This is a genomic window from Bacteroides faecis MAJ27, from assembly GCF_900106755.1.
Lineage (GTDB): Bacteria > Bacteroidota > Bacteroidia > Bacteroidales > Bacteroidaceae > Bacteroides > Bacteroides faecis.
In genome coordinates this window covers 288,358-346,028 of the sequence record NZ_FNNN01000002.1, presented here as the reverse complement: position 1 = coordinate 346,028, position 57,671 = coordinate 288,358, and the positions used below count along the sequence as shown (strand labels likewise).

At 45.8% G+C, this 57,671-nt stretch carries 41 protein-coding genes and 1 pseudogene (1 of these 42 running past the window's edge); 27 read left to right on the top strand and 15 right to left on the bottom strand.

Annotated features, from left to right (window positions below; translation table 11 throughout):
- Positions 1-274 precede the first annotated feature (274 nt).
- From BLW31_RS03335 to BLW31_RS03320, 3 genes are all read right to left on the bottom strand, one after another.
- Positions 275-1,372, bottom strand: coding sequence for an OmpA family protein (locus tag BLW31_RS03335; protein WP_010539133.1), 1,098 nt, complete (start codon positions 1,370-1,372; stop codon positions 275-277).
- A 124-nt stretch (positions 1,373-1,496) separates the two neighbouring features.
- Entirely contained in the window at positions 1,497-4,115 is a 2,619-nt protein-coding gene (locus BLW31_RS03330) for a hypothetical protein (RefSeq protein ID WP_029425680.1), read from the bottom strand.
- A 368-nt stretch (positions 4,116-4,483) separates the two neighbouring features.
- A complete protein-coding gene (locus BLW31_RS03320; protein ID WP_029425681.1) occupies positions 4,484-5,431 on the bottom strand; it encodes a tyrosine-type recombinase/integrase in 948 nt (315 codons plus the stop codon).
- A 604-nt stretch (positions 5,432-6,035) separates the two neighbouring features.
- On the opposite strand from BLW31_RS03320, the gene BLW31_RS03315 reads away from it, so the two are divergent.
- Together BLW31_RS03315 and BLW31_RS03310 are read left to right on the top strand one after the other, a co-directional pair.
- Positions 6,036-6,611: a helix-turn-helix domain-containing protein gene (locus BLW31_RS03315; protein WP_010539136.1), complete on the top strand. Its 576-nt coding sequence runs from the start codon at positions 6,036-6,038 to the stop codon at positions 6,609-6,611.
- Between the two features lie 83 nt (positions 6,612-6,694).
- The gene (locus tag BLW31_RS03310) at positions 6,695-9,181 is read left to right on the top strand and encodes a heavy metal translocating P-type ATPase (RefSeq protein WP_010539137.1); all 2,487 of its coding nucleotides are present in this window, start codon (positions 6,695-6,697) and stop codon (positions 9,179-9,181) included.
- A gap of 151 nt (positions 9,182-9,332) precedes the next feature.
- Here the strand turns inward: BLW31_RS03310 and BLW31_RS03305 are convergent, their stop codons facing one another.
- From BLW31_RS03305 to BLW31_RS03295, 3 genes are read right to left on the bottom strand one after another with little or no spacing between them, the layout of a single operon-like run.
- Positions 9,333-10,697, bottom strand: a complete 1,365-nt coding sequence (locus BLW31_RS03305) for a TolC family protein (protein ID WP_010539138.1) — start codon at positions 10,695-10,697, stop codon at positions 9,333-9,335.
- A gap of 6 nt (positions 10,698-10,703) precedes the next feature.
- Entirely contained in the window at positions 10,704-13,901 is a 3,198-nt protein-coding gene (locus tag BLW31_RS03300; RefSeq protein WP_010539139.1) for an efflux RND transporter permease subunit, read from the bottom strand.
- A gap of 18 nt (positions 13,902-13,919) precedes the next feature.
- Positions 13,920-15,062, bottom strand: a complete 1,143-nt coding sequence (locus BLW31_RS03295) for an efflux RND transporter periplasmic adaptor subunit (protein ID WP_029425683.1) — start codon at positions 15,060-15,062, stop codon at positions 13,920-13,922.
- Positions 15,063-15,220: 158 nt separating this feature from the next.
- Between BLW31_RS03295 and BLW31_RS03290 the strand changes: the two genes are divergently transcribed.
- Positions 15,221-16,069: a helix-turn-helix domain-containing protein gene (locus tag BLW31_RS03290; RefSeq protein ID WP_010539141.1), complete on the top strand. Its 849-nt coding sequence runs from the start codon at positions 15,221-15,223 to the stop codon at positions 16,067-16,069.
- A 6-nt stretch (positions 16,070-16,075) separates the two neighbouring features.
- Here BLW31_RS03290 and BLW31_RS03285 read toward each other — a convergent pair whose 3' ends face one another.
- Positions 16,076-17,275 carry a multidrug effflux MFS transporter gene (locus BLW31_RS03285; protein ID WP_010539142.1) on the bottom strand — a complete coding sequence of 400 codons (1,200 nt, stop codon included), beginning with the start codon at positions 17,273-17,275 and terminating at the stop codon, positions 16,076-16,078.
- 438 nt (positions 17,276-17,713) lie between these two features.
- Between BLW31_RS03285 and BLW31_RS03280 the strand changes: the two genes are divergently transcribed.
- From BLW31_RS03280 to BLW31_RS03255, 7 genes are all read left to right on the top strand, one after another.
- A complete protein-coding gene (locus tag BLW31_RS03280) occupies positions 17,714-19,033 on the top strand; it encodes a TolC family protein (RefSeq protein ID WP_029425684.1) in 1,320 nt (439 codons plus the stop codon).
- A 59-nt stretch (positions 19,034-19,092) separates the two neighbouring features.
- Entirely contained in the window at positions 19,093-20,127 is a 1,035-nt protein-coding gene (locus tag BLW31_RS03275; RefSeq protein WP_010539144.1) for an HlyD family secretion protein, read from the top strand.
- Between the two features lie 3 nt (positions 20,128-20,130).
- A complete protein-coding gene (locus tag BLW31_RS03270) occupies positions 20,131-21,744 on the top strand; it encodes a hypothetical protein (protein ID WP_010539145.1) in 1,614 nt (537 codons plus the stop codon).
- A 282-nt stretch (positions 21,745-22,026) separates the two neighbouring features.
- Entirely contained in the window at positions 22,027-24,318 is a 2,292-nt protein-coding gene (locus BLW31_RS03265; protein ID WP_010539146.1) for an NADP-dependent malic enzyme, read from the top strand.
- Complete coding sequence (locus BLW31_RS23965; RefSeq protein ID WP_010539147.1) at positions 24,315-24,491, top strand: hypothetical protein; 177 nt, start codon at positions 24,315-24,317, stop codon at positions 24,489-24,491. Before BLW31_RS03265 ends, BLW31_RS23965 begins: the two co-directional genes overlap by 4 nt.
- A gap of 164 nt (positions 24,492-24,655) precedes the next feature.
- Positions 24,656-25,990, top strand: coding sequence for an NADP-specific glutamate dehydrogenase (locus BLW31_RS03260; RefSeq protein WP_010539148.1), 1,335 nt, complete (start codon positions 24,656-24,658; stop codon positions 25,988-25,990).
- 425 nt (positions 25,991-26,415) lie between these two features.
- Positions 26,416-27,876 carry a catalase gene (locus tag BLW31_RS03255; protein WP_010539149.1) on the top strand — a complete coding sequence of 487 codons (1,461 nt, stop codon included), beginning with the start codon at positions 26,416-26,418 and terminating at the stop codon, positions 27,874-27,876.
- 126 nt (positions 27,877-28,002) lie between these two features.
- Here the strand turns inward: BLW31_RS03255 and BLW31_RS03250 are convergent, their stop codons facing one another.
- Positions 28,003-30,975, bottom strand: a complete 2,973-nt coding sequence (locus BLW31_RS03250) for a PEP/pyruvate-binding domain-containing protein (protein ID WP_010539150.1) — start codon at positions 30,973-30,975, stop codon at positions 28,003-28,005.
- A gap of 361 nt (positions 30,976-31,336) precedes the next feature.
- Here BLW31_RS03250 and gdhA point away from each other — a divergent pair, with 361 nt between their 5' ends.
- Both gdhA and BLW31_RS03240 read left to right on the top strand, forming a co-directional pair.
- Positions 31,337-32,674 (top strand): NADP-specific glutamate dehydrogenase, encoded by a 1,338-nt coding sequence (gdhA, locus tag BLW31_RS03245; protein WP_010539151.1) that lies wholly within the window; start codon positions 31,337-31,339, stop codon positions 32,672-32,674.
- Positions 32,675-32,907: 233 nt separating this feature from the next.
- Positions 32,908-34,071 carry a M24 family metallopeptidase gene (locus BLW31_RS03240; RefSeq protein WP_010539152.1) on the top strand — a complete coding sequence of 388 codons (1,164 nt, stop codon included), beginning with the start codon at positions 32,908-32,910 and terminating at the stop codon, positions 34,069-34,071.
- 317 nt (positions 34,072-34,388) lie between these two features.
- On the opposite strand, the gene BLW31_RS03235 is transcribed toward BLW31_RS03240, so the two are convergent.
- Positions 34,389-35,822: a CCA tRNA nucleotidyltransferase gene (locus tag BLW31_RS03235; RefSeq protein WP_010539153.1), complete on the bottom strand. Its 1,434-nt coding sequence runs from the start codon at positions 35,820-35,822 to the stop codon at positions 34,389-34,391.
- Positions 35,823-36,105: 283 nt separating this feature from the next.
- Here BLW31_RS03235 and BLW31_RS24330 point away from each other — a divergent pair, with 283 nt between their 5' ends.
- Positions 36,106-36,945, top strand: a complete 840-nt coding sequence (locus BLW31_RS24330) for an outer membrane protein assembly factor BamD (RefSeq protein WP_029425685.1) — start codon at positions 36,106-36,108, stop codon at positions 36,943-36,945.
- A 427-nt stretch (positions 36,946-37,372) separates the two neighbouring features.
- Here BLW31_RS24330 and BLW31_RS24325 read toward each other — a convergent pair whose 3' ends face one another.
- The 3 genes from BLW31_RS24325 to ruvA are packed head-to-tail and all read right to left on the bottom strand — an operon-like array spanning position 37,373 to position 39,156.
- Positions 37,373-37,510 carry a hypothetical protein gene (locus BLW31_RS24325; protein ID WP_087935389.1) on the bottom strand — a complete coding sequence of 46 codons (138 nt, stop codon included), beginning with the start codon at positions 37,508-37,510 and terminating at the stop codon, positions 37,373-37,375.
- Between the two features lie 14 nt (positions 37,511-37,524).
- On the bottom strand, positions 37,525-38,514 hold the full coding sequence (locus BLW31_RS03225; protein ID WP_010539155.1) for a DUF3843 family protein: 990 nt from the start codon (positions 38,512-38,514) through the stop codon (positions 37,525-37,527).
- A 36-nt stretch (positions 38,515-38,550) separates the two neighbouring features.
- On the bottom strand, positions 38,551-39,156 hold the full coding sequence (gene ruvA / locus BLW31_RS03220) for a Holliday junction branch migration protein RuvA (RefSeq protein WP_010539156.1): 606 nt from the start codon (positions 39,154-39,156) through the stop codon (positions 38,551-38,553).
- A 178-nt stretch (positions 39,157-39,334) separates the two neighbouring features.
- Here ruvA and BLW31_RS03215 point away from each other — a divergent pair, with 178 nt between their 5' ends.
- From BLW31_RS03215 to trhA, 6 genes are all read left to right on the top strand, one after another.
- Entirely contained in the window at positions 39,335-40,234 is a 900-nt protein-coding gene (locus BLW31_RS03215; protein WP_010539157.1) for a diaminopimelate dehydrogenase, read from the top strand.
- 93 nt (positions 40,235-40,327) lie between these two features.
- The gene (locus tag BLW31_RS03210; RefSeq protein WP_010539158.1) at positions 40,328-42,361 is read left to right on the top strand and encodes a DUF3858 domain-containing protein; all 2,034 of its coding nucleotides are present in this window, start codon (positions 40,328-40,330) and stop codon (positions 42,359-42,361) included.
- Between the two features lie 192 nt (positions 42,362-42,553).
- Positions 42,554-44,407: a DUF3858 domain-containing protein gene (locus BLW31_RS03205; protein ID WP_233424552.1), complete on the top strand. Its 1,854-nt coding sequence runs from the start codon at positions 42,554-42,556 to the stop codon at positions 44,405-44,407.
- A gap of 7 nt (positions 44,408-44,414) precedes the next feature.
- Positions 44,415-46,322 (top strand): transglutaminase domain-containing protein, encoded by a 1,908-nt coding sequence (locus tag BLW31_RS03200; RefSeq protein ID WP_010539160.1) that lies wholly within the window; start codon positions 44,415-44,417, stop codon positions 46,320-46,322.
- Positions 46,323-46,329: 7 nt separating this feature from the next.
- Positions 46,330-46,662, top strand: coding sequence for a hypothetical protein (locus tag BLW31_RS03195; protein ID WP_010539161.1), 333 nt, complete (start codon positions 46,330-46,332; stop codon positions 46,660-46,662).
- Positions 46,663-46,708: 46 nt separating this feature from the next.
- Complete coding sequence (gene trhA / locus BLW31_RS03190; protein ID WP_010539162.1) at positions 46,709-47,359, top strand: PAQR family membrane homeostasis protein TrhA; 651 nt, start codon at positions 46,709-46,711, stop codon at positions 47,357-47,359.
- A 1-nt stretch (position 47,360) separates the two neighbouring features.
- Here trhA and BLW31_RS03185 read toward each other — a convergent pair whose 3' ends face one another.
- Positions 47,361-47,579 (bottom strand): helix-turn-helix transcriptional regulator, encoded by a 219-nt coding sequence (locus BLW31_RS03185; protein WP_010539163.1) that lies wholly within the window; start codon positions 47,577-47,579, stop codon positions 47,361-47,363.
- Between the two features lie 7 nt (positions 47,580-47,586).
- Complete coding sequence (locus tag BLW31_RS03180; RefSeq protein WP_029425687.1) at positions 47,587-48,024, bottom strand: hypothetical protein; 438 nt, start codon at positions 48,022-48,024, stop codon at positions 47,587-47,589.
- Positions 48,025-48,225: 201 nt separating this feature from the next.
- On the opposite strand from BLW31_RS03180, the gene rpiA reads away from it, so the two are divergent.
- Both rpiA and BLW31_RS03170 read left to right on the top strand, forming a co-directional pair.
- Positions 48,226-48,927 carry a ribose 5-phosphate isomerase A gene (rpiA, locus tag BLW31_RS03175; RefSeq protein ID WP_010539165.1) on the top strand — a complete coding sequence of 234 codons (702 nt, stop codon included), beginning with the start codon at positions 48,226-48,228 and terminating at the stop codon, positions 48,925-48,927.
- Between the two features lie 179 nt (positions 48,928-49,106).
- On the top strand, positions 49,107-51,554 hold the full coding sequence (locus BLW31_RS03170) for a DUF3987 domain-containing protein (RefSeq protein WP_010539166.1): 2,448 nt from the start codon (positions 49,107-49,109) through the stop codon (positions 51,552-51,554).
- A 322-nt stretch (positions 51,555-51,876) separates the two neighbouring features.
- Here BLW31_RS03170 and BLW31_RS03160 read toward each other — a convergent pair whose 3' ends face one another.
- Entirely contained in the window at positions 51,877-52,113 is a 237-nt protein-coding gene (locus BLW31_RS03160; RefSeq protein WP_010539168.1) for a DUF4248 domain-containing protein, read from the bottom strand.
- A 225-nt stretch (positions 52,114-52,338) separates the two neighbouring features.
- Between BLW31_RS03160 and BLW31_RS03155 the strand changes: the two are divergent.
- From BLW31_RS03155 to BLW31_RS03135, 6 genes and pseudogenes are all read left to right on the top strand, one after another.
- A pseudogene (locus BLW31_RS03155) lies at positions 52,339-52,796 on the top strand (DUF1016 N-terminal domain-containing protein); the annotation flags it as partial.
- Between the two features lie 319 nt (positions 52,797-53,115).
- A complete protein-coding gene (locus tag BLW31_RS03150; protein WP_010539170.1) occupies positions 53,116-53,601 on the top strand; it encodes an HU family DNA-binding protein in 486 nt (161 codons plus the stop codon).
- A 39-nt stretch (positions 53,602-53,640) separates the two neighbouring features.
- On the top strand, positions 53,641-54,093 hold the full coding sequence (locus BLW31_RS03145; RefSeq protein ID WP_010539171.1) for an N-acetylmuramoyl-L-alanine amidase: 453 nt from the start codon (positions 53,641-53,643) through the stop codon (positions 54,091-54,093).
- Positions 54,094-54,136: 43 nt separating this feature from the next.
- Positions 54,137-54,232, top strand: a complete 96-nt coding sequence (locus BLW31_RS24320) for a smalltalk protein (RefSeq protein ID WP_022302478.1) — start codon at positions 54,137-54,139, stop codon at positions 54,230-54,232.
- Positions 54,233-54,311: 79 nt separating this feature from the next.
- Complete coding sequence (locus tag BLW31_RS03140) at positions 54,312-57,173, top strand: hypothetical protein (RefSeq protein WP_032837209.1); 2,862 nt, start codon at positions 54,312-54,314, stop codon at positions 57,171-57,173.
- 16 nt (positions 57,174-57,189) lie between these two features.
- Positions 57,190-57,671, top strand: the start of a protein-coding gene (locus tag BLW31_RS03135) for a DUF6443 domain-containing protein (protein ID WP_010539174.1). Its footprint extends 2,713 nt past the window's final position; the window shows 482 of its 3,195 coding nt (coding positions 1-482); the start codon lies at positions 57,190-57,192; its stop codon lies off the right edge, out of view.

Sequence of the window (57,671 nt, the reverse complement as noted above, 5' to 3'; positions counted from 1 at the left end):
ATCACTCTTAAAATAAAAATGGGACGTTCCCAGGGAAAAAGGGGAAATCAGGAACGTCCCTTGGGTATAGAGAGTTAGTAAAAGCCCGGTCTTTCACAAGTGCAGACCTTTTCTCTCTTCACTAAAATAAACTAAGGACATAGTGGGGAAAATCCTTAGTGGGAAACACGATTATAAACCTCTTCACAGAGATATATAACCGAAAAGTAGTCATATTCAATCACTACATATTGAAAATACAACAATTTTTCATGTGTTATATTCTACCTACTTTCTATTCGGCAATACAAATACTTACCCGGTTTTCTTCGGGTGTTTTGTATGGCTGAACAGTGTCACCTTTAGAATCAACAATCATCCTATCGGTGCTTATTCCTCTTGCCTTCAAAGCATCGGCAACGTTAACAGCCCTTTTCTCGGACAATGCTTTATTGATTCGCGCATTACCGGTATTCACATCAGCGTAACCGGTCACCTGTACTTTTGCTGATGGATTCTTCTGCAAGTATTCTGCCAATCTATCAATCTTTGGCTTTTGGTCATCTTGAATACGTGCCGAATTCAAAGCAAAAAAGATATCTTGTTTCATTGGCTGTACTGCTACCACTTCCTTCTTTGGCTGTGGCTGTTCTATCACAGGAGCAGGCTTCGGTTGTTCCACTACAACCGGTTCCGGTTCGTAATATACAGGCTTGGTTTCTTTATATCCTTTGCCGAACTTAATATTCAAACCAACCAAAGCATTAAACTGCCAGTCGGAGTTTCCTGCTTTCTTGGAATTAAACTTATCAGAAAGAATATTTGCATTACCTTCAATATTGATAGCCAAACGATCATTTAGACGTAAATTGCATCCTAAGCCCAGACGTCCGGCCACAAGAAACTTTCCTTCCGTCCAAAGATAATCCATTTTGTAACCGTTTGCATCAATTGCAACCGCTTCATCATTATCAAAACCACGATTAAGACCTATACCTGCAAAAACATAGCCATTGAATACCCGTTTGGGGTTGAAGCCACAAAACAACGTACTCAAGTCTGATATAATATCAGCATTGCCTTGCAAATATTTATACTGGTAGTCTTGTTGTGGAGTAACCCAACGACCTTTCGCCTGCCATCCGCTGCCTCCTACCCGTGCACTCCACGCAGGGGCAAACTGATAACCGATATTAACAGCAGCAGCCGGAGAAATAAGATCAAAGAACTTAGCTTCTCCAACTGTATGGGCAGCACCTGCCTGCACTTGCATAAACCAATGAGGTCTAAATTCTATTTTACCTTCCTCTTTGATTTTCTGTTCCTGCGCAAAAGATACTGTTCCACCTAAAGCTAAGACAAATGCAGTCAACCACAGTTTCTTTCTATTCATACTTATCTCTTTTCTTTTAAAGAGAGAGCATCCCTGCTGAATCAAAAGGGATGCTCTCAGTTTAGAGTTATTCATAAGTCCGGGTTTTCACCCCAACGAGATTATTCTCTGTTTTGAACTACTGTTACTGTCTCTTTTTAAGCGGAGCATCAACTTTGCATTGACTTGTTGCACCCCATTTATCCAGAACAGACAAAGTAACATAACTATCAGTTGCCGCTACATCATTCTTGATGTCAGTTACACTCGTTTTCAAAGCAATTGTAACCTTGTCACCTGCCTTAATTTCAACAGGTTCGGTACCTTCGTGCAGAACTCCCGTACCTACTTGAATTGTCATATATCCGGCAGCAACCTCACTTAATGCCACTGTGTATTTGCTGACTCTGGTTTCAGTAGCCCAATTGATATAAGTATTACCACTCATATTTACATCTTGCCACTTAATATCAGTATTGTTCATTGTAAACTCAAAGCTCTTCTTATCCAAAGACAGAGACTTGCCAGTAATACCCTTCTGCTTACCTTCTTTGATCGGTGACTTAATAGTCAAATTGTAAGTATAGCTATAAGTAGCCAAACGTTCATTGTTAAACGGATGATAAGTAGAGACAAACTTACGTGCAGAGTATGCACCTGCATTATCTTCGTCAGCTACGCCGTCAGCTTCTTTAACATCCTTCATTGGGTCTACACTTATCGCATCTGTTGCACCAGTCAACCATGCAGCAGCTTTCACACCATTGAATGTAGGTACTGTTTCTTCAAATGTGATACATTGAGCATCCGCTGCAGATACACTGAATAGTTTATTCAGGTTATACAGGATCTTATCACCATTAGCATTCAATTCACCAAAAGCAGTAGCTTCAGTCTTAGTAGCATCGAAATATGCTGATAACGGTTCAAACTTAAAGATTGCATCATTATCTTGTTTAACTACAACTTTAAATTTAGTAGAATATACAACCTTATTGTTATCCTTAGTATCTACAATATTCAATGTTACATCATGAGATGTTGCAGCTACCTTAGCAGGTTTAAAGTGAGCTACCACGCTAAACGTTATACCCTTAGCATAATCATCTACAGTATTAATTGTGATAGGTTCACCATCAATATCAGCAGCCTGTAGTTCGAATTGGATGCTATTATCAGCAAAATTATATTCCCAATCTTTACCATTGACACGGATCTTACCGTCAGTATAAGCTATTTCTTTAAGCTGAATATTATAACGGCCTTGTCTGAGCAAGTCTTTCATAGCTGTCACATCAGAAGAAGTCCACTGGTTCTTCACATCCGGTGTGATAGTCCATTCCATGTCAGCTACAGTTACATCAACTACAATGTTCTTGAAATCAATATTCATGGTAGTAGTTGCCGTTGTTCCATCTGTTTTCAGATAATGAATAGTCACAGGCATTCTTCCTTCTTTTTCTGCATAAATTGTTCTGGCATCCGCATCTAGTTTGACACCTAATAATTCTGCAGTATTTCTATCAGCACCTTCAATAGTATAATAGAAATCAACAGCTGCATTCATTCTGTCCCCAACCAGTTCATCCAAACTATGTACCGTACGATAAACAGCATCTACACTAGGACCAGTACATGACATTGCCCGCATTTTAGCCGTCACTTTTACAGCATAGTCTGATATAATTTCATTTCCAAAAGCATCTTTTGTTGTTAAAGCATATGCAATATCATTGCTGCCTGGAAGATCACTGTAAGCTACTCCGTCAGCAACAGCAATACTTAAATCGAATACACCCTTATTAGGTGTTTTATCTGCACGAGTTAACGGTTTTTCACTTACGTTCTGAGCAACTTCAGCGATTGTATAGTTTGTATTGCCTTTAGAATCTGTCAAATCAAGAGAATATGCACTAAGATCAAGATCTACCGGATTAATTAATGCATTAATTGTAGCTCCTTTAGAAGTCAATAAATCACCGGCAATATATTTTTTTCCGTTGAATTCAAAATCTTTGGGAACACGTCCATAATACATATTAACAGTAGTAGCAGTAGTCGGGGTCTCTATTTTATTACCAATAAGCGTTACTACTTTCATGCTTGAAATTTTGTCAGCAGACGGCAAAATAACAGTCTGGTCAGTATATGAACCATCCGCATTCTGAGCTCCTACGTGAAGTACCCAATTCGGGCGGTCTGTTCCTTTTACAATATATACACTTGTCTGTGCGTAAGCTCCTTGTACAAGTTTACCATTACCACCTTCTGCAGTTGCATCCCAAAAGTACCAATATCCATCTTCACCGATAAAAGGCGATTGTCCGTCTTTACCATCCTTTCCATTTTCTCCTTTTGCAAACCATCCGGTAGGTTCGTTATCGATCAGCCATTCGCCGGTTTTCTCATCAATAGTAACTTTTGAGCCTGGAGCGCCATCAGCACCTGCTGCTCCCGGAGTACCAGCCGCACCTGTATCTCCTTTGTCTCCCTTATCTCCCTTGTCACCTTTGGCACCACTTACGATTTCATAAGATTTTTCATCGTTAAATGTAATCTTGAATCCCCCTGCAATAGATTCCACATTTGTAACCCACTTACCACTATCTACAAACTTCTGCAAACTTTCGATACTAGCTTTGTTTGCGTCAATCTGAGTTTGCAGATTGTCTATGTCATCATCGTAGTCCTTACAGCCTACGTAGGTGACAGTTGAAAGCGCTAATGCTCCGAAAAACATCACTCTAATAAATTTTTTCTTCATAACTACTTAAAAATTACATTAATAATATATTATTAAACACTAAGTTTCAATAACACCTTCCCGTTACTTTGTAGGTAACAGGAAAGCATGTTTTTCCACCCCGACAGAGGTGTCTGCGGGCTACATTCATTAAATAAGTAAAGAATATTTTTAACCCCTGCTCTCAGACGATGGCAGAGGGGAGGGAAATCTTTTGCAAAAATTAAAGAGCAAGCCGTGTTCTTCTCAAAAAATCCGCAGTTTTATTCTGTGTGTTTCCTTTTTTTAGTAGTTTATCAGAAAAAATATCATTTTTGTTTGCATGTTTTCCAAAATATGTTCATATTTGCAGCGTCTTTTCTTCCCGTTACCTACAAAGTAACACTACTCTAATTCAAGAATTTACTACTCAAAAAAGTCTTTCTTAAAGAAGAAATTACCGTCACATTCGCTTCATCAATTTTCTTATTCTTAAAAGGCTTCAGATACGTCTCTGTTACGGTGATGGAAGAATGTCCCATCGCTTCAGAAATGACGCCGGGATGTATCTCACAATAGTATGCCATCGTAGCCCAAGTATGGCGGGCGGTGTATGAACTCAATTCTGAAGTCAATCCCAAAACCTGTTTCAAAATCATTAACTGATAATTAAAATTACGCAGTGCCAGCTGATATTCTTTATAGGCTGCTTCTGTCCCTTCTCCACTGGTAATCAGTGAAAAAAGATAAGGAGAAGCCGGATCGGTGTTCATATACCGCTTTATCAGCTTCATGGCTTCCGGCACCAGAGTTACGGTCAATAATCTACCGGTCTTTCTACGACGGTAAGTGATTGTGTTTCCATCCATATCGTGCTTTTTCAGATAGGCAAGGTCCACAAACGGAATTCCACGAAGTAAAAACATCAAAAAGAATAGCGCACACGTACGCTGCAACTCTTTATTTTCCTGACACAATCGTTTCGGAAGTTCTTTCATCAAACGTTCCATATCTTCCTTATCGAGTGCACGTTTCCTGTCCGCGCGCGTTCCTGTATAAACATACCGGAAGTGATGGGGCACATAAGGCGCAATATGGCGGTCGACCGCCCGGTTATACACTGCCCGCAATGTACGCATGTAGGTAGAAACGGTATTCCAACTACAATTTCTTCCCCGCAAATACGATTCGAAACTTTTAAGAAACTCCTGAGTAACTTTCCTGAAAGGAAGTTTATCACTTCCATGGAATGAAATGACAGCACTCATGCTACTTCTGTAAATGTGGGCAGTCCCATAATTCCCACTTTCCCGCAGCCCATTGGCTACTTCTTTCATAAATGAAATTAAATTCCCCATTTTTCTACTAGTTAAGATAATACTAAAGACCATTTTTGAAGAAGTTAATTCCCTTTCCCGCAACTTCTCCAACGGTACCTTTACTTTCTATTCTCCAAATATTAATAAGACAAAGATAGAGATAAATTTGTTCGGTATCAGATCAGCTACATCAAAAGGTGCATTTACTAGCAAAGTACTGACACTTCGCATTCAGCCCTTTCAGCTTCATTCGCAAATGCCTTCATAGAAGGGGATAGCGGCTGAATGCAGAAAATAGCTGTATAATAGCACGGAGTAAAAGTAGTACATCTTTCATGCAAATGTTGTACATCTCCGACTCAAACGTAGTACTAGCACCAAGCAACTTAAGTACTTCTCACAAGCAAGTCTTGTACTTATCCGGAAGTACTCTTATAGGAGTTTCTAAGTTGTAATTCACCTGTTCATCAAACATTGGGTATTTCTACAAAAAAAGAGACGAATAAAGAATGAAATACAGAGTATCTCAAACTAAAAACGCTGATTTTCTTTTTAAATCCGTACTTTTGCAGACAGGTTTGTTTCCTGCAAACTTGCTGAAACGCATCTTTTAGAATCTGATTAATTAAATGAAGGTAGTATTATGGCAGAGCAGAATCACATTATCCTGATTAAAAACATGGTTTGCAACCGTTGTGTACTGGTTGTAACGGAAATGCTCAAAGGACTGCACCTCACTCCTCTCAATGTGGAACTGGGCAAGGCTGTCGTACAAGAGGAGCTAAAACCCGATGATTGGAAAAACATCAAAGAGGCGCTCGAAAAATACGGATTCGAATGGATTGACGATAAACGTATGCGCATCATCGAACAGATTCGGACTGCAATCATCGAATTGGTACATTACGAAGATAATGCCTCCAAACTTAAATTGTCCGAATACTTAAAAGAGAAATGCCACTACGACTATAGTTTTCTGAGCAAATTGTTTTCCGAAGTCAACGGAGTCAGCATAGAGAAGTACTATATTGCCCAGAAAGTGGAACGAATCAAAGAGTTGCTTATCTACGATGAACTCTCCATCAGTGAAATAGCCGACCTGCTGCAATACTCAAGCGTTGCACATCTGAGTACACAATTTCGTAATGTGACCGGTATGACACCCAGCCAGTTCAAGCAGCTCAAGGAACATAAACGGGAACCGTTGGATGAAATATAAGATATAAATCATATCCATAATTCTGTAACAACCCTCCGCATCTTACGCCTTACCTTTGCAAAGAATAAAAAAAGGGAAAGCGTATGAAAACTAAAAAAACATATCAGATCACAGGAATGAGCTGCGCGTCATGTGCAGCCAGAATAGATAAGGTACTAAATGCCCAGCCGGGCGTATGCGAAGCAACTATCAATTATGCAACAGCCAGCGCACAGGTAGTTTATGATTCTGACGAATGTTCGGATCAGTCATTGAAAACAGCGGTACAGAATGCCGGATACGATTTGCTGACAGATACAGGCAATGACACCAACGAAGAGGCGGAACAAGCACATGCGAAAAGGTACCGGTCACTGAAAACCCAAACAATCGGAGCGGTAGCATTGGCAGTGCCTGTTATGGTAATCAGCATGTGGTTTTCCGAGCTCACACTGATGAAATATATAGTGTGGATTCTATCTACAATCGTGGTTCTGGGCTTCGGACGCAGTTTCTACGTCCATGCGTGGAAACAATTAAAACATGGATCTTCAAACATGGATACACTGGTAGCCATCAGCACCGGAATAGCTTATCTGTTCAGTGTATTCAACCTGCTTTTCCCCGATTTCTGGTTATCGCGAGGCGTAGCTCCGCATCTTTACTTTGAGGCGGCAAGTATGATTATCGCCTTCATCCTGCTAGGCAGATTACTGGAAGAACGGGCTAAACAAAACACATCGACCGCCATCAAAAAGCTGATAGGGCTACAGCCTAAAACCGTCACTATCATCACCGAATCGGGCGAACGGACTGTTCCGATTGAAAAAGCCCGTATCGGCGATATCATTGCCGTCAAGCCGGGAGAACGCATAGCAGTAGACGGAACAGTGACAATCGGCGAATCGTACGTAGATGAAAGTATGCTGAGCGGTGAACCGGTAGCGGTACACAAGCAGACCGGCGAAAAGGTATATGCAGGTACTATCAATCAGAAAGGAGCTTTTCGTTTCAGGACGGATAAGACAGGATCGGACACGATGCTGGCACAGATTATCCGCATGGTACAGGATGCGCAGGGAAGTAAAGCGCCGGTCCAGAAGCTGGTAGATAAAATCGCAGGAATCTTTGTACCTGTCATTATAGGAATAGCGGTTCTGTCGTTTATCATCTGGATATTGTTTGCACCTACGGAAGGCTTCACACACGGACTGCTGGCAATGGTTACCGTACTCATAATTGCCTGTCCCTGCGCATTGGGACTGGCCACTCCGACGGCACTGATTGTAGGAATAGGCAAGGGAGCGGAACAGGGAATCCTGATAAAAGATGCCACCAGCCTGGAAGTCGCACGGAAGATAGATGCAGTGGTGCTCGATAAAACCGGGACCATCACCGAAGGTCATCCCATTGTTGTAAACAGCTTATGGAGCAAAGGAACGGAAGAGACCGGAAATATATTATATAGTCTGGAACGTTTGTCCGAACATCCGCTTGCGGAAGCTGTTGTAAATGAATGGAAGAATGAGACAGCCATCCCCGTCACAGGTTTTGAGAATATCCCGGGAAAAGGTATAAAAGGAACGGTCGATAATGAAACCTATTATGTGGGAAACTCTGATTTACTGATTGCCAACGGAGTTTATCCGGATGAAGAATTACAGCAACAGGCAGACATCTGGCATAAAGAGGCAAAAACGGTTATCTGGTTTGGTCATTCTACGAAAGCAATAGCGGTGATCGCTATAACAGATCAGATGAAATCGACTTCAAAAGAAGCCATCCGCAGATTACGGAAAATGGGAATTACAGTCTACATGCTGACAGGAGACAATGAAGACACCGCCAGAGAAATAGCGCAGAAGGCAGCTATCGGACATTATAAGTCAAGTGTACTTCCACAGGACAAGGCTCTCTTTATAAAGCAATTGCAACAGGAGGGCAAGAAGGTGGCGATGGTAGGCGATGGTATTAATGACAGCGCAGCTCTGGCACAGGCAGACCTGAGTATCGCCATGGGAAAAGGAAGCGACATAGCAATGGATACCGCAATGATTACTATCCTGTCGTCCGATCTGATGAAAATCCCGGAAACGATTCGCTTATCCCAGCTCACGGTAAGAACCATTCATCAGAACCTGTTCTGGGCATTTATATATAATCTGATTGGAGTGCCCATTGCGGCAGGTATCCTCTACCCGCTTAACGGATTCCTCCTGAATCCGATGATTGGAGGTGCTGCCATGGCATTCAGCAGCGTAAGTGTGGTGGCCAACAGCCTGCGTCTGAAAGGGAAGAAAATCCAGAGAAAGACAGAGGTGCCACCAGCAGAAAAAGAAGTGGTACCCATCAATGAAGTTGAACCAATAAATAAAGAAAACATGAAGAAGAATTTTAAAGTAGAAGGAATGATGTGCAACAACTGTCGCACACATGTCGAAAAAGCACTTAACAGCATCGATGGAGTAAAAGCCGTCGTAACACTGAACCCTCCGGTAGCTACTGTTGAGTTCGATAAAGACGAAATGCCGCTTGAAGAGTTGCAACAAGTCGTATCAGATAAAGCCGGAGATTATCAGTTACATGAATAACCGGATGATCATAAAAAGGCGTGCGCTGTTAATAACAGGCACGCCTTTTCTCTAATACACAAACATTGAATTTATCAGTATTCAGGTGCCCGTCAATATAACGAATACCATCCACTTAAAAAAGTCCTCGTAAAAGCGCATACATGCCTCTTTACATTCTACCGCCGCCCAAAGCCTGATACAAAGTAATCACACCCTGGATTTCGGTGAAGCGATTCGCTACTTTAGAAAGTTTTGCATTCAACAGCGTCTGTTGGGCTGTCAACACTTCCAGATAAGTGGTGTCTCCATGTTTCATCAGAAGGCTGGTACTCTTGGCTACCGTCTGCAAAGAAGTAACCTGCTTGTCGTAGAAAGCGGCCTTGTCCCGTGCTGTCTGATATTGCACCAGTGCTTCGTTGACTTCCACTCCCGCATTCAGCAGTGTCTGTTCGAAGCTGAGGCGGGCTTCTTCCTGTTGTGCTTTCGCTATTTTCAGCTGGGCAATGTTAGCTCCTTTATTAAATAAAGGTTGCGTCAGAGAAGCCACGGCAGAAGCGAGAAACTTACCCGGATTGATAATCATGTTTCCAGCGCTGTTAGTCCATCCGGCACTGCCACTCAACATGATAGAAGGATAGAAAGCGGCACGGGCAGCATTCGTTGTATAGAAAGCCTGTGCTAGTGAGAACTCCGCACTACGCACATCCGGACGATTGGAAAGCATCTGCAGAGGAATACCTACGGAGAAGTCTTCCGGCAACTGCTGGTTTTCCAGTTTTCCACGCTGTATGCCATGAGGTGTTTCCGCCAACAGCAAAGCCATTGAGTTTTCCGCCTGGTTGATTTGCTCTTTCAAATCGAGCACCGTCGTACAGATATTATAATAGGTAGCTTCTGTCTGTGCCAGTCCTGCCTCGTTCATCATACCGGCATTCTTCATGGCACGGGCCACTCTCACGCTCTCTTTCCAGGCCGATTCGGTAGCAGCTGCAATCTCGTATTGAGAATCAAGCATCAGCAAAGTATAATAAGTATTTGCCACGGAAGATACCAATTGTGTCTTCACTGCCTGTTCATACTCCTTGCTCTGTTCGTAAGCGGCTTTTGCACGGTGTTTGGCTGTAGTCACTTTTCCAAAGATGTCCAGTTCCCACGAAGCAGTCACCGGCAACGAATAAGTCTGCGTAGCTTTTCCACGGTCGAAGCTGCTCACAGCCCCTTCCGGAGCCAGAAACAACGAAGGCAGATAAGATAACTTGGATGTCATCAGCGATGCCTCCGCTTCCTTCACACGCAGATGAGCAGTCTGCATATCGGTGTTGCGTACCAAAGCCGAATCAATGAGATTCTGTAAATATGGATCGGTAAACACCTCTTTCCACGAGAGGTTTCCGAAGTTTGTCGTATCGGTGGCAGCGACTGTCTCGCTGCCGTAGAGTCCCTCGGGAACTTCCGATACCGGTTTGTATTTATTGTATATACCGCAACTGCTTAGTACCAGCGTTGCTGCGGATAAGATGATTATTTTCTTCATTGTCAATTATTCCTTTCCTGCTTTAGACTTCTCTTCTTCACTTACTTTGATTTCTGTCTCAATCTGCCAGTCTTCCGTAGGGGCACTCTGCATAGGGCGCAAACGTTCCTGCAACCACTGGAAGGCGATAAACAAGGTAGGCACGATGAATAGCAATGCCAATGTACCGATAGTCATACCACCGACTACACCTGTACCCAACGAACGGTTACCGTTTGCTCCTACCCCACTGGACATCATCAGAGGGAACAGACCGAAAATCATCGTCAACGCTGTCATCAGAATCGGACGGAGACGGGCTTTAGCCGCACTGACAGCAGAAGCAATCAGTCCCATACCTGCCTTACGGCGTTCCGCCGCATATTCCGTCAGCAGGATAGCTGTCTTAGCCAGCAGACCGATCAGCATAATCAAACCTGTCTGCAAGTAAATGTTATTCTCCAGTCCGAACATCCATGCGAAGAGAAAGCTTCCCATCAATCCGCAAGGTACGCTCAGAAGAACAGCGAACGGAATAATAAAGCTCTCATACAACGCACTCAGGATGAGGTAGATCATCAGGAAGCAAATTCCGAAGATGATCACCGTCGTACCACTCTGCTGGTTCTCTTCACGGGTGATGCCTCCATAATCATAGCCATACCCCTTCGGAAGAGCCTGTACCGCCGTTTCCTGTACGGCTTTGATAGCATCACCGGTACTGTATCCGTCTGCCGGCATCGCATTCACCGCAATAGAGTTGTACATATTGAAGCGGCTCAGCGACTCTGCACCGTAACTGCGTGTCAACGTTACAAACTGGCTCAGCGGTGCCATCTCACCATTCGACATACGTACAAAAGCATTATCCAGTGAAGATTCATCCAGACGGAATTGAGGGTCAGCCTGAATCATCACTCTATATACTTTAGAAAAACGATTGAAGTTGGACACATACTGACCACCATAATAGCCCGACAATGTGCTCAGCACAGCATCCGGTGTAATACCTGCCCGTTTACACTTGGCAGCATCCACCTCTACCGTCCATTGCGGATAGCGTACGTCGAACGTAGAATATGCCATCGCAATCTCCGGACGCTGGTTCAATGCACCCAGATATTGCTGGGTAGTGGTAAAGAACTCGTTGATATCACCGCCCATCTTATCCTGCATGTGAAGTTCCAGCGCATTACCCATACCATAACCCGGAATCATACCCGGAGAAATAGCGAAGACACTGGCATCCTTGATATCCGCCGTACGACCATATACCTGGCCGATGACTGCCTGCACGTTATCCTCATCATTCGGACGCTCGTCCCACGGTTTCAGTTTCAGAATCAACATACCAAACGAGCTTCCCTGCCCTGCCAACAATCCGTAACCGGCCACTTTCTGCACGTGTGCTATCTGCGGAATATCCATCAGGCGCTTTTCGATGCGTTCCATCACCTCATCGGTCGTGGTCAGCGAGCTACCTGCCGCTGTACTTACATTGACGAATACCACACCCTGGTCTTCGTCCGGCACCAGACTCGTCTTTGTCGTATTCATCAGGAATACAAGCAACACTACGGAGCAAGCCAGCAACGACCATGCCAACCATCTGCGTTTGATAAAGATCAACACGACATTCTTATATTTCTCTACCATGATATCGAAAGCCGAGTTGAAAGCCTTACGGAAACGTGCCGCAAAATTATTCTTCTGCGTACCGTCTTCGTTAATATAAGGCCTCAGCAGCAATGCGCACAATGCCGGACTCAGCGTCAACGCATTGACAGCGGAAATACCAACGGCAACCGCCATCGTCAGACCAAACTGGGTATAGAACGTACCGGAAGTACCTCCCATAAAAGATACCGGAATAAATACCGCCATAAACACCAGTGAAGAGGTGATAACAGCATTACTGATACCTTTCATGGCATCGATACTTGCCATGTAGGACGACCTGTACCCTACGTCGAACCGTGCCTGCACCGCCTCGACGACAATAATCGCATCATCCACCACCGTACCGATCACCAGCACAAGCGCGAACAGCGTAAGCAGATTGATACTGAAACCTACCATAGCCATGAAAGCAAACGTACCAATCAGCGAAACAATCACTCCCACCAGAGGAATCAAGGTAGAACGGAAGTCCTGCAAGAAGACATATACCACAAGAATAACTAGAATGATAGCCTCGATCAAGGTCTTCACCACCTCATGAATAGAAGCGAAAAGGAAGTCATTCGAACTCATGATCTGTGTCAGTTCCACTCCCTTCGGAAGGTCTTTGCGGGCTTCTTCGAGCAGTTTGTCAATATTCTGATTGACTTCGGTCGCATTGGAACCTGCCGTCTGGAATATCATACACGAAACACCCGGATGACCGTCGAGACCACCATGATAGGCATAACTATCCTGTCCCAGTTGTATATCGGCAATGTCTTTCAGCTTCAATACTTCGCCGTTGTCCGTAGAACGGATGACAATATCTCCAAACTCTTCCGGAGTGATCAGACGTCCTTTATATTTCATCGTATATTGATAGGTTTCGTTTGAGTTCTCACCAAACGAACCGGTAGCCGATTCGATATTCTGTTCGGCAAGTACGGTGGTGATATCAGACGGAATCAGTTTATACTGTGCCATCACGTCCGGTTTCATCCACACACGCATACTGTACTCACCTCCCATCACCATCAGGTCGCCTACACCCGAGACACGAAGAATCTCCGGTTTCAGGTTGATACTGATATAGTTGGAAAGGAAGTTTTCATCGTAACTGTCGTCCGGGCTGAACAGAGAGAACATCTGCAAGATACTCGTCTGACGCTTGGAAGTCGTTACACCGACCTGCGTCACTTCCGCCGGAAGCTGTCCTGTGGCTCTCGATACACGGTTCTGCACGTTGACAGCCGCCATATCCGGGTCTGTCCCCTGCTTAAAGTAAACGGTAATACTTACCGTACCGGAATTCGTTGCTGTAGAAGTCATATAGGTCATGTCTTCCACCCCATTGATGGCTTCTTCCAAAGGTGCAATAACACTCTTCTGTAACGTTTCCGCACTTGCACCATAATAGGTGGTACTCACCATAATGGTAGGCGGAGCTATATCGGGATATTGTTCAACGGGCAGACTGAACAACCCGATGATGCCCACAACGACAATCGTTATAGAAATGACTGCCGATAATACCGGACGTTCAATAAAGGTTCTTAAATTCATGGATAATTCCTCCTTTGTTTAATTTTCAGTAGTTGTCGTAGCGGCCTGAGCTGTCTTTGCCTTGATTGGCGTACCCTCGCGAAGCAATCCTACACCTTCCGTTACAATCACATCTCCCGAAACCAGTCCTTCATCTACAATAAATTCCCGACCGCCATTGACGCGGGTCACCTGCACCTGATTGGATTGTGCCTTGCCATCTACTACTTTGTATACATATCTCTTGTCCTGGATTTCGAACGTAGCTCCTTGCGGTATCACGATAGCTCCGGTTTTCTGCACGGGAAATATGACATTACCGGCACCACCGCTATGCAGCAATCCCTCTTTATTGGGGAATACGGCACGCAGGCTGACAGTACCCGTCGAACGGTCGATGACGCCACTGATAGACTCGATCTGGCCCTGCTGCGGATAATCGGACTTATCATTCAGCTGCAAACTGATAGTCGGCATATTCTTCAATGCTTCTTCTTTAGAACCATACTGGCGGATCAATCCCAGCAGTTGGTTTTCCGTCATCGAGAAGTAAACGTACATATCCGAATTGTCGGAAACGGTGGTCAAAGGTTCGGCGATATTGGAACTAACCAATGCGCCTACCCGATAAGGCAATGTACCTATCACACCGTCCGCCGGACTTTTCACTACCGTATAAGACAGATTATTACGGGCACTCACTTCTTGTGCTTTCGCCTGCGCCAGTTGCGCTTTGGCAGCCAGCAGAGAGTTTTTTGCCGTACTCAGATCGAATGAGGAAACTACATTCTCCTTATACAGTTCCTCTTTGCTTTCATAAGTCAGTTGTGCCGTAGCCAGAGAAGCCTTAGCGGACTCTACGTTTGCCACTGCCGTCTGCAATGCAGCTTCATACGGCACCTGGTCAATTATAAACAACGTTTGTCCGTTTTTTACGCGCTGACCTTCCGTCACGCACACTTTCGTCAGCGTACCTCCTACCTGCGGATAAATATCAATATCCTGACGTCCACGGATAGCCGCCGAATAAGCGCTCGAAATCATCCGGTCTGCCGGAGCAACAGTCATCACTTCATATTCTGTTTCCATTTGTGTGGGTGATGCCTGCTTACAACCTGTAGCGGCAACCAGACAGCAGAGCAACAATAGCCCTTGCTTGACATTACATACCTTTTTACTCATTTTATTATTACCTATTAAGATTTTTGATCGCGGCAAAGGTAGACTGTTTCCACCATAGAAAACTGGTCTTAGTGTTTCCAGTTTTGTTCATTTTCAGAACAACATGAGCGATATTTAGTGAAAAAGTCCTATTTTTACCGACAAAAAGAGAAGAAGATATGAAACAGAGAGACTCTATCCTTGCTATCATGCGCGAACCGTTCGCTGCCGGACTTGATGAAAATTTATCTCCAATCATGCACCATCTATGGAAGCTGGAAGGAGGAGCCATTTATTTTTGCCATAACGGCTGGGCTCATGTCACGATTGATCTGAAAGATTATGAAATAGTACCCAATACCCAGCTGGTACTCCTGCCCGGAACCATTATCCGTATCAATGGCAGTAGCAGTGACTTCACCGCTTCTTTCTTCGGATTTCCTAAAGAAATGTTCCGGGAAGCCTGCCTCCGCTTCGAGCCTATCTTCTTCCGGTTTATAAAAGAGCATCCCTGCTACGTGCTCCCCGAAGAAAATACCGGAGCTATCCGTGGATTGATACGCGCAACGACTGCTATCTACAACGACCGCGAAAATCGTTTCAGAAACCAAATCGCGAAAAATCATCTTCAATCTTTCATGCTCGATATTTACGACAAATATTATCGCTACTTCGATAAACACGAAATAGAAGGAGGAAGCCGCCAAGATGAAATATTCAAGAACTTCGTCGCATTAGTGCACGAAAACTGTATTTCGCAACGGGAAGTTACGTTCTATGCCAATAAACTCTGTATCTCCACCAAGTATCTGACAGGCATCTGCCGTAGCGTGACGGGAGATTCGGCGAAGAAGATCATTGATGATTTTGCTATTCTGGAGATAAAGGTATTGCTCCAGTCAACCGATCTGACCATGCAGGATATAGCCGACCAGCTCGGTTTTCCGGACCAGTCGTATCTGGGAAGATACTTCAAGCGGCATGAGGGAATATCACCCAGAGAATATCAAAATAAATATGCCATGTAGGATGGATTAAGTACGGCATACCGCAACCTTCAACGCTGTTCGTTTCACTGCCCACAATGCACACAGCAGTGAACAAACAGCACAAACCACAAAAGTTACTCCGGTAGACAGGAGGATATCTCCCAGTCCGACCAATGGAGAAACGATGCCTCCGGATGCGAAACAGAGTGCACCCAGCAAAGCGGAAGCAGCTCCTGCATATCTGCGTTCGCAATCCATCGCCAGAGTGGTAGAGGCTGTGAAAGTCAGTCCCATCATAAAGAGCAATGCAAACATAAGCAGTTCGTACGTCCAAAAGCCACAGCCGCTATAGAGTGCCGCCATCTGAAGGATCGCAAACACCAGCATACCAATGCATCCGGTCAGTGTTCCATTCTCGGTCCGGCGGAATTTCACTGATATGGCGGCAGCCACTCCGATAGCCACAGCATTCACGGCAAAGCAGATGCTGAAGGCAAAAGGAGAAAACCCGTAATGTTGCTGGATGATAAAAGGAGAAGAGGCGATATAGGCAAACAGGATGCCCTGCGCAAAAGCCAGCTGAAGTACATAGAGCATATAACGACGGTTATGAACAATGATGCCGAAACTCCGGAAAGTAGCAAAGACACCCGTCTTGGAACGTTTCTCAGTGGGCAAGGACTCCTTAAAGCGGATACATCCGATACCCAGCAAAATCCCGATGAACAGCAGAATCATAAAAATACCCTGCCAGCCTACGCTTCCTGTCAACAATCCTCCGATGACCGGAGCAGCCACAGGAGCCACTCCATTGATCGCTCCGATCACAGCCAGCATTTTAGCCAGTTCCTTTCCCGAAAACTTATCGGTGGCTACCGAACGGGAAATCACAATTCCCCCCGCCCCTGCTACACCTTGTATCAGCCGTAAAGTGACAAACGAATAAATATCCGGTGCAAAAAGACAAAGCAGCGTGGACACAATAAACAGCACCATCGAAACTAATAATAACGGGCGCCTGCCATATTTATCACTCAGCGGACCAAAAAAGATTTGTCCCAGTGCCAGCCCGATCATACTGGTTGTCAGTCCCATCTGAACCATCGGCAAACTGGCAGAAAAATAGTCTGCCATGGCCGGCAGACTAGGTAAATACATATCCGTCACAAAAGGACCGAATGCCGATAACATGCCCAACAGTGTCAGCAAAAACACTTTTGAGTTCTCTTTATTTATTGCAGTCATAATCTATTGTTTTTTATTCCGGGGGCAAAGGTAGATGATTCCCGGTATCTTTCTACAAACATAATGCGAACAAAACCGGACCTTTTCAGAACACTTTTATGTTTTTCGTCCGTCTCTTCCCCCAATCATATCTTTCCGCACAATCGTTAAAAAACATTATATTTACATATATACAGCGTTACAACTTACCTGATATTTTTCATAATTTTGCAAAACGAAAAACAGAAAACAGGTATCAAGATGAAACTAAGATATTATCAAATAGCCATTCGTTATAAGAATAAAATGCATGATTTCCACGGTTGGGGTGTATCTGCACAGATTTGATAATTCTCATAAAACTACTCGCCACGACGCGAAACGATAATTCCTTCTCAGGGAGTCACGTGATATAGGAGCGTATATTTACCATTATCAACTAAATTTCTTTTTCACTTTATGAGCAAAAAAAGATGGCTCATAGTGCCGCTATGCGCAGCACTGTGCAGCCAGGGAGTGTTTGCCCAAACGTCTGGCAGGAAAGTTTTGGGCATTAATGAAATGTTCCGTCTGGCAGACGAGAACAGTCAGAGTATTCAAACGTATAAAACGGGAAAAGAAACGGCGGATGAAGCATTGAAAGCCGCCAAGTCCCAACGACTGCCGGACATCGGAGCTTCGCTCTCGTTCAGCTATCTGGGCGACGGATATCTGTGGGACCGTGACTTTAAAAACGGACAGAACATTCCCATGCCTCACTTCGGCAACAACTTTGCCTTGGAAGCCCAACAGGTCATTTACGCGGGCGGAGCTATCAACAGCAGCATCACTCTGGCGGAACTCGGACAACAGATGGCTACATTGGACTGGCAGAAAAATCGTCAGGAGATACGTTTTCTTCTGACCGGTTACTATCTGGATTTATACAAGCTGAACAATCAGATTCAAGTATTACAGAAAAACCTTGATCTGACGGAGCAAGTGATTCACAACATGGAAGCCAGACGTACGCAAGGAACGGCTCTAAAAAATGATATCACCCGCTATGAACTCCAGAAAGAAACGCTGAAGCTACAACTCGCCAAAGTGCAGGATGCCTGCAAGATTATAAACCACCAATTGGTGACTACCCTCCACCTGCCAGCCGGCACAGAAATAGTCCCCGACTCTACATTGCTGGACGAAGAAGTCAAGGCACTGGCGGAAAATGACTGGCAACTGCTGGCTACCCAAAGCAATGTAGGTTTGCAACAGGCACAACTGGCCATTCAGATGAACAAGCAGAAAGTGAAGCTGGAACGCTCGGAGCTTCTTCCTAAAATAGCGCTCGTAGCCGGAGAACATCTGGACGGACCCATTACTATCGAAGTTCCCGTACTGGACAATAACTTCAACTACTGGTATGTGGGAGTCGGGATAAAATACAACCTTTCTTCGTTGTTCAAAAACAATAAAAAGGTGCGTCAGGCAAAACTGAATATGCGAAAAGCACAGGAAGAGTATTCATTGGCACAAGAGCAGATAGAAAACAGCGTGCAGGCTAATTACGTCAATTTCCTGACCTCATTCACCGACCTCCGCACTCAGGAAAAAAGTGTGGAACTGGCCAATCAGAACTACAACGTGACCAGCAACCGCTACAAAAATGACCTGGCCCTGCTCACCGATATGCTCGATGCAAGCAACATGAAGTTGAGTGCCGACCTGGGACTGGTCAACGCGCGTATCAACGTAGTCTACAGTTACTACAAGATGAAATACATTACTCATACACTTTAAAGAAACATCTCGTCAGAGAATAATTCAGTCAAATTCAACCCCTTAAAAACAGACTCATCATGATTGCAAGAAAAGCTCAAAAGCTGATATACAATATTCTTATTCTTTGCTTCCTCACCGGAGGTATCATTTATGTTTGTTCCCGATTCATCCATCTGGGAAATATCGAATATACCGACAATGCACAGGTGAAACAACACATCACCCCGATCAACACCCGTGTACCGGGATTCATCAAGAAGATATGTTTCGCAGAGTATCAGCAGGTACGCAAAGGCGATACGCTCGTCATCATCGAAGATACCGAATTCCGCCTCCGGGTGGCTCAGGCGGAAGCAGACCTTGCCAATGCAACCGCAGGACGGCAAGCCACCACCATAGGAATCGCCACCACCCAGAACAATCTGAGTGTGAACGACGCAAGTATCGAAGAGGTACGCGTACAAATGGAGAACGCCAGACGAGAACTGAACCGTTTCGAGAAGTTGCTACAAGAAGATGCAGTGACCAAACAACAATATGACAACGTACACACCGCTTACGAAGCCGCCAAAGCACGCTACGAGCAAGTATCCCGTGCCAAGCAGTCAACGTCTCTGGTCAAGAGCGAGCAGACTCATCGACTGGGACAGAATGAAGCAGGTGTCCGTGTGGCGGAAGCGGCATTAGAACTTGCCCGCCTGAATCTTTCGTATACCGTAATCACCGCTCCATGTGACGGTACCACCGGAAAGAAAGCGATTCTGGAAGGACAACTGGTTCAGCCCGGACAAACAATGGTCGACATTGTAGACAGCCGCGACCTGTGGGTGATAGCCAACTACCGCGAAACACAACTCTCCAACATCAGAGAAGGTGCCGAAGTGGAGATGACGGCAGATGCAGTGCCCGACGTCACTTTTCGGGGGAGTGTAGAATCTATTTCCGACGCGACAGGGGCAGCCTTCTCTATGATACCGCAAGACAATGCTACCGGCAACTTTGTCAAAGTGGAACAGCGTATTCCGGTCCGTATCAGTCTGAAAGGAAACAAACCGGAAGACTTGAAACGCTTGCGTGCCGGTTTTAACATAGAATGTGAGGTAAAATATTAACGTATGGGAGCACCTGTTTTAAATGGTCCTTTCGTGATGCCGATGTTCCGCAGCTTTGTGCCGCGGAAGATGCAACCGTGGATCTATCTCTTCATCGCCGTCACCTTCCAGCTTTCGGGAGGAGTATATTTGGGGGCATTGAACCATATGATCAGCGGCATGGCAGTGATGCGCGAGGATATCCTGATGTGTATGTACGCCAATCTGGCAGGAATGGCAATCTACTTCCCTCTGTTGTTCCGTATGAAGTTCCGTTTTACCAACAAGACACTGCTTACGTCCGCTGCACTGGGAGTGCTACTCTGCAACCTGATAGCGCCGCACATCACTTTCCTTCCGCTGTTGTGGCTGATATGCTTCATCGAAGGAATGTGCAAGATTCAGGGAACTTTCGAATGTATGTCCAACATTCAGTTATGGATGACGCCCAAGCGTGATTTCACAGTTTTCTTTCCGTGGCTTCATATCGTCATTCTCGGCAGTATCCAGTTGTCCGACCTGATCACGACCTATCTAATGTTTCATTATCACTGGACTTACATGAACCTGTTCATCGCAGGACTGATGCTGATCGTTCTACTGATACAAACCACTTGTATCAAGCATTTCCGGTTCATGCGCAAGTTTCCGCTGTTCGGCATCGACTGGCTGGGCGGAGCACTTTGGGCCGCCTTACTTGCCGAAATCGCTTTTCTCTTTAATTACGGCGACTGGTACGACTGGTGGAACAGTCCGGTGATCCGTCAACTGACGATAGCTATCCTGATCACTCTGGGATTCTGCATCTGGCGGATGATGACCATCCGCCATCCCTTTCTCGAACCTAAAATGTGGACTTATCGCCATTACTGGCCTTTGCTGGGACTGGTCACGCTGGTGGAAGCGTTTCTGGCAACCGAGCATGTGCTGGAAGAGGTCTTCTACGAAGAAGTAATGAAGTATGAAGAACTGGTAAGCGTACAGCTAAATTGGTTCGCCATCATCGGGATCGTAGCCGGTTGCGTATTCTCCTATTGGTGGATGCATATCAAACGGTATAACTATGTACGTCTCGTCATCGTCGGATTCATCGGACTGACCGGTTATCTGGTAGGATTTTATCTGACGCTTTCCACCGACATACATATTTCACAACTCTACCTGCCGACCATCTGCCGTGGCTTCGCTTATGCCGTATTGAGCGCCACCTTTATGGTGTGCCTGGAAGAGATCATGACTTTCCAGCATTTCTTTCAGGGGTTAGGTGTGTTCAACATGCTCCACATGGTAATCGGAGGCGTACTGGGCGGCGCAGTCTATGCACAAGGACTGGCTTACTACGTCCCGGATAATCTGGCACGTTACGGATCGGCAATCGATCACGTGTCGTTCAGCAGCAATCCGTTCAATCTCGGTCATTACATGGAAGAATTTATCAGTCAGATGATGGAAGTCAGTATCAAACAGATTTATGGATGGGTGGCTTATGCCTGCATCTTCCTGTTTCTGCTGTTGCTACTTTATGATTTCCCGGTCCGCCGTTCGCTGAAGAGCATGCCGAGCTGGAAAGACGTGGCGCGTGAAGTGAAAAACACATTCTGGCGCACCACACATACACCGCCCGGAAAAAAGGAATAACTATTATTACCTTCTCAAAATAACGATCATATATATAAGGAGTACAGATGGGCGGATAGCATCTTGTACTCCTTTATATTATAGCAGAAAATAACCTGCGGCTTATAGCACTTCCCTCCCGCCATCCGCCGGAAAACAAACTATTTCCGTAACGTTTGTTTGTGCAGAATCAGTCATTTTGCTATAAAATTAATAGAATTTATCATCTAAAGACTACAATGTATAACTTTTATTCCTACATTTGCAGCCAAATGATAACTTATTAATAAAAATACCAATACCATGGCTAAAATAACCAAAGAAGCCGCTTTGCTCTACCATTCACAGGGCAAACCCGGTAAGATCGAGGTAGTTCCTACCAAACCTTACAGTACACAAACCGATTTATCACTTGCATACTCTCCCGGTGTGGCAGAGCCTTGCCTCGAAATAGAGAAAAACCCGCAAGACGCTTATAAATACACGGCAAAAGGCAATCTGGTAGCTGTCATTTCGAACGGTACAGCCGTACTCGGACTGGGTGATATAGGCGCACTGAGCGGCAAACCGGTGATGGAAGGCAAAGGACTGCTTTTCAAAATCTACGCAGGTATCGACGTATTCGACATCGAAGTGGACGAAAAAGACCCTGAGAAATTCATCGCTGCCGTAAAAGCAATCGCCCCTACTTTCGGTGGAATCAATCTGGAAGACATCAAGGCTCCCGAATGTTTTGAAATCGAACGCCGGCTGAAAGAAGAACTCGACATCCCTGTGATGCACGATGACCAGCACGGAACCGCTATCATCTCCAGTGCCGGACTGGTAAATGCCCTGCAAGTAGCCGGAAAGAAAATCGAAGATGTAAAAATCGTTGTTAACGGTGCCGGAGCATCTGCCGTATCTTGTACTAAATTATATGTATCGCTGGGGGCACGTCTCGAAAACATCGTCATGCTGGACAGCAAAGGCGTTATCAGCAAGACACGTACCGACCTCAACGAACAGAAGAGATATTTTGCCACAGACCGCACGGATATCCACACGCTGGAAGAAGCAATCAAAGGCGCAGACGTATTCCTCGGCCTGTCCAAAGGCAACGTACTGAGCCAGGATATGGTGCGCAGCATGGCTCCGATGCCGATCGTCTTCGCACTGGCAAACCCCGATCCGGAAATTACTTACGAAAAAGCAATGAACGCCCGCCCCGACGTACTGATGGCCACCGGACGTTCCGACTATCCCAACCAGATCAACAACGTGATCGGATTCCCGTACATCTTCCGTGGCGCACTCGACACGCACGCGAAAGCAATCAACGAAGAAATGAAAATCGCAGCAGTACACGCCATCGCCAACCTGGCCAAACAGCCTGTACCCGATGTAGTAAACGCAGCATATCATGTGAATAACCTCTCTTTCGGTCCGGAATACTTCATCCCGAAACCGGTAGACCCGCGCCTCATCACCGAAGTTTCCTGTGCCGTAGCGAGAGCAGCCATGGAAAGCGGAGTGGCACGCACGGAAATCAAAGACTGGGACGCTTACTGCGTACACTTGCGCGAACTGATGGGATACGAATCCAAACTGACCCGCCAGCTTTATGACACTGCCCGCCGCAGCCCGCAACGTGTCGTATTTGCCGAAGGTATCCACCCCAACATGCTGAAAGCTGCCGTCGAAGCGAAAGCCGAAGGCATCTGCCACCCTATCTTGTTAGGAAACGACGAAGCAATCGGTAAACTTGCCGAAGAACTCGACCTGAGTCTGGAAGGCATCGAAATCGTCAACCTCCGTCATCCGGACGAATCGGAACGCCGCGAACGCTACTCACGTATCCTTGCGGAAAAACGTGCCCGCGAAGGCTTTACTTACGAAGAAGCCAACGACAAGATGTTCGAACGCAACTACTTCGGTATGATGATGGTAGAAACCGGAGACGCAGACGCATTTATCACCGGACTTTATACAAGATACAGCAATACCATCAAAGTGGCCAAAGAAGTAATCGGCATCCAGCCCGGATTCAACCACTTCGGAACGATGCACATTCTTAACTCCAAGAAAGGTACTTACTTCTTGGCAGATACCTTAATCAATCGTCACCCGGATACGGAAACCCTGATCGACATCGCCAAGCTGGCTGACAAGACGGTACGTTTCTTCAACCATACACCGGTCATCTCGATGCTGTCGTACTCCAACTTCGGTGCCGATACTTCCGGCAGTCCTGTCAAAGTGCACGGAGCAGTAAGCTACATGCAGAAGGAATATCCCGAACTGGCCATCGACGGTGAAATGCAGGTGAACTTTGCCATGAACCGCGAACTCCGCGACGCCAAGTATCCGTTCACCCGCCTGAAAGGTAAAGACGTGAATACGCTGATCTTCCCGAACCTGAGCTCCGCCAATGCCGGATACAAACTGCTACAGGCCATGGACCCCGATACAGAATTTATCGGCCCTATCCAGATGGGACTGAACAAGCCTATTCATTTCACTGACTTTGAAAGCTCAGTCCGCGACATCGTGAACATCACAGCCGTAGCCGTGATTGACGCTATCGTTGACAAGAAGAAAAAGGAAAGCAAATGAGAAGACCGCTATCAAAATCACAAATAGTTTGCGTCAGCCTGCTTTGGCTGGCGCTTTGCTATTTAGTTCTGACAAAAGCCGAACGTATTGACGGTATGACGATAGTAATGCTTGTCATTTCGGCAGCATTAGTCTTTATTCCCGTCTATAAGTCGATAAAAAAGAATAAATAAATATCTTTTTTCCGAGTTTTAATGCAATAAAATATCAAATTTGATGTTTTATTGCATTTTTCTTTATAAAATGTTTGCTAGTTCAATTTTTATCTTTACTTTTGCAACCGCATAAAAGAAATAGATAATCGAAATTTAATCAACCAATAAAAGAAAAAAAGATTATGAATGCAGCAAAGGTATTAGACGATCTGAAAAGAAGGTTCCCCAATGAACCAGAGTATCATCAGGCAGTAGAGGAAGTACTTTCTACTATTGAAGAAGAATACAACAAACACCCGGAATTTGATAAAGTAAACTTAATCGAACGCCTGTGTATCCCTGATAGAGTATTTCAGTTCCGTGTAACTTGGATGGACGACAAAGGTAATATTCAGACCAACATGGGCTACCGTGTTCAGCACAACAACGCTATCGGCCCGTACAAAGGCGGTATCCGTTTCCACGCATCTGTAAACCTTTCAATCCTGAAATTCCTTGCCTTTGAGCAGACATTCAAAAACTCACTGACTACACTGCCGATGGGTGGTGGTAAAGGTGGTTCCGACTTCTCTCCACGTGGTAAGTCAAACGCTGAAGTAATGCGCTTCGTACAGGCATTCATGCTGGAACTGTGGCGTCACATCGGTCCCGAAACTGACGTACCTGCCGGTGACATCGGTGTTGGTGGCCGCGAAGTAGGATTCATGTTCGGTATGTACAAGAAGCTGGCTCACGAATTTACCGGAACATTCACTGGTAAAGGCCGTGAATTCGGTGGTTCACTGATTCGTCCGGAAGCTACCGGCTACGGTAACATCTACTTCCTGATGGAAATGCTGAAAACCAAAGGTACTGACCTGAAAGGTAAAGTATGTCTCGTTTCCGGTTCGGGTAACGTAGCTCAATATACCATCGAAAAAGTGATCGAACTGGGCGGTAAAGTAGTAACTTGCTCCGACTCTGACGGTTACATCTACGATCCGGACGGTATCGACCGCGAAAAACTGGATTACATCATGGAACTGAAGAATCTGTACCGTGGACGTATCCGTGAATACGCAGAGAAATACGGCTGCAAATATGTAGAAGGAGCTAAACCTTGGGGTGAAAAATGCGATATCGCACTGCCTTCTGCCACTCAGAACGAATTGAACGGCGACCACGCCCGTCAGTTGGTAGCAAACGGCTGTATGGCTGTATCTGAAGGTGCAAACATGCCTTCTACTCCGGAAGCTATCAAAGTATTCCAGGACGCTAAGATTCTGTACGCTCCGGGTAAAGCTGCTAACGCTGGTGGTGTATCTGTATCAGGTCTTGAAATGACTCAGAACTCTATCAAACTGAGCTGGAGCGCTGAAGAAGTAGACGAAAAGCTGAAGAGCATCATGAAGAATATCCACGAAGCCTGCGTTCAGTATGGTACTGAAGCCGACGGATATGTAAACTATGTGAAAGGTGCTAACGTAGCCGGATTCATGAAGGTGGCGAAAGCTATGATGGCTCAAGGTATCGTATAATCAGCAAAATATAAGAAAGCTATAGTCATTTTTTAAGATAAAGGCTCCCGCCTTCCGAAAGGAAGAGCGGGAGTTTTTTCATACCCCAATGCAGACAGTGGAAAAACAAGTAGAAGAGTGCAGGAAAGCATGTAGAAGAGTGCGGGAAAGCATATAGAAGAGCAGACGGCAGGAAGTACTTCATCTCTATGGATGATGTAGAAGAAAGAAGTGAATGAAGTACTCGGTCCGGGTGAAAGATGTACTTGAAAAAAAATATCGGAGACTTTAAAGATTATTCATAGTTATTTTCTATCTTTATATAGAAAATATCAGTTTGACAAGCAAGCAAAATCGATCTATCTTTGTTACATATTATAAACCCGGATAAAAGAATAAAGAGACTTCGGTTTATTTAAACTTTTCCTCCGACTAACATCTATTTTATGGAAGAAAAAAAACTAACTGCCGCGAATGGTCGTCCCATTGCCGACAATCAGAATTCGCAAACCGCAGGTCAACGCGGACCTGTCATGTTACAAGATCCATGGCTTATCGAAAAGCTTGCTCATTTTGATCGTGAAGTAATTCCGGAAAGACGTATGCATGCCAAAGGCTCGGGAGCTTTCGGAACATTTACCGTTACGCATGACATCACGAAGTACACCCGTGCAGCTATCTTTAGCGAAGTCGGAAAGCAAACAGAATGTTTCGTCCGTTTTTCTACCGTAGCCGGAGAGCGCGGAGCAGCAGATGCCGAACGCGATATCCGTGGTTTTGCAATGAAATTCTACACCGAAGAAGGTAACTGGGATTTAGTCGGTAACAATACCCCCGTGTTTTTCTTACGTGACCCCCTCAAATTCCCCGATTTGAATCATGCCATCAAACGCGACCCTAAAACAAACATGCGCAGTCCCAACAGCAACTGGGATTTCTGGACGCTTCTACCCGAAGCCTTACATCAGGTAACTATCACCATGAGTCCTCGCGGTATCCCTTATTCTTACCGCCACATGCACGGATTCGGAAGTCATACATACAGCTTTATCAATGCGGACAACCAACGTATCTGGGTAAAATTCCACCTGCGTACAATGCAGGGAATCAAAAATCTGACCGATCAGGAAGCGGAAGCTATCATTGCCAAAGACCGTGAATCTCATCAACGCGACCTTTTTGAAAGCATCGAAAAGGGAGACTATCCGAAATGGCTGTTCCAGATTCAGCTGATGACGGAAGAGGAAGCGGACAATTACCGCATCAATCCGTTCGACCTGACCAAAGTATGGCCACACAAAGACTTCCCGCTACAAGACGTGGGTATTCTGGAACTGAACCGTAATCCGGAAAACTATTTCGCAGATGTAGAGCAAGCCGCTTTCAACCCTATCAATACCGTAGATGGCATCGGATTCTCACCAGACAAGATGTTACAGGGACGTCTGTTCTCTTACGGTGACGCGCAGCGTTACCGCCTCGGAGTAAATTCGGAACAGATCCCGGTGAATAAACCCCGCTGTCCTTTCCACGCTTACCACCGCGACGGAGCGATGCGTGTAGACGGCAACTACGGCGCAGCCAAAGGCTACGAACCCAACAGCTACGGAGAATGGAAAGACTCTCCTCATATGAAAGAACCGCCTCTCAAAGTAACAGGCGAGATTTACAATTACAATGAACGCGAATATGATGATGACTATTATAGCCAGCCGGGTGACCTGTTCCGACTGATGCCGGCAGACGAACAGCAACTGTTGTTTGAAAACACAGCCCGTGCCATGGGTGATTCGGAACTATTCATCAAACAACGCCACACACGCAACTGCTACAAGGCAGATCCGGCATACGGTGCCGGAGTTGCCAAAGCATTAGGCATTAATCTGCAAGAAGCCTTGAAAGAATAAAAGAACAGTATATCGTTTGTAAAAGAAAGAGCATGTTTCCATGAGGATTCATGCTCTTTTTTTCGGAAAGACAGTAACCAGTTGAATATCAACAGAATAATTTCCATTTTTATTTCTTTTAAAGAATCAGTCAATCCCCGGCATCAGAACAACGCCGAGCTTCTTCTTACCATCCATCTTGACTACCATCGGCTTTTCAAAACGGACGTGACGCAGGAATTTCGTTTCTTCTACGGCAGGCTGTGCATTGAGGAAGTCCTGATTGTAAACTCCGTCATTCATAAAGGCATTGATTGTGAAATACCCCACCCCGAACGAAGTAAGATTCTGGAAGAAGTGAGTTCCCTGACTCGGGTCTACCCGATAATTGGTCAAACCGGCTTCCACTATCACGCGGGCTGCAGAGATATGCGGCCACTTCACCGGAATGCCCAGCCATGTGTCGCTACTGCCCCAGCGTCCCGGACCTACAAGCACGTAGTTCCTTCCTGCATTGAGAAATTGCAGGTTCATCTTCTCTATTTCCCAAGCGATAGCCTGGTTATTCGAAGCACTGTATCCGTCCGTCTTGACGTAGACAATATCGTAAATATCGTTCATGACACCATGCCCCAATGAATTGTTGGAGCGAAGAATCGTATCTTCATCCGGTATCAGCGTCAAATCTTCGTCCAGCATTTCTTTGCTGTCTACAATCGGACGAATCTGTAACAGGTAGAACGTTCCCGTCTTATCCTGTTCGCGGCTCAGAGTAGCGGCAAACTCAATCTCTACCGGACGCCTCATTTCCTGTTCACCGTACTTCAAAACCAGTTGCAGGATACGTGCCAACGGGAAGACATCGTGTTGCAGGATATTGGCAAACGTTATCACCTTGCGTCCACCGGGATACAAACCATCACGAATAACCTGGTCATACGGGTCGTAGGTAGAAGCGATGTAACGTAACGAGCCGTCATTTTCCGCTTCCTTCACGTGAAGTTTCAACAGATTAAAGCCGTCGTCGATAGAGAAATCATGCCCTGCATTTTTCAAGTCCAAAGCGTAGAAACGGGTCTGCGTTTCCTTCAGAGCGATTTCCATTTCACTGGTCTGCAGCACCTGATTCGGGTGATAAGGAGAGAAACGAAGTGTCATCCCCCCGTCTACAATATATTTTCCTAGTCCAAGAGCCAGATTCACTGTACCTTCTTCCGCTTTTTCATCTCCTAACGGATAATAATTGAGCGAACGTGCCACGCCCGACATCGATGGATAGTAACGGTCTCCATATTGATTCCCCACGACCTCCTGCAAGATGACTGCCATCTTTTCCTGGTCTATCACATTCGACGTAGCCTGCATATAGGCTTTACTGTCTCTGAAATAAACCGACGCATAAACCCCTTTGATCGCATCGGAAAGCATACGGAGCATTTCATACCGATCGTCCAGATAAGGAATCATATACGTATTGTAAATTCCGGCAAACGGTTGATAATGCGAATCTTCCAGCAAAGAAGAAGAACGAATGGCAATCGGTGATTTCACCACATCGAAGAAGGTGAAGAAGTCCTCTACCAGCCGGTCAGGCAATTTCGCTTTCAGGAAATATCTTAGGATCGTATCATCGTCGGCATCCGAAAGAGCAATCTGATAGAGATTGTTAGTCTCCATAAACTCGTCAAAAACGTCGGTACACAGTACCACCGTCTTAGGAATGGCTACTCTCGCATTTTCAAACTCCTCAAATTCGGGATACCGCTTCACCATGTTATCAATGAAAGCAAGACCACGCCCTTTTCCTCCCAGCGAACCATCACCGATACGGGCAAAGTTGGAGTAACGGTCGAAACGGTCACGTTTGAAGACGGCAACCACTCCTTGATTTTTCATCTTCCGGTATTTCACAATGGCCTCAAAGATAATCCGGCGGTGTGCATCTACATCTTGAAGACTGGTCCATGTGATCGGCTTCAGAAACTCGGCTACCGGGAACATAGCACGCGAATAGAGCCAGCGCGACACGTGATTCCGGCTGATATGATACAAGAAGGACTCGGCAGGCACGGCAAACAGGATATTCTGCAGCTCTTTCAGATTCCGCACCCGGGCGATCTCCTCTCCTGTCTCCGGATTGCGGAACACAAAGTCACCGAAACCGAAGTTATCGGAAACGATACGCCGCAGGTCAACGTCCATCTTTTTAGAGTTCTTGTCGATAAAGCTGGCACCGTATTTAGCGGCATACGAGGAGTTCTCCGATTCGGAAGACTGGATAATCAACGGCACGAACGGATCGTTCTTACGAATGGCGGTGCAAAGCTTGATACCTGCCAGACCGTCTTTCTCGCCCCGTTCCACTTTCGGGAAACGGACGTCGGTAATGACTCCTAATATATTATTCTGATATTTGCCATAGATTTCCATCGCCTCCTGATACGTACGGGCGAGAACGATTTTAGGACGTCCCCGCATACGAAGCGTGCGCTGATGCGCATTCAGGGCTTCGGTAGAAAACTCCTGACTCTGCTTCAACACGAATTTATAAAGGTTCGGAAGAATGGAAGAATAGAACCGGATGCCGTCTTCCACTAAAAGAATCATCTGCACACCCACTTCCTGCACATCGTGTTCGAGGTTCATCTTATCCTCCATCAGTTTGATAATAGAAACCAGCAGGTCCGTATTGCCCAGCCAGCAGAACACGTATTCAAATGCACTCAGATCTTCGTTGATAATCCGCTTTGTGATACCATGACTGAAAGGGGTCAGGATAACGATAGGAATATGTTCATATTTCTCTTTGATATGCCGCCCGATATCAAAACTGTCATTATCTCCCGTACTCGGCATACAGATCACCAGATCGAAAGACATATTTTCCAGTTGCGCCAATGCCTCCTCCTCCGTTGATACCTGCGAGAAACGGGGCGGATAACGAAGTGATAAAGAAGTATATTCATTGAATATCTTTTCGTCAATGCGTCCGTCATCTTCCAGCATGAAAGCATCATACGGGTTAGCAATCAGAAGAACATTGAAAATTCGCCGTGTCATCAGATTAGCGAATTGCGTATCTTTGAAGTAAAGCTGGTTTAATTTATATTTGCTGAGCATAGTTACTTTCCTTTTTTATTCCATCATGAAATTATTCACAGTACTATCTACTTGATATTTACTTTGCAAAGTTAATTTTTTAAATCTCATTTTCTACCATCTTCTTTATAAAGTTTATTGGTTTATCGCTTATTATTTTGTAGATTTGTAAGTCTCCATTTTACTTTAAAGCGACTTTATTCACGTGAATAAGTAACTTTAAAGTGGATAAGACAGATATGTTGTTCGACAGAAAAACTATCATTTTATCATTATTTAATCAAAATATAGACAAGAAATCATTCACATTTGAAAAGTTTTCCTATATTTGCAATGCAACAAGCTTACATTTTATCAGAATAACCTTTTAAACTATAATATCATGAACATCCAGAAAATCATGTCCTCTTTGGAGGCAAAGCACCCCGGTGAATTAGAGTATCTTCAGGCAGTGAAAGAAGTTCTTCTTTCAATCGAAGATATATACAATCAGCATCCCGAATTTGAAAAAGCCAAGATCATCGAAAGACTGGTAGAGCCTGATCGTATCTTCACTTTCCGTGTCACTTGGGTAGACGACAGAGGGGAAGTTCAGACCAATCTCGGTTATCGTGTACAATTCAACAACGCTATCGGTCCGTACAAAGGCGGTATCCGTTTCCATGCTTCCGTCAACCTTTCTATTTTGAAATTCCTCGGCTTCGAGCAGACATTCAAGAATGCACTGACTACGCTTCCTATGGGTGGCGGTAAAGGCGGTTCGGACTTCTCCCCCCGTGGCAAAAGCAATGCGGAAATCATGCGTTTCTGCCAGGCATTTATGTTGGAATTGTGGCGCCACTTGGGTCCGGATATGGATGTACCTGCCGGTGATATCGGTGTAGGCGGTCGCGAAGTAGGTTATATGTTCGGTATGTACAAGAAGCTGACCCGTGAGTTTACGGGAACATTCACCGGAAAAGGACTTGAATTCGGCGGTTCGCTGATTCGTCCGGAAGCCACCGGTTTCGGCGGTTTGTACTTCGTTCACCAAATGTTGCAGGCAAAAAATATCGATATTAAAGGCAAGACAGTGGCGATCTCCGGTTTCGGTAACGTAGCTTGGGGTGCTGCTACCAAAGCAACCGAATTGGGTGCCAAAGTAATCACCATCTCCGGACCGGACGGATACATTTACGACCCGGACGGCATCAGCGGAGAAAAGATAGATTACATGCTCGAACTTCGCGCTTCGGGCAATGACATTGTTGCTCCTTACGCTGAAAAGTATCCGGGTGCGACCTTCGTAGAAGGCAAACGTCCATGGGAAGTAAAGGCAGATATAGCACTTCCTTGCGCTACTCAGAACGAATTAAATGGAGAAGATGCACAAAATCTCATAAAAAATAACGTTCTTTGCATTGGAGAAATTTCCAACATGGGATGTACGCCGGAAGCGATCGACTTGTTTATCGAAAAGAAAGTAATGTATGCTCCGGGTAAAGCAGTCAACGCCGGTGGTGTTGCTACTTCCGGTCTGGAAATGTCTCAGAATGCCATGCACCTGAGTTGGAGTGCTGCCGAAGTGGACGAAAAACTTCACGCTATCATGCACGGTATCCATGCACAATGCGTGAAATACGGCACAGAATCCGATGGATATATCAATTATGTGAAGGGAGCTAACATTGCCGGCTTCATGAAAGTAGCTCACGCAATGATGGGACAAGGCGTTATTTAAAAGAGACTTTGTTTAGTTGTATTTGTATTTGTGGTTTGCGCTGCTCGCCTCCTGTGACAGGACGCGGGTAGCGCTATTTTTTTGAGATTAACATTATTTTCAATGGAATTAATTATCTTTGTAGCATCATACAGTAAATAATTACTCGTGAGTTTGTTCTTAAAAATAAATAACTCGTAATGAATGAGTTATCATTCATGATTTTGTAATTAATAATTCGTAAACAATAAAAAATGCTACAACCCGAATTAAAACTCCGCCGTGACAAGATTCGCAGTCTGATGGTGTCACAAGGCATTGATGCCGCCCTCATTACTTGTAATGCAAATTTAATTTACACGTATGGCTGTGTAGTCAGCGGCTATCTTTATCTCCCTCTTCATTCACCGGCACTGCTGTTTTTCAAGCGGCCTAACAATATCACCGGAGAACACTCGTTCTCCATCCGCAAACCGGAACAGATTGTCGATATTCTGAAAGAAAAAGGTTTGCCTTTGCCCACTAAACTGATGCTGGAAGGTGACGAACTTCCTTACACGGAATATGTCCGGCTGGCAGGTTTGTTTCCCGAAGCCGAAGTCGTGAACGGGACACCGCTGATCCGTCAGGCACGCAGCGTAAAGACAGCTATTGAAATTGAAATGTTCCGTCGTTCGGGAATGGCGCATGCAAAGGCATATGAGCTGATTCCGAGCGTTTATCGTCCCGGAATGACAGACATTGAGTTCTCGATAGAAATTGAGCGCCTGATGCGTCTTCAAGGCTGTCTTGGCATCTTCCGTGTGTTTGGCCGCAGCATGGAAATCTTTATGGGAAGTGTACTGACCGGGGATAATGCCGGCTATCCGTCTCCTTACGATTTCGCTTTAGGTGGCCGGGGACTCGATCCCGCCCTGCCCGGAGGTGCTGACAAGACTCCGCTAAAAGAAGGACAAAGCGTTATGGTCGATCTGGGAGGTAACTTTAACGGATATATGGGCGATATGAGCCGTGTATTCTCTATCGGCAAACTGTCGGAAGAGGCCTACACCGCTCATCAGGTGTGCCTTGACATTCAAGAAAAGATTGCTTCAATCGCCAGACCGGGTGTTCCTTGCGAAACGCTTTATAACACAGCTATCGAAATGGCTGCTCAGGCAGGATTTGCCGATAGATTCATGGGAACGGGACAACAGGCCAAGTTCATCGGTCACGGCATCGGACTGGAAATCAATGAAGCGCCTGTACTTGCTCCACGCATCAAGCAGGAACTGGAACCGGGCATGGTCTTTGCCCTCGAACCAAAGATTGTTCTTCCGGGCATAGGTCCCGTAGGTATCGAAAACTCTTGGGTAGTGACCAACGATGGGATAGAGAAACTGACCAACTGTAACGAAGAAATCGTAGAACTGTCATAAAGTTAAGGAGTTGTCTCAAAGCCAGAAACGGCATATCATGATACTGTCAATGATAAAATAGTCTGCTGACTTTATTAAGTTGTTTCATTTATCTTAAGTGATGCTGACTACCAATGATAAGCCTATCAACATTTTGAGATAGTTTCTGCATGATTTTGAGGCAGTATCCAAACATACAGATATTCAAGATTATAATAGGCACGGATTCCACAGATTTCACGGTTCTTTTATTAACTAAAACCGTGAAATCCGTGGAATCCGTGCCTAAATCTTAATTTACAATTATATTGAAGCTGATCTTTACGCTAAGAAAGAACTCATTTCACAGGTTTCAATCCCATCTTTGCCGCCCTTTCCAGCATAAAAGCGTGAGCTGCTTCATACTCGTTAGGGATAACTCCGTCCAGAATTGCATCCTTTATCGCACTCTTCAGAGAGCCGACTTCCCGGCAAGGCTGCAAGCCGAAAGTTTCCATTATCTCTTCCCCGCTCACCGGAGGCTGGAAATTACGGACCCGATCCTTTTCTTCGAGATCTTTCAACTTCTGGCGAACCAGTTGGAAGTTATTCAGAAAACGCTGTTTGCGCTCCATATTTTTGGAAGTGATATCCGCTTCGCAAAGAGTCATCAGGTCGTCGATATCATCGCCCGCCTCAAAGAGCAGACGACGAACGGCGGAATCCGTTACCACATCATCCGCTATCACAATGGGGCGCATGTGCAAACTGACCATTTTCTGCACATACTTCATCTTCTCATTCATCGGCAGTTTCATCTTCCGGAAGATATTCGGAACCATCTTCTCACCGATAAAATTATGATTATGGAACGTCCATCCCGCTCTAGGCTCCCAGCGCTTCGTTGCAGGCTTGGCTATATCGTGCAATAACGCTGCCCAGCGCAACCAGAGATTATCCGTCTTTTTGCTGATATTGTCCAGCACTTCCAGTGTGTGATAAAAGTTGTCTTTGTGCGATCTGCCGTTCCGTGTTTCTACACCTTGCAGGGCAGCCAGTTCCGGAAAAATCAACGGCAACAGTCCGCTTCGTTCCAGTTCTACAAAACCTTTTGAAGGGATGGGCGAAAGAATTATCTTGTTCAGTTCATCCGCAATGCGTTCACGGGAGATTATTTCAATCCGTTCTTTATTACGGCAGAGCGATTCGAAAGTGTCGTCGTCGATATAGAATCCCAGTTGCGTGGCAAAACGGATGCAGCGCATCATACGCAGCGGGTCATCGCTGAACGTGATATCCGGGTCGAGCGGTGTGCGGATGGTCTTTTCCTTCATGTCCTCCATGCCGCCAAACGGGTCTACCAACTCACCGAAGCGCGCTTTATTCAGGCAGACAGCCATCGCGTTAATCGTAAAATCACGGCGGTTCTGGTCGTCTTCCAGCGTTCCGTCCTCTACAATAGGTTTCCGTGAGTCCCGTTGATAAGACTCTTTGCGGGCGCCTACAAATTCCACTTCCGTGCCTTTATATTTCACTTGTGCCGTACCGAAATTCTTGAAAACAGAGACATGCGCACCACGTCCCAATCGCTTTCCAAGTGCTTCCGCCATCGCAATTCCACTGCCTACTACTACTACATCTATATCTTTAGAGGGACGTTGCAGAAAAATATCACGAACGTAACCGCCTACTACATAGCACTCCAATTCGAGTGCATCGGCTGTTTCGGCTATCTGTCCGAAAATCGGTTCGCTAAAATGCTGCTTCAATTCCTCTTGAGTCAACTCTATCATCTTTTTTTAGTGCTTAACGATCAGTGATAAACAATCGATGCGCAACGGCAAAGCCGGTTAGCAACCGCCAATGACCGGGCACTTATCACTAATACAAGTTTTGAGGGGGCAAAATTACAAAAATAAGGGATATAATTTGTATTTTTGCCGCTATAAAGTAAACGATGGGCGATGAACTGACAAGTAACAACAAACGTCGAATCGTAAATTGTGCAAGGTAAGCGATCAAACGATGAATGCTATTCAATCGCCGGTCATCTAATAGTAAAATGTAAACGGTATGATGAAAAAACTGATTATCTTCTTTTGCGGCACGCTGGCACTGACAGCCTGCGGAAACGGCATCGAAAAGAAAGCCAATGAAAAACTGACAGTTGCCCGCGCTGCCTACGAACGTGGCGACTACGAAGAAGCAAAGACACAAATCGACAGTATCAAGATTTTGTATCCCAAAGCATTCGAAGCCCGCAAAGCCGGTCAGGAATTGATGCTGGACGTGGAACTCAAGGCACAACAAAAGATTCTTGCTTATCTGGACAGTGCCCTTCAGTCTAAACAAGAAGCGTTCGACGCCATCAAAGACAAGTACACGCTGGAAAAAGATGCCGAATATCAACAAGTGGGCAACTATATCTGGCCTACTCAAGCCATCGAAAAGAACCTACACCGCTCCTTCCTCCGCTTTCAAGTGAACGAACAGGGCATTATGAGCATGACTTCCATCTATTGCGGAGCCAGCAATATCCACCACGTAGGCGTCAAAGTAACGACTCCCGACGGCAGTTTTGCTGAAACTCCGACTTCGAAGGACAGCTACGAGACAACGGACATGAACGAGAAAATAGAGAAAGCCGATTACAAACTGGGAGAAGACGGTAGTGTGATCGAATTTCTGAACCTCAACAAAGACAAGAATATCCGTGTGGAATTTGTCGGCGACCGTAAATACACCACGACTATGACCCCGGCTGACCGTCAGGCAGTAGCAGGCGTTTACGAACTGACACAAATTCTTTCCGCTATGCAGCAAATCAAGAAAGAACAGGAGGACGCCAACCTGAAAATCGGATTTATCAATAAGAAGAAAGAGCGGAAAGCACTGGAAGAAGCAACCGAGAAATAATTGCTTTTTCTGAGTCACAGCTTTCCGAAAGAATAAAAAGGTCCGGAGAATGACAAATAGCCGACCGATTTGAAAAGAAAGATATAAAGTCGGGAAGAAATAAGTAAAGTCGGGAAAAGAACCAATAAAACCCGGAAAAATAAATTAAAACGGTAAGCGATGAATGACTGTGTTCATTAGAGGTAACACATTCGTCTTTCCATCGCTTACCGTTTTTTATTTCAATACGAGATACGGTTTTCAATCTTGCTATAACAAGCAATCTGTAACCATATTTCCTTCTGTTTTTAAAGGAGCATACCCACATTCCCTTGTTCGTATCCTCTTGCTTCAGAGAAACGGAATAGCCTGGTATCTGGAAAAGGCACAACCTAGCTACATAAAACGACGCAGCCTGACAGGTAGAAAGGGCGTAGCCTCCCAAGCCTTATTTCACCCTCCTATTCAACTGATTATTAGCCTTTTCTACCTTAGACTTACCGATTCGCTTCCCCGACACCTTCTTCTTTCCGGCAGCAGGCTTTGCCTTTCCGGCAAACGGGTTGTTACTTTTTTTGATTGGCATAACTCAATAGACGATCATTCTCCTTCGTAATACTCGCCCAAAAACCAGCGAGCCACAAAGTCCCAGTTATCGTGCAGCAGTTCTTTTCCGTTCTCAAAAGGGAATTGCGCTTCGGGCAGCAGTTCGTGTTCCATGCCGTACTTCAGCAAGTCGAACGGGCACAGTCCTTCCTCGCAGAAGAGTTCGTACGCTTCTTCTTCAGCCACTTCCGCATTGTACAGCGGATTCCGTTTATCAGCAAAATAAGGAGCCACATCCGGACCTATCAGCAATCCCTTCGGATTGGCATACATCACAAAATCCGAAAACTCCTTCAAGTCAGGCAACAGAGAATCTTCCTCATCCTCCCATTGCAGTGCCTGCACAAAGAACAGTTTCAAAGCCTCATAAGAATCGAAGAACATCAACGGCTCGCCACCACTCGCTTTCAGGAAGCGCTCCACATTCACAGGCAACTGATCGCCCGGAGCAGCAACAGGCAAAGCAGTCCGCTTCTTCTCCATCAGTTCCGATTCCATCAACCAGTCGCCGGCAAGCCCGTCGCTGATAGGCGCTGTCTCGAAAACCGCTTCCAGCTGCGCATAAATCACATCCGCAAACTCCAGCAAGTCCGCATCCAGCGGATTCTCCACCCCGTCGAAATCATCGCCCACAGGCGAGTTGATTCCCCATAGCAAGAAAGCTATGTCCTCCTTATTGATCTCATCAGCCAGATAATCTTCCGAAAATTCGTAAAAAGGCAGGTAACGTCCGTAATTTCGTTTATGCCAGCGGATAAACTGCCGCCAGTTGCCTCCGTCCGTCACACAATCTTCCAGATAAAGAGTCAGCATCAAAGTCACCTGATTCTGGCTCTCCTGTGTCTCCGATTTATATAAATAAGATTCGCTGACGACAGGTAATAAAAGATTAGCAAATTCGAGATACCAGTGATCCGTCGCCAACACCTTCACACGACCATGAAGATCCAGCCATGCTTTCATGTAAATTTTCCCTTGTTTCATTATTTTTCTGTTGCTTGTTTAGTTTTTCCCGCACTATTACAGTCTTTTCAAAGCCAATTTAATAACTTTCTCTACCGGAGCATCCGGTTCTTCCTTCAATATAGCCAGTACCACTTTCTGCGAAGGCGCGGCGGCAAAGCCGAGTATCGTCAGGGCAGCTACCGCTTCCTCCTGCACTTCCACGCTGGCAGTCTGCAGTAACATGCCGGCAGAAGCACTTCCGCCGGCAACAGTCGCTCCCATCGTCTTAATCTTGTCTTTCAGATCGACAATCACACGCTGCGCTGTCTTCAGTCCGATTCCCTTCACCGTTTTCAGCAAGTTCGCATTTTCGGTGCTGATCACGTTCACCAGTTCCGCAGGCGAGAGGGCGGAAAGAATCATACGCGCCGTATTGCCTCCGATGCCCGACACGGAAATGAGCAGCAAGAAAATCTCCCTCTCCTGCTTGTCGGCAAATCCGTAGAGCACATAAGCATCCTCGCGAATAGCCTCATAGATATATAACTTACAGTTTTTCTTCCCCTGAATAGCCGAATAAGTATTCAGGGATATATTGGCGGCATAGCCTACCCCGTTACAGTCGATCACTGCGGTTGCCGGACTAAGTTCGGCAAGTTCGCCTCTTACATATTCTATCATAGTGTGAGCAAAGATAAGATAAATTCACCACAGATGAAAAGACTTTCGTAACATTTCCTCCTTGCAGGCAGAGGTGAAAAAATTAAAAATAATGCAGGCGGTAAACAAAACTTCCTAGTAATTTGTTTACTTTTGTGGCAGAATTAAAGAAAAATGTTCATATAAAACCAATAAAAGAATGAAAAAAGTAAGAGCAGCTATTGTCGGTTACGGCAATATCGGACACTATGTACTTGAAGCGCTGCAGGCAGCGCCTGATTTCGAAATCGCCGGAGTCGTTCGTCGTGCAGGAGCAGAGAACAAACCGGAAGAGTTGGCAAACTATGCAGTAGTGAAAGATATCAAGGAACTGGAAGGAGTAGAAGTAGCCATCCTCTGCACGCCGACCCGCAGCGTTGAGAAATACGCCAAAGAATACCTGGCAATGGGAATTAATACGGTAGACAGCTTCGATATCCACACAGACATCGTCGACCTGCGCCGCACGCTGGATGCAGCCGCCAAGGAGCACAAAGCCGTATCTATCATCTCCGCAGGATGGGACCCGGGAAGCGACTCTATCGTACGCACCATGCTCGAAGCAATCGCTCCGAAAGGAATCACTTACACCAACTTCGGCCCGGGCATGAGCATGGGACACACTGTTGCCGTTAAAGCAATCGACGGAGTGAAAGCCGCCCTCTCCATGACCATTCCTACCGGAACGGGAATCCACCGCCGCATGGTGTACATCGAGCTGAAAGACGGATACAAATTTGAAGAAGTAGCCGCAGCCATCAAAGCAGACCCTTACTTCGTGAACGACGAGACACATGTAAAACTTGTGCCGAGCGTAGACGCGCTGCTCGATATGGGGCACGGTGTAAATCTGACTCGCAAGGGAGTTTCCGGTAAAACACAGAACCAGTTGTTCGAGTTCAACATGCGCATCAACAATCCTGCGCTCACCGCGCAGGTACTTGTATGCGTGGCACGCGCTTCCATGAAGCAGCAACCGGGATGCTACACGATGGTGGAAGTTCCGGTGATCGACCTCCTTCCGGGCGACCGTGAAGAGTGGATCGGACACTTGGTATAATATTTTATCCGCCTATTGAAATAAAAATGGAGAAAGGGAGTACACCTTTCTCTATTTTTTTTATCTTTGTCGGAGATGAAAAACACACTCCATATGAAAAGACTATTCATATTCTCCACATTTCTGTTATTATTGCTATCGACTACCTTCCCACAGCAGTCCGGTAACACCATCAAACCGAATCTGAAGTACGGAAAACCTTCGAAGGAAGAGCTCTCTCTGAACAGCTATGCCCCCGATACCACCGCCACCGCCATCTACCTGTTTCGCATGGGCGAAAGCAAATTCGTATATAAAGACGGCTTCCAGTTAGTGACCGAGCATTGGGTGCGCATCAAAGTACTGAAGCCCCAGGGCGTATCCTACGCCGATGTGACTATCCCCTACTACTCCCCTTCCGACAAAGACAGAGGGCAGGAAAGAGCCAGCGAAATAAACGGCTGTTCCTACCATCTGGAGAACGGACAGTGCATCGAAACACCGCTGAAACGGGACCATATCTCCGACGAACGGGTAAACCAGCACATCCGCCTGCTGAAATTCTCGATCCCCTCCGTCAAAGTCGGCAGCGTCATTGAATACCATTACAAACTCTATTCCGACTACTTCGCCCACATCGACAACTGGATGATGCAGGACGAACTTCCGATGATATACAACCAGTATAAAATCACCATCCCCCACGCCTACATCTACAACATCGAACTGCGCGGCAAAGACTGGATAACCAGCAAAGCAAAAGAGACCTCCATACACGGAACGACCACCCAACAAAGCGGCATAGCAAAAATAGCGGAAGACTTCTCCATCCCGTCGCGCGAAATGACCTTCACCTCGCAGAACCTCCCCGCCATCCGGCAGGACGAGTCATACTGCTGGTGTCCCGAAGATTATAAAATACAGGTCAGCTTCGACCTGCAAGGCACCCATTTCCCCGGCAGAGAATACGAACCCTTCAGCGAGGAGTGGAAAGACGTGGACAAGCAACTGACCAAGCCCGAAGACGAGCTTTTCGGCAAGCACTTGTCTTTCAACAATCCTTTTAAAGAAGAAGCCATAGCCGCCTTTACCAGCGAAATGACATTCGAGCAGAAAGTCATCACCGCCTTCCGGGTATTGAAGCAAAAGCTCTCCTGGAACGGCAGATACGAGCTTTACAGCAGAGACCTCAACAAAGTGATCAAAGCAGGAAACGGCAGCAATGCCGATCTGAACTTTATCCTCATGGGGATTCTCAAAGACTACGGCATCCGCTCCTATCCTGTCGTGCTGAGCCGCCGCTCGACGGGAGTGCTGCCTTTCAACTTCCCTTCGCTCCAGAAGCTGAACACCTTCCTTGTCGCCGCCTACAACAATGATACCCAAGGCTACGTTTACCTCGACAGTTCCATGGAGCTGCCGGCTCTCAATGTGCTGCCGCTCGATTTGTGTGTCAACAAAGCACGTATCCTCTCTCCCGACGAACCGGAAGAGAAGAAATGGGTAGACCTGATCAACCTCAGCAGCAATGTAGCTTTCATGCAAATCAATGCCACCGTACAGGACGGACAGATCAGAGGACACCGCATGACGCAACTGCAGGGAGAGGAAGCGGTAGAATACCAGAAGAAACAGCTCCGCCAGAAGAAAGACTCGCTGATTTTCACTCCGTCGGATGCCGGCAAGGAAAAGTTCGCTTTCAAGAACTTAAAGCAGGAGAACGATGCCTATGACCCCACGCAGATCAAAGAAGAGTTCGACTTCCTGATGGATACCGAAACCACAGGCGGACGGCTTTACGTCAATCCGATGGTCTTCCCGCAACTGGAGCGGAATCCGTTTATCCAGACGGAGCGCATACTCCCTGTCGAATTTCAGTACCCGTACAAATACAACCTGGTATGCACGCTTATGCTTCCCGACGGATACGAGGTAGAGGAGATACCCGAGTCGTATTCCGTCAGAACCGATGACGGAAAGTTGCAATGCAGGTACATGATTCAGAGGACTGACAACAAAGTCGTCCTCAACTATGTATTCCAGTTGCGGACACACATTCTCCTTCCCGACCAGTACAGCCAGCTACAGGATATATGGACCAAAGTAATCGAGAAGAATCAGGCACTGATCGTTCTCAAAAAGATATAGATTTTCTTCACCACAAACAACTGAATGACGATGAAAACAGCACTGATTTGGATTCTTTTACTGCTAGGGTGCCAAGGGTTCGCCCAGCAGACAGCGACAGACAGTTTCAAGCCCAGCATGAAATACGGCAAACCTTCGGAAGAAGAACTCGCCATGACCACCTACGCACCGGACACCTCCGCGACAGCGGTCGTGCTCTATTCGAAGTGCGAAGTCCGCTATGACCTGTTAGCCAACAATTTCCGCATCCTCTACAACTATGAGGTCAAAATCAAAGTACTTAAATCCGAAGGAGCGTCCTATGCCGACATCCGGATTCCCTACTACTCCAACGAAAGCAATGCCGTCATCACACTGAAAGAAAGCATCAGCCAACTTGACGCTTCGGCCTACAATATGGAAGGCGGAGAGACGGTACGCACCAAGATGAAGCGCGACCTGGTCTTCACGGAACGCATCAACAAACAATACATGCAGCTCAAATTCTCGATACCTGCCGTCAGGGAAGGAACCGTATTCGAATACAAATACCAGCTGAGTTCCGACCTCTACTACAGCATCAACCTGTGGGAGGCGCAAAGAGACATCCCGGTGATCTTCACCCAATATGACATCACCATACCGGAATATTTCAAGTTCAACCTCGACATGCGGGGCCCTCACCCGATGGCGTCCAAAGACGAAACCTCTTCTCTTACGTTTCTCCTCAGCCTCCCGGGCGGACAGACAGAAATGCTCAGCTGCAACGGCCGCCACATGATATTCACCGGAGAACACCTCCCCGCCCTGCGTCCGGACAACTATGTGTGGTGTGCCAACGACTATATGAGCAGCGTATATTTCGAACTCCGGGGAGTGGACTTTCCGGGATCGTTCTACCGGTCTTTCACCCACACCTGGGAGGAGATCGACCAAATGCTGCTACAGGACGAAGACTTCGGCGCCATGCTCAAGATGCGCAACCCTTACCGGGACGAGATGGCTTCGCTGTCACTGGACCAACTGCCCGACCGTCAGAACCGGATCGCTGCCATCTACACCTTCCTCAAACAGAAAATATCGTGGAACGGCCAATACGGGCTATACGGCAACGAAGTGAAGAAAGCGGTCAAGAACGGGACAGGCAGCAACGCAGACATCAATTTCATCCTGATGAGCATGCTGCGTGACGCGCAGATTCCCTGCTATCCGGCAGTGATGAGCCGCAAAGACAGGGGCATCCTCCCTTACAGCTATCCTTCGATACAAAAGCTGAACACCTTCATTGTCGGCATCGCCGATACGGACAGCACACTGGTATTCCTCGACGGCTCGGTGATCAACGGCTACATGAATACCCTGCCGCCCGTACTGATGGTAAACCGCGCACGCCTCATCAGCGAAACAGCCGGAGGCAGATGGATGAACCTGAGCAAACTCGGCAAAAACCAGATACGCGCCACCGTCAGAGCGCAGATTCATCCGAACGGACAGATCACGGGCGACCGCAACGCAGTGTATATGGGGCAGTATGCAGCCAACCTCCGCAGACGTTATTACGCGGCAAAAGACAGCACGGAATATATCAATCAGCTGGAAACGGAAGAAAACATCAAAGTCAAGAAGTTCGAGACCAGAGAACTGAACGTCTTCTCGCCCAGAATAACGGAATTCCTCGATTTTGAAAAACAGGCGACGGTGAATGACGACCTTATCTATGTCAGTCCCATGATTTTCCTGCACGTCAGCAAGTGTCCGTTCATTCAGACAGAGAGGCAGTTGCCGCTCGAAATGCCATATACCGAACATATCCTGCAGGCAACGATGCTGACCATCCCGGAAGGCTATGCGGTAGAAGAACTTCCCAAACCGCTCAATCTCAAAACGGAAGACGGACAAGACATCGTCCGGTACAACATCAGCCAGTCGGGGAACACAATCAACGTGACATATACATTCATTGCCAACAAGTTACTCCATCTCGCTACCGAATACCCAACGGTCAAAATGTTCTGGGAAAACGTCGCCGAGAAGAATAACGAATTGATAGTGCTTAAGAAACAATGATAATAACATGAAGCTGATGACCCATTATTCGCGAACCAAACTATACGGACTGCTCTGCACTTGGCTCTGCTTTTGCCTCCTGCCTGTCCGTGCCCAGGACATAGCCTCCAATTCCAACTCCCTCATCGTAGACGCGCGGACGGAAGTGATCTGCAAGTCGATGACCCAGTCCGTCGAGAGAGAAACCCGCACCGTCACCATCCTTAATAAGAAGGGACTCGATGCGGCACATTTCTTCTGCAGCTGCGATATGTTCCGTTCGTTGCAGAAGTTCTCCGGAGAGCTTATCAACGCTTCGGGAGAAAGCGTGCGGAAGATCAAAAAATCGGAACTGGTGAAAAGCGAATACAGTTCCTCGCTCACCACGGACGATTATCTTTACTATTACGAATGCAACTATCCCTCCTTCCCTTTCACCGTGAAATATGTGTGGGAAGTGAAATGCAATAACGGACTGATAGGTTATTCTACCTTCATGCCGCAAATGGATTTCAGCCAGGGAGTAGAGAAGGCTTCCTACCGCATCGAACTGCCTGCCGGACAGCAATGCAGATACCGGACACTGAACACTGACGGGAAAAATATCCAAGTGAAGGAATCCACCGGTCCCGAAGGACAGCAGATTCTGGAAGTGTCCGCCGCCCAGTTGCCGCCTATCGTGAGCGAACCGTTCGGACCCAGCTTTGCCGAACTATTCCCGCGCGTATATTTCGCCCCTTCCGCTTTCAGTTTCGACAAGAAGCAGGGCGACATGAGCACATGGCAAAAGTACGGAGAGTGGCAGTACAGCCTTCTCAAAGACCGCGACCTGCTCACCGAACCGTTCAAAAGCAAGCTGCACGAACTGACAGCAAACTGCACAACCGACCGCGAAAAAGTGAAAGCCGTCTACGATTATCTGGCAAAGACCACCCGCTACGTCAGCATCCAACTGGGTATCGGAGGATTGCAGCCCATTACCGCCACCGACGTCTGCCGCACCGGATTCGGCGACTGCAAGGGACTTTCCAACTACGCCCGTGCCATGCTGAACGAGCTGGGCATCCCGTCCACCTATACGGTAATCAGCACCACCAACGAACGGCTGCTGCCCGACTTCTCCAGTGCCAACCAGATGAACCACGTCATTCTGCAAGTGCCTCTCCCGCAAGATACACTTTGGCTGGAATGCACGAATCCGCAGCTTCCTTTCGGCTATGTCCATCAGGACATTGCCGGACACGACGCCCTGCTCATCCAGCCCACCGGGGGCAGCATATACCGCTTGCCCGCCTATCCCGACTCGCTGAATACGCAACAGATCACCGCACGGATTTCACTCTCGCCCACCGCAGAAGCGAAGATCGAAGTTCAAGAAGTATCCCGGCTATTCCAATACGAAAACGAAGCGGGGATAGTCTACCTGGAACCCAACAAGCAGAAAGACCGTATCCGCTCGGACATCAACCTTTCGCAGGCCGATATCCTGCGCCTGCACATCAGCGAATGCAAAGAGGCAAATCCGTCTATCACATTCGACTATACGGCAAGCAGCAACCAGTACGGAAACAAGACGGGAAACCGCCTGTTTATCCCCGCCAATGTATTTCGCAAAGGGTTCAGCGTACCGCATATCACAAAGCGCACCCACCCCATCCACGTCAATTTCGGTTACTCGGATGCCGACAGCATCCGCATTCAGCTTCCCGAAGGATATACCATTGAAGGGCTTCCGCGACCGGCTGACCTGAAAAGCAAATTCGGCAATTTCCATTCTTCGGTTCGAGTGAATGATAACGAGATATGGATTGTCCACAACCTGTTTATGCGCAAAGGGATTTATGCTCCCGAAGAATATGCGGCCTTCCTCGACTTCCGGAAACAAGTAGCAGAGCAATATAACGGGAAAATCATACTAAAGAAAAAACCAAATTAAAGGAAAAATGAAAATACACAAAAAAACAGACCTCCCTGCACGGGACGGTAAAGAAGAATTTTCTCTCACGGTACTAACCTGCGATAAACGCGGAATAACCAATCTTGGTTACTATAACTTTGACACTGAAGACTGGGGCTTTTTTATGGATGATTATCCTGAGTACAAAGATACTGATTTTGTATGGATCTATCCACCGGAAGAACAGATGAGAAAGTTTTTGATAGAATCATCCAATGCCGAAGATAAACCGGCTGTTCCTTCAGCAAAGGAAAGTTGGTATAAAAAGAAAATACAACCTATTAAAAAGAAAATCAGTCTGGCTTTCAAGAAAAAATAAAAGTGTACCTTTGCGGCTCTAACATAACAAAAGTCGAAAGAAGACATTGGAAAATAAAAGATATAATAACGTCGAAGAATGGGCAAACACGCTCAGTCACGGGGCAGGTATTCTGCTTGGAGTCATAGCCGGGTATTTCTTGCTCTCGAAAGCGGCGGCCAGCACCGAACCGGACTGGGCGGTGGCTTGTGTATCCGTTTATCTGTTTGGCATGCTTTCTTCTTATGTCAGTTCCACATGGTATCACGGCAATCACCCGGGCAGATTGAAAGAGCTGCTTCGCAAATTCGATCACGGGGCGATCTACCTGCACATTGCGGGAACGTATACGCCGTTCACACTGCTTGTCATGAGGCATGCCGGAGGTTGGGGCTGGGGCATTTTCTCTTTTGTCTGGCTGTCGGCTATCGTCGGCTTCATACTGAGTTTCAAGAAACTGAAAGAACACAGTAATCTGGAAACGGTTTGCTACGTAGCCATGGGAGCCAGCATTCTGGTGGCCATGAAACCTCTGATGGATAACTTAACAGAGATGGGAGCCGCCCCGGCCTTCTGGTGGCTGATAGGCGGGGGAGCTTCGTATATCATCGGGGCGGTGTTTTATTCGCTGCGCAAACCGTACATGCATGCCACCTTCCATCTGTTCTGTCTGGGAGGAAGCATCGGACATATGATAGCGATCTGGTTGATATTGTAAGTTACAGCAGGTCGTCATTCAACACGAAAATCTCCTCCACCGGAACTCCGAAATAACGTGCTATCTTCAGCGCAAGAACCGTAGAGGGGATGAACTTTCCTGTCTCTACCGTATTTATTGTCTTACGGGTCACTCCAATAGCTACAGCCAGCTCTTCCTGACTGATGTTCTTCATCGCCCTGTACACCTTTATTTTATTCAGTAGTTCTTTATTTTCCATCTTAAACTTATGGTTTATAAAGAATCAATTTTCTTATTTGCGAAGATAATCCGGCTATGAAAATGATAATCAGAGAAGCAATATGTACCGAAAGATTCAAACAATCTCCAAAAGTAAAGACTATGACTCCAGCTATCAAAGCTGCATAAAATCCCGTAGCCAAAGATTTGTAATTATACACCGAATAGATTTCACCATCCAATGCCTCTGCCAGCCTCTTATCATTCTTGATCTTTTCAAGTGTAGCGGATGTCTTCCATGCGACAGCCGCATATATCAACAATACAAAAGCATTAAAATAACTCATGCCCCACGTACTTTCATTGTTATCTATACAATAAATCCACCATGCTATCCATCCCAAAAGCAACGTCGATGCAATAGTCCGCACCAATAGAGCATTAAACCTTTTAATCTCCATCTTTTCAATCGTAAAATTTTCCATAACCATAGAATTTAGTCCATACTCTTATCTTCAAGTTTCACCCATAGGTTCCAAAAAGAAACCCTTAGGTTACAAAAATAGTTATTAAAAACTATATTCCAAGCAATCATCCATCTATTTTTTTATTCTCCCGTTTTCATTGAACCAAACCTACCCTTCCAGTCGTTATATATATAAGGAGACTCTAAAAATGCAAGAACAATGAAATGGGAAAACCAACTGATAAAAGACCTGCAATGGTCGAATGAAATTACCAACAGAGAAGCCAAACAACGTGTGGCACGCGAGATTGCCGCCACAGCCAAAGCTGGCGACATAATAGGAGCCGGCTCCGGCTCCACCGTCTACCTCACTTTGTTCGAACTGGCCAAGCGGATTCACGAAGAGCACCTGCCTCTGGAAGTGGTCCCCGCCTCCCAGGAAATCTCCATGACTTGCATCCAACTGGGCATCCCTCAAACCACCCTCTGGAACAAACGTCCCGACTGGACATTTGACGGGGCAGACGAAGTGGACCCCGACCACAATCTGATAAAAGGGCGTGGCGGAGCCATGTTCAAAGAAAAGCTGCTGATCAGGAGCAGCGGCAAAACCTTTATCATCGTCGATCCCAGCAAACTTGTCAACCTGCTGGGCAGCAAATTCCCCATACCGGTGGAAGTGTTTCCGAATGCACTGCCATACGTCGAAAAAGAACTGTACCGTCTGGGAGCCTCCAAAATTTCATTACGACCGGCCCATGGTAAAGACGGACCTATTTTGACAGAAAACGGAAACTTCATCCTCGACACCTATTTCCGTTATATTGACGCTTCACTGGAAGAACAGCTGAAAACAATCACGGGCGTTATTGAAAGCGGACTTTTCATCAATTACGACATAGAAGTAGTTGTAGCCGGATAATATAAAAGAAAGAGCGCGAAAGAAACGCTATTTTTAACACTTTAAGCTTCTTTACAACCGGTCTATCTTTGCAGCCGACTTAAAGAACCGACTATTCTGCATTCTGTAAATAGTGAAAGCACTATCCTCCCTTCTTTATCTCATACTATCGATTTATCAATAAAAACAAAAAAAGTAGTATGGAAAGACAAAACTCACTGCAAAGCAAAAATTTACAATTTCATTTTTCTTTTTTTAGAAACACCTGGAGCAAAGAATCAACCATCGTCACCCTACACAACCTTTACCTGCAAACCATCAGCTCACTCTGGAAGGCACAAACCGAATGCTACCGGAAACTGCAAGACCGTCCCGACCGCAGCAATGAAGCCAAAATGGTAAAAGGCGCCATGCCTGTCGTCATCATCGAGGGCATCTGCCGCCCGCATTGCAGTCATGCCGCAGCCAATCTGGAAAAAATGAGCGGACTAGCCATGTACGACCTCGACCACCTGAACGAACGGACATCTGCCGTCAAAGCCCTTTTCCGTGCTCTCCCCTACGTGCCTTACACACAGACCAGCATCTCCGGCAGAGGGCTCAAAGTCATCGTATTTCTCGACGCCCGTACCCCGGAAGAGTATCCCCTCGCCTACGCTATCTGCCGGCAGACACTGGAACAAATCGCCGGACACCCGTGCGACGGACAATGCGCCCGCATCACCCAGCCCTGCTCTTGTGTGTGGGATACCGACGCTTACTACAACCCTGCCCCCGAACCCTACCCGTGGCGTGAAGAACTTGCCGCCAATCCTTCGCTGGCCCATCTGCTCCAAACTAAAAACAATTACGGCAGCGGCAACCATGGCAACAACAAGGATAATAACAACGGAAAAGCCTCTCCTATCCCTCCCCCTACCGAAGCCTGCGGATACATCGAAGCTTTCGTCCGCCACTTCGCCCAGTACCATCCTTGGCAAAAAGGCAATCGCCACGAATCCATGCTGGCAATGGGAAGAAGCGCACGACGTAAGGGATTTTCGAAAGAGGAGGTTGAAAAATTAACATCTGTTATGTCAGTAGAAATCGTGGGAAACGGCTATACGCTGCAAGAGCTGCAAAAAGACTTATCAGCTGGATATCAATACGTTGACCTGTCTTACATTCCCCAAGAGACTCCCCGTTCACTGACAGTACTGACAACTGACACCTTTATGCCTGTTTCTGTGGAAAACGACCAGGGAAAAGAAGAAGAATTGTCCATAAAAAATGAAGAATTACGAGGTTCCACCCCCTGCATTCCGGACGAAGTATACGCCAACCTCCCCGATTTTCTGAAAGCAGCCTTGATACCGGCACGAACACAACGCGAACGTGATATGCTGCTTCTAGGATTGATTGCCAACTTAAGCGGCTGCCTCCCTCTTGTCCGCATCAATTTCGACCAGCGCTTTTACAGCCCTCATCTCTACATCCTGATCATCGCTCCTTCCGCCACCGGCAAAGGGCTTCTCACATTGGCAGGTATGCTTCCGCGAGAGATTGAAAACTATCTGAAAGGAGAAAACAAACGGAAAAAGGATACCTACGAACGGGAGCTCATGGAATGGGAACGAAGCAATCAATGCTTCAAGAAGGGGACGCAGACCGCAGGAGCATCCACTCCCGGCCCGAAGCCCGAAGCACCGGAATATTACCACTTATGCGGTGCTCCCAGCACCTCCAAAAACCAAATCATCCGACGGCTGAAAAATAATGGTGACCTCGGACTCATTATCAACGCTACCGAACTGGACATGATCTCCGGTGCCATCAAACAGGATTACGGCAAGCACGATGACGTATTCCGTGCCGCATACCATCATGAATCGGCAGCCACAGACTACAAGGTAGACGGTGAGCTCATCTTTGTTGAAGTGCCGCGCCTGGCACTCTGCCTGTCCGGCACGCCCAACCAACTACCCAACTTCATGCACTCTATGGAGAACGGACTTTTCCCCCGTTTCACCATCTACACCTGTGGGGCACGATGGAAATATCGTTCGGCAGCCCCCATCAAGGGGAAAAAAGACTATGTCACTCTCTACAAAGAATTTAGTCTGCAAGTACTGGAGATGTACTACTTCTTTCAGCAGTCGCCTACGGAAGTCACGCTGACCGACAGCCAATGGGAGGAACATACCACCTACTTCGACCGCCTGCTCAACGAAGTAGCCAGTGAGCAGGCAGATGCACCGGGCTCTATCGTCCTCCGTGGTGCACTGATGGTGGCACGCATAGCCTCTATCTTCACTGCCCTGCGCAAATATGAAGGTGCCATGCGCATGAAGGAGTACATCTGCACGGACGAAGATTTCCATGCAGCTATGCAGATCGTGCAAACCACCCTCAATCACAGCCTGCTCGTCTCCTCTTCACTGCCGGGAGATGAGGTGAAATCAAAACCTTTGAAATCTTACTTCCGAATCCGGACGGTCGTAGAAAGTCTTCCAACGACTTTTACTTACAAAGAGATCAAAGAGAAAGCACTGACAAAAGGTATTAGTGAAAGAAGCACTTGTAGGTATCTAAAGAGTCTCTTAGAATTAAAATACATTGATAAACAAGAAGATAGATATATCAGAATAAAAGAATTCACAGACAAATAGGCGTTAAGTGTCAGTTGTCAGTGGCAGTAGCCTCAAAGAGCTGATAAATTGGTATAAAATAGATACATCACAAGAGAAGAGGTCCGCAGAAACGGAACAGAAACCGGTACAAGAGAGAAGGGAAACAAGTACCAGAATGGAGAGGAACAAGTACTGGAATGAGGGAAAAGAAGTACTGAAACGGAGCCTGTGATGTACAAGAAATGGACCGGACAAGTACAAGAAGAGAGAAAGAGAAGTACAACAACCTGCTGAATGATATACTGAAAACTGGAAAAAAACGTATGTACGGCAGTAGGGGAAGGTACTTCGTTCCCTCTTTTCAAGGTTCTCCCAAGTGACGGACAATCTGCTCCACTTCCCGACGCAGGAAGCGGTGCCGCCGGCAGTTATATCCGATAGCGTCCAACGCTTCCATCAACGGCTCACATTGCCTGATCCATCTCATCATTGTTTTAAGTGCCGTTTCTTCCGAACGGCCCGGACAATAGAGCAGAGCCAGCTCTGCCTTGTCATAAGCTCTCATTTCAAACTTTTTCTCTTCAAGTAATTCTTCCATAATCTTGTTCTATTAGCATTATTCAATGGTATAAAGGTACTAATAAAAGTTCAATTTGTAAAATAATAAGCGTGTTTTATTGGGGTAAATACAGACATTTCCGGATAAAAAAAGATATCTGCGGACATCTGCGGACAAATACAGACAAGCAAAGAAAATAATTCGAACAGGGGGAGCGATTAACCAATAATAAGCAGTATCTTTAGCGGAACAGACGAAATCAAAATGGAAAATCAAAACGATGCATTCAACTATGCATATCTACTCAGACAAGTAAAAGCAAGAGTACTACTTGCACAAAAAAGGCAATTTACACAGCCAATGAAGAAATGCTTTCAATGTATTGGGATATTGGCAAATTACTAACCGAGAGTCAAAAACAAATAGGTTGGGGAAACAATGTAGCACTTATGCAAAAAGTGAAAGATATAAAAGCCCGCTACTGGTACATGATCCAATGTCTGAAAAACGGTTGGAGCCGGGATTTCCTTATCGAGGCAATCAAGCAGGACTATTATCATTCTCACGGAGCATTGACCAGTAACTTCGCCGCCACTCTTCCCGAAATACAAGCCAAGCAAGTAAAAGAGACATTAAAAGATCCCTATATTTTTGATATGCTGACGTTCACCGAAGAGTACGACGAAAGAGATATTGAACTGGGCCTTATCAAACATATCGAAGTATCAGAATAAGATATAGCATAACATAGTCCTGAACCCCAATCAGGAACGAATCGTTCCAATTCCCTGATGTGAACTGAACAGTATTATTCAGCTCGCATCAGGGACTTTCTTTTTAATCCCGTCCTCAAACCACTACAAGAACAGACATCCACGGACATTTCCGGATAAAAAAAGACATCTGCGGACATCAACGGACAAATACAGACATCGCCCATCCCCACTACCGTACTTTTGTCATGTCACAAGCAAGGAACCACTTGTGACCCCAACATTTTATTTTTCAATGATTCAAAAAACTTAAAACAAGAAAAAGATTATGGCAAAAGTATTTTCATTCACCAGCGTGCTCCGCAAGAACATGATGGAAAAAGACAAACCGGACCTGTATTACGCTCTCGCCAAGTCGAGCGGTGAGATTGATATAGACGAAATGGCGGAACGCATCCAGCGTTCGAGTACCGTGAACTGGGCAGACGTAGTGTGTGTGCTGCGTGCACTGCACACGGAGATGATCGACAGTTTCAAGAAAGGAGAGATCGTCCGACTGGGGAACATCGGTTCATTTTATGTCACCTTGCGCAGCAACGGTGTACTCGTCCAGAAGGATGTGAAAGAAGGGTTGATCAAAGGCGCCCGTGTCCGCTTCCGCCCCGGAAAGGAGATTAAAGACGCACTGAAAACGCTGGACTTCAGCAAGTACAAACCGGAAAGCAGCGAAGGAGACAAGACCGATCCGGAAAACCCCAAGCCCAAGCCGGACCCGGACGACGGCGACGAAGAAGCTCCGGACCCGACGGTATAAGGCAACCGTCAATCAGGTATTTACAAATTCCACCAAATCATGAGAAAGATCGATTTAATCGTGATCCACTGCTCTGCAACGCGGGTGGACCGGACACTGACGGCCTTTGACCTGGAGACGCTGCACCGGCGACGGGGATTCAACGGAACAGGATACCACTACTATATCCGCAAAGACGGCACGACACTTCTTACCCGTCCCATCGAACGCATCGGGGCACACGTGAAGGGATTCAATGCGTCGAGTATCGGAATCTGCTATGAAGGCGGTCTGGACTGCCGGGGACGCCCGGCAGACACACGGACACCGGAACAACGCGCCTCCCTCCGCCTGCTGGTGAACCAACTGAAGCAACGCTTCCCCTCCTGCCGGGTGTGCGGACACCGGGATCTCAGTCCGGACCTGAACGGAGACGGGGAGATTGAACCGGAAGAGTGGATCAAGGCATGCCCTTGCTTTGAAGTAAAAAGAGAGTTTTCGGGAAGTAACTAACCATTTAAAAGCATTCGGAAAGGAGGTGTATAAAATTATGGCAATGAAAAAATCTCTTTGGGATATGATTCTCAAAGTAGTCATCGCAGTAGCTTCGGCTGTAGCGGGCGTATTGGGCGCTAATGCGATGAATCTGTAAAATAGTAGCCTTGTGAAAGGGAAGACTTTCTTCCCTTTTCACAAGGTATTAATAGTATCAATCTTTAAAATAATAACATATGAATTATTTATTAAAATATAAACTTATTACTTTATGTATGTCCTGTTGTCTCGTACTTACGGCTCAGGCACAAACAATATTCTCAGTAGAGGAAACGATCCAGACTCCGCAAACTCAAAGTTTTGTTCGGTACGGAAATAATCCGGTCGATTTATATACGGGTACAACGGGAGTTTCTATTCCTGTCTATACTTATAAAGATAACGACTTTGAAATCCCCATAAGTTTAGAATATGCATCCAATGGCTTGGTTGCCAATCATCAAACCGGCATTTTAGGGCAAGGATGGTATCTGAATACGGGTGGAGTTATCACTCGTACAGTAGTAGGAATTCCGGATGAGAACCATGATATCGCGATGGCCGGCTATTATGATTACCATCGTTCTGTTCCTGTTAATGAAAGCATAACGAATCCTCTTTTACTCGGAAAGCAATTTCATAACATAAGTACTATTGATGAGCCTTTTGTTTATCTGTATGATCCTTCAAAGCCATCATCGGCTATGTACGAGAGTACTCCGGACATTTTTCACTTCAATTTTATGGGGTATCAGGGTAGTTTTCAGTTTGATGTAAACAAGAAAATATGTATTTACAATACAAACACTGCAAGAGACAACTTTAAGATCAAAGTATTCAATTTTCAAAACAGTCCAATTTCTTCTTTTGAAATCACCACCAATGATGGATACAAATATATATTCGGAGGAGATCAGTCCGGATTATATGATCGGGAATGTAGTATCTCAGAAAAAAGTGTGGAACGAACTGTCATATCCTGGCAGTTAACAAAAATCATAGCACCTAATGGACGAAAAGTATCTTTGATATACCGATCAGGAGACTATACAAGTCGGGGAATCATTAAAAACATGATGCCCTCACCTAATTACAAGATAGTATCGACTCAATCCGGAGGATCGGCTTCATACTATGAATCTAGTACTGTGTCTCAATTTCCTACTTATCTGGAAAGTATCTTAGTGGGGGATGTATGCCGTATTCAACTAGACTATACCTCAAAACAGTCAGAAAAATATGGAGCAGATCGCAATCCACATGATTTGCCTGCACTGCTAAAGTTGTCATCCGTGACGGTCAACTCCCTGTCTCCGACTACAGAACAAATACTACATTGCGATTTAAGCTATCAGTATTCTGCGGATAAAAATAAAGTCTTATTCTTAAAGGAGGTTGATTTCGGAGAAGGGAAGATTTATAAAATGAATTATATAGGAGTAGATGAGTTTCCATCAATATTGGTATTTCCTTTCAATGGCACATGTGCCGTAGATCATTGGGGATATTATAATGGACAGTTATTAATCGGCATCAACAACTTCATTCCTTCTACAACAACAGATAAGGATAAAAAAGAAGTGATAACAAGCAGTCAACGCGAAGCGAATGCTCTATATTCCCAGCTTGGCATGCTCAAACAGATTTCATATCCTACTGGTGGGTATACCACTTATGAATATGAAGGTAATACTTATTCCAAACATGCAATGGATCAGTACGTCATTCGATCAGTACCAGTCGACAAGCAGGCAGGAGGGGTACGAGTAAAAACGATCAGCGATTATACGGAAACCGGTGAGTGCAACCGCCGGGAGTTTACATATCAGAATTTAGACGGAAGCAGTTCAGGCATTTTACTAAAGATGCCTAGATATCGTTTAGATTATACCACAGTGATATCCAATCAGCTCTATTATATAAACAGAGGAAATGTTCAGGATATGGCAACTTATTCCTTGGAGGGTCCTCATATAGAATATGCCAGAGTAGTAGAGAAAAAATCAGATGGTAGTATGACGGAATATAAATATAAAAATTCTTTCGACCCTTTCATTGGTGATTACTCGCAGATAGATGCACTAAGCCTCCACTTCATTCCTGGTCAGCGAATAAATTCTTCCAATTCCGGTATGGCAAGATTTATTCTCTCCCGCCTTCATTCGAATGCCCACAAAAGAGGTCTTCTCGAATCACTCTATACAACATTTAATGGAGATACTATTTATTCAGAAGAATTTACTTATCTGAACCCAGGAGGAAAATGGCATCCTATATTCGGTTATCAAACTGAAAATATCAAAAATGTAAAAACAGCAGGCGACGTATTCTATATTGATGCCATAGAAGTGGTAGATAAAGCACAGATCGATAGTAAAACGACAAAAGAATATACAAACGGGAAAGTTTTTACAACCCAAAGGGAATACGAATTCAAGTCCTCCCTCGGTCGGCTGAATTGTATATTGACCACTTTGAGCAATGGTGATATATTAAGAGAGCGAATAGAATATCCGGAAGATATGACTACTCCTTCGGATATAGAAAAAATGATGGTGGACTCTTTTCTCACCAGTATGCCAGTAAGAAAAGCACTCACTATTCAAAAAGAATCAGATAGTTTTGAAACAGTAATAAGCGGAGAATATAACAAATATAAAAAATACGACAAGCTAATAAAACTGGAAGAAATAAGAAAAACCGCCTATGACCAACTTCCTCAATGGAAAGACTTTAATCTGGATTTTGTTGATTCCGACTTCCACAATGACGCATACGATTCATGGGGAAACTTAACACGGCAAACAGCTAAAGACAGAAGTGTCACTTCTTACGTTTGGGGATATAATAACCGCTATCCGGTTACCATAGAAAAAGATGGATTGAAAACCCGATATGAGTATAAGCCTTTAATAGGAATGACTTCTGTGACCGATATCAGAGGGATTAAGACTTATTACGAATATGACAAAGCAGGACGGCTCCAGTGTGTGAAGGACAATGACAAGAATGTTATCTCTCGGTATGATTACCATTACGGTTCAGAAAATAATAATTAAATAAAGCTTATGAATTATGAAGAATATATTTGCTTTAATGCTTTTATTGCCGATTTGCTCGGCTTTATCGGGAAATGAGAATCTTCCCTTTACAACAACTAACGCAGACTCACTGAATATCAACAGGAGCTTTGTCCATACACAAACGATGCTTTCTCCCAATGCCGATTCCATGCTTCAGGAGTTTCAGTATTTTGATGGATTAGGTAAGCCTATTCAAACTGTATCTCAAGGAATTTCTCCCACAAAAGGAGATTTGATATCTACTTCTGCGTATGATTCTATGGGCCGGATATCCAAAAAATGGTTACCGCTTCATGCTCAAGGAAACAACGGAGCTTTTCTTTCCGATCCTTTCAACAGTACTGTAAAACAGTATGCAGACAATGTTCCTTATCAATATACCGAGTACGACCACTTTCCCGAAAGCAGAATTATACTTCAGCAAGATGCGGGAGAAGCATGGAAAAGAAATCCTGTTCATACACAATATTTAGC

What these genes read in the sequence shown, in the direction of transcription:
- BLW31_RS03335 (WP_010539133.1), bottom strand. Translation starts at nt 1,372, where the DNA reads ATGAATAGAAAGAAACTGTGGTTGACTGCATTTGTCTTAGCTTTAGGT.
- BLW31_RS03330 (WP_029425680.1), bottom strand. Translation starts at nt 4,115, where the DNA reads ATGAAGAAAAAATTTATTAGAGTGATGTTTTTCGGAGCATTAGCGCTT.
- BLW31_RS03320 (WP_029425681.1), bottom strand. Translation starts at nt 5,431, where the DNA reads ATGGGGAATTTAATTTCATTTATGAAAGAAGTAGCCAATGGGCTGCGG.
- BLW31_RS03315 (WP_010539136.1), top strand. Translation starts at nt 6,036, where the DNA reads ATGGCAGAGCAGAATCACATTATCCTGATTAAAAACATGGTTTGCAAC.
- BLW31_RS03310 (WP_010539137.1), top strand. Translation starts at nt 6,695, where the DNA reads ATGAAAACTAAAAAAACATATCAGATCACAGGAATGAGCTGCGCGTCA.
- BLW31_RS03305 (WP_010539138.1), bottom strand. Translation starts at nt 10,697, where the DNA reads ATGAAGAAAATAATCATCTTATCCGCAGCAACGCTGGTACTAAGCAGT.
- BLW31_RS03300 (WP_010539139.1), bottom strand. Translation starts at nt 13,901, where the DNA reads ATGAATTTAAGAACCTTTATTGAACGTCCGGTATTATCGGCAGTCATT.
- BLW31_RS03295 (WP_029425683.1), bottom strand. Translation starts at nt 15,062, where the DNA reads ATGAGTAAAAAGGTATGTAATGTCAAGCAAGGGCTATTGTTGCTCTGC.
- BLW31_RS03290 (WP_010539141.1), top strand. Translation starts at nt 15,221, where the DNA reads ATGAAACAGAGAGACTCTATCCTTGCTATCATGCGCGAACCGTTCGCT.
- BLW31_RS03285 (WP_010539142.1), bottom strand. Translation starts at nt 17,275, where the DNA reads ATGACTGCAATAAATAAAGAGAACTCAAAAGTGTTTTTGCTGACACTG.
- BLW31_RS03280 (WP_029425684.1), top strand. Translation starts at nt 17,714, where the DNA reads ATGAGCAAAAAAAGATGGCTCATAGTGCCGCTATGCGCAGCACTGTGC.
- BLW31_RS03275 (WP_010539144.1), top strand. Translation starts at nt 19,093, where the DNA reads ATGATTGCAAGAAAAGCTCAAAAGCTGATATACAATATTCTTATTCTT.
- BLW31_RS03270 (WP_010539145.1), top strand. Translation starts at nt 20,131, where the DNA reads ATGGGAGCACCTGTTTTAAATGGTCCTTTCGTGATGCCGATGTTCCGC.
- BLW31_RS03265 (WP_010539146.1), top strand. Translation starts at nt 22,027, where the DNA reads ATGGCTAAAATAACCAAAGAAGCCGCTTTGCTCTACCATTCACAGGGC.
- BLW31_RS23965 (WP_010539147.1), top strand. Translation starts at nt 24,315, where the DNA reads ATGAGAAGACCGCTATCAAAATCACAAATAGTTTGCGTCAGCCTGCTT.
- BLW31_RS03260 (WP_010539148.1), top strand. Translation starts at nt 24,656, where the DNA reads ATGAATGCAGCAAAGGTATTAGACGATCTGAAAAGAAGGTTCCCCAAT.
- BLW31_RS03255 (WP_010539149.1), top strand. Translation starts at nt 26,416, where the DNA reads ATGGAAGAAAAAAAACTAACTGCCGCGAATGGTCGTCCCATTGCCGAC.
- BLW31_RS03250 (WP_010539150.1), bottom strand. Translation starts at nt 30,975, where the DNA reads ATGCTCAGCAAATATAAATTAAACCAGCTTTACTTCAAAGATACGCAA.
- gdhA (WP_010539151.1), top strand. Translation starts at nt 31,337, where the DNA reads ATGAACATCCAGAAAATCATGTCCTCTTTGGAGGCAAAGCACCCCGGT.
- BLW31_RS03240 (WP_010539152.1), top strand. Translation starts at nt 32,908, where the DNA reads ATGCTACAACCCGAATTAAAACTCCGCCGTGACAAGATTCGCAGTCTG.
- BLW31_RS03235 (WP_010539153.1), bottom strand. Translation starts at nt 35,822, where the DNA reads ATGATAGAGTTGACTCAAGAGGAATTGAAGCAGCATTTTAGCGAACCG.
- BLW31_RS24330 (WP_029425685.1), top strand. Translation starts at nt 36,106, where the DNA reads ATGAAAAAACTGATTATCTTCTTTTGCGGCACGCTGGCACTGACAGCC.
- BLW31_RS24325 (WP_087935389.1), bottom strand. Translation starts at nt 37,510, where the DNA reads ATGCCAATCAAAAAAAGTAACAACCCGTTTGCCGGAAAGGCAAAGCCT.
- BLW31_RS03225 (WP_010539155.1), bottom strand. Translation starts at nt 38,514, where the DNA reads ATGAAACAAGGGAAAATTTACATGAAAGCATGGCTGGATCTTCATGGT.
- ruvA (WP_010539156.1), bottom strand. Translation starts at nt 39,156, where the DNA reads ATGATAGAATATGTAAGAGGCGAACTTGCCGAACTTAGTCCGGCAACC.
- BLW31_RS03215 (WP_010539157.1), top strand. Translation starts at nt 39,335, where the DNA reads ATGAAAAAAGTAAGAGCAGCTATTGTCGGTTACGGCAATATCGGACAC.
- BLW31_RS03210 (WP_010539158.1), top strand. Translation starts at nt 40,328, where the DNA reads ATGAAAAGACTATTCATATTCTCCACATTTCTGTTATTATTGCTATCG.
- BLW31_RS03200 (WP_010539160.1), top strand. Translation starts at nt 44,415, where the DNA reads ATGAAGCTGATGACCCATTATTCGCGAACCAAACTATACGGACTGCTC.
- BLW31_RS03195 (WP_010539161.1), top strand. Translation starts at nt 46,330, where the DNA reads ATGAAAATACACAAAAAAACAGACCTCCCTGCACGGGACGGTAAAGAA.
- BLW31_RS03185 (WP_010539163.1), bottom strand. Translation starts at nt 47,579, where the DNA reads ATGGAAAATAAAGAACTACTGAATAAAATAAAGGTGTACAGGGCGATG.
- BLW31_RS03180 (WP_029425687.1), bottom strand. Translation starts at nt 48,024, where the DNA reads ATGGAAAATTTTACGATTGAAAAGATGGAGATTAAAAGGTTTAATGCT.
- rpiA (WP_010539165.1), top strand. Translation starts at nt 48,226, where the DNA reads ATGAAATGGGAAAACCAACTGATAAAAGACCTGCAATGGTCGAATGAA.
- BLW31_RS03170 (WP_010539166.1), top strand. Translation starts at nt 49,107, where the DNA reads ATGGAAAGACAAAACTCACTGCAAAGCAAAAATTTACAATTTCATTTT.
- BLW31_RS03160 (WP_010539168.1), bottom strand. Translation starts at nt 52,113, where the DNA reads ATGGAAGAATTACTTGAAGAGAAAAAGTTTGAAATGAGAGCTTATGAC.
- BLW31_RS03150 (WP_010539170.1), top strand. Translation starts at nt 53,116, where the DNA reads ATGGCAAAAGTATTTTCATTCACCAGCGTGCTCCGCAAGAACATGATG.
- BLW31_RS03145 (WP_010539171.1), top strand. Translation starts at nt 53,641, where the DNA reads ATGAGAAAGATCGATTTAATCGTGATCCACTGCTCTGCAACGCGGGTG.
- BLW31_RS24320 (WP_022302478.1), top strand. Translation starts at nt 54,137, where the DNA reads ATGAAAAAATCTCTTTGGGATATGATTCTCAAAGTAGTCATCGCAGTA.
- BLW31_RS03140 (WP_032837209.1), top strand. Translation starts at nt 54,312, where the DNA reads ATGAATTATTTATTAAAATATAAACTTATTACTTTATGTATGTCCTGT.